The organism is Corynebacterium faecium (assembly GCF_027257105.1).
In the GTDB taxonomy this organism is placed as follows: Bacteria; Actinomycetota; Actinomycetes; order Mycobacteriales; family Mycobacteriaceae; genus Corynebacterium; species Corynebacterium lehmanniae.
Window position 1 is genome coordinate 1 of sequence record NZ_JAPYJX010000009.1, and the last position, 56,265, is coordinate 56,265.

Here is a 56,265-nt window from a genome sequence, read left to right on the forward strand (position 1 = left end):
GGACGACCAGCCCTCTACGACAACGCTATCGACACCGACTACACCCACTCAATCGGCATCCAAAAAGGCCAAATCTAACCCCCACGACACGCCGAGCCAGACACACTTTTTGTCGTTTAACCCTATATGTGAAACCCCTTCCGCGTCGCTGCGGAAGGGGTTTTCGGGAGTGTGGCCAGAGCCAGGATCGAACTGGCGACCCCACACTTTTCAGGCGTGTGCTCTACCAACTGAGCTATCTGGCCGGAACTACTCGTTTGCCAAGCAATTCAGCGACCCTGACGGGACTTGAACCCGCGACCTCCGCCGTGACAGGGCGGCGCGCTAACCAACTGCGCCACAGGGCCATATTCTGTTGTTTCGGTGCGCCTTCCAGTGTGTTTCACACTGTCGCTTGCACGAGTTGATACATTACACAGCACCCTCATACGGCTACAAATCGCCAGCGTGTGAGAGGTATCACCCCGTTTCAGACCCGGTGCTTTCATGCCTATCGACGAGCTTCCGCACCGTGCCCGCCGCCACCACCTGCCCGCCCGCAGAGCCCGCCCCCGGGCCCAAGTCGATGACGTAATCGGCGCGAGACACCAGCGCTAGGTTGTGCTCCACCACGATCACGGTCGCGCCGGCGTCCACTAGCCGGTCGAACAGGTCCACCAGGCGCGCGGTGTCGGTGAGGTGCAGGCCGGTAGTGGGCTCGTCGAGCACGTAGGCGGACGCGGTCTTTTTCAGGCTCGCCGCGAGCTTGAGGCGTTGGCGCTCGCCGCCGGACAGGGTTGTCAGCGGCTGGCCGAGGGTGACGTAGCCCAGCCCGACGTCGATAAGGTGCCCGCACATCTTGGCGGCCGCGTTGACCTTGTTCTCCTTCAGGTAGGGCTGCGCCTCCTCCGCCGGCATGGACAGCACCTCGGCGATGTTCTTGCCGCCGAGGGTGTGCACCAGCACGGCGTCGCTGAAACGCTTACCCTCGCAGACCTCGCAGGGCACGTCCACGCCCTGCATCACGCCGAGGTCCACGTAAACCACGCCCGCGCCCTTGCAGTGCGGGCAGGCCCCGGCCGAGTTCGGGGAGAACAGCGAGGACGGCTCCCCCGACGCCTTCGCAAACGCCTTGCGGATCGAGTCCAGCGCGCCGGTGTACGTGGCGGGGTTGGAGCGCCGCGAGCCGGAGATGGGGGCCTGGTCCACCCACACCGCGTCTTCCAGCAGCGCGGAATCCTGCAACGCGCGAAGCAGGGAGGACTTGCCGGAACCCGCCACGCCCGTCACCGCGGTGAGCACACCGGTGGGGATGTCCACGTCGATGTCGGCGAGGTTGTTCTCGCTCGCCCCGCGCACATACAACCACCCGGCCGGCTCGCGCGGGTCCTCCTTGATCTCGACGCCGAGCTTCAGGCTCTCCCCTGTCCGAGTGCTGGCCTCGCGAAGTTCCGCAACGGTGCCCTCGAAGACGATCTCGCCGCCTTCGGTGCCCGCGCCAGGGCCGAGCTCGACCACGTGGTCCGCGGCCTCGATCGTCTGCGGGCGGTGCTCTACCACCAGCACGGTGTTGCCCTTGTCCCGCAGCGCGGTGAGCAGGCGGTTCAACCTGTCGATGTCGGCGGCGTGCAGGCCCGCGGTGGGCTCGTCGAAGACGTAGGTGACGTCGGAAAGCGCGGAGCCCAAGTGGCGGATCATCTTCACACGCTGCGACTCGCCGCCGGACAGCGTCGAGCTCGGCCGGTCCAGCGCGATGTAGCCCAGCCCGATGGCAACAAAATTCGCCAGCGCCTCGCGTATGGACGCCACCAGCGGCGCCACGCCCGGCGCGTCCACGCCCTCGAACCACTCGGCCAGGTCCTCGACCTCCATGGCGCACAGCTCGGCGATGTTCTTGCCGTTGATCTTCGATTCCAGCGCGTGCTGCGCCAGCCGGGTGCCGCCGCAGGCGGGGCAATCCACCTGGGTCACGGCGCGGTCCACAAACTCGCGGGCGGCTTTTTGCAGGCCCTCTTTTTCCTTGCTCAGCAGCGAGGCCTCCAGGCGCGGGATGAGACCCTGGTAGGTGGTGTTGAAGCCCAGGTACTGCACCTTCTCGGGCTCGCCGTAGAGCAGAGCGTGGCGCTGCTCGGCCGTGAACTTGCCGACGGGCACGTCCACCGGGAACTTTCCGGCCTCGGCGTAGGCGCGGAACTGCCAGGAGCCGGGCTTGTAGCCGGGCGCGAGGATGGCGCCGTCATCGATGGACAGCGAGTCGTCGACCACCTGCGCCTCGTCGAACCTGCTCGCGCGGCCGGTGCCGGCGCACTCCGGGCACATGCCGCCGGTGCGGGTGAAGTTCTTCACCACCTTCTTCTTGCCGGTCGCGTCCTTGATCGCGCCGCCGCCGGTCACGCTGGGGACGTTGAAGGAGTACGCGCCCGGCCCGCCGGCGTGCGGCTCCGCGATGCGCGAAAACAGCACGCGCAGCATCGGCGTGACGTCCGTGGCGGTGCCGACGGTGGAGCGCACGTTCGCCCCGAGCGCAGACTGGTCCACCACGATCGCCGCGGTCACCCCTTCGAGCCCGACCACGTCCGGCCGCGCCATCGACGGCATGAAGCCCTGGACGAAGGACGAGTACGTCTCGTTGATCAGGCGCTGCGACTCGGCAGCAACGGTGTCGAAGACCAGCGAGGACTTGCCGGACCCGGACACGCCGGCGAACACGGTGAGGCGGCGTTTCGGGATCGTGACAGAGACGTCCCGCAGGTTGTTCTCGTTCGCGCCGGTAACAACGATTACGTCGTGGGCGTCAGCCTTGTTCTTCACGGGTGCCAAGCGTAGCCGTCGCAAAGCAAAAGGCTCGAGGCGTACCTCGAGCTAATGGCGACCCTGACGGGACTTGAACCCGCGACCTCCGCCGTGACAGGGCGGCGCGCTAACCAACTGCGCCACAGGGCCGTACCCCCAACGGGATTCGAACCCGTGTTGCCGCCGTGAAAGGGCGGAGTCCTAGGCCTCTAGACGATGGGGGCCTGTCATCAAAGACAGCCGTTGAATCATACGACACAGCCTTCGCAGCAACCAAACGAGCACTACAGTGGCCTACATGGCTGAAGCAATCATCTACGACGCGACCCTGTCCCCGACAAAAGATGAACTCCTTTCCGCGCACTCCCCCATCGTTGAATCCCTCGGTTCCTACCGTGTGGTGGACCGCGACGGCGAGGTGGGCATCGAAGTCCTTATCGGCCGCGATGTCAACGGCGCGCTGCGGCAGTTCGGTGTCTCCTACCGCGACGCGGGAGCCAAGCTTGACGACGAGCTCACGCCCATGAACCATTCCGTCCTCGGCGCCCGCTCCGTGGCGCCGCTGACCACGGATCCGGTGGCTGTGCGCGAGCTGATCCAGACGATACTTTCCGGCGGCGAGGGCGCGTCCTTCAGCACGGGCGCACCGATCTTCGCGGTGCGCGGCACGGGCCAGACCCCCGACGTGGCGGTCAGTGCGGCGGAGATTGAGGACCACAACGAGTACACCAGCATCGGCTCAGTGGACATCGACGGCGAAAAGCAGCGCTACCAGCTGCGCATCACCCGCGAGATCCTCGACGCCCAGGTGGCGGAGCCGGACGACCTCGCGCTCGTGCGCGCGGACGACGGCGTGATCCTCATGCGCCTCGAGGTCTGGAAGTAGCCCCTACCCCGGCAGAATGAGCAGGCTGGCCGCCATGACGGCCATACCCGCGATGAGTCCGTAGATCGCGGTGTGGTGGCGGCCGGTATGAATTGCCGTGGGCAAAAGCTTGTCCAGGCTGACAAACACCATGATCCCGGCGATGGCGGCGTAGGCCACGCCGAGCGTCTCCGGGCCCAGGAAGGGGCGAAGCAGCACAAACCCGATCAGTGCGCCCAACGGCTCGGCCAAACCAGACAGCGTGGCCCAGCCGGCGGCCTTCCACTTCTTCCCTGTGGCCTGGCGCAGCGGCACGGCCACCGCCACGCCTTCCGGGATGTTGTGGATGGCGATCGCGATGGCAATCGGAAGCCCCAGCGCCGGGTTTTCCAGCGCCGCGATGAACGAGGCGAAGCCCTCCGGGAAGTTGTGCACCGCGATGGCTAAGCCGGTGACCACGCCGACGTTGCGCATGGTCTTTCCGCCCGAAGGGTCTTCGTGCGGGTTGATGTCGTCGGGCACAAACCTGTCGATCAACGCGATCACAGCGATGCCCGCGAAGAACGCGACGGTGCCCCACAGCTGCGCCCTGTCGTCGCCCCCGAGCGAGGCGACCCCCTCCGGCAGCAGCTCCACCAGCGAGATGTAGACCATCACGCCAGCGGAAAACCCCAGCGACGCCGCGAGAAACCTGTCGCTCGGGTTTCGCCTGAGCGCCACAAGCAGGCCGCCGAGGCCGGTGGACAAACCGGCGAACATCGACAGACCGAACGCGAGCCCAAAGTTCATGAGGCAACTCTAGCCCGCTTGACGCACGCTGCGTTGCACTACTGCTTGTCTGCCGGGGCACGGCCGATTGCGGCGGAGACGGGCTTACCCCACTTCACCAGGTCTTGGGTCATGTCGTCGTGCGGGATCTGGGCCTCAATCAGCACTGGACGGTGGGTGTTTTCGCTGGCGGTGCGAAGAGCATCTCGCAGCTCACCTGCAGTCGTAGCGGTGATTCCAATGCCCTCGCCGTCCTCGGCATTGAAGGCATCCATCAGCGCTGCGTAATCCCAGTTCTTGTAGTAATTGTACGGGCCTTCGTGCAGCGCGGACTCGATGACGTAGCCCTTGTTGTTGACCACAATGACGGTGATGTTGTCCTGGTAGCGGATCATGTTGCACACCTCTTGCGCAGTGAGCTGGAAGGACCCGTCGCCGACCATGAGGATGGTGTGGTGGTCATTGCCCTTCGCCACGGCGTACCCGTGCGCCGACGGCACCGACCAGCCGATGGCGCCCCACTGCATCTCAATTTCGAACCCTGCGCCACCCGGCAGCTGCATATGCATGCCGTTAAACCAGGAGTCGCCGGTCTCAGCGAACAGTGTGGAATCCTGCGTGATCAGCTCGTTGATCTGGTGCACCATCTCGGCGCGGGTGAGCTGCTCGCCGTCTGCCGCCGGGGTGTACTCCGCCTGCTCTCCGGTGACGTCGTCGCGGTTGTATTGCTCGATGGTGGCGGAGTTCTTCGCCACCTTCTGGGCGACGGCGTCGAGCACCGGCGCGATGGGCAGGTTGGTGTAGTTGCCCTCCGGGGTGGTCACGCCGTCTTCGGCGATGGCGATGTAGCCGGAATCGTTCGGCACCGTCGTGGTCCAGCCCACCGTGGAGTAGTCAGTGAACATCGGGCCGGCCGCAAGCACGCAATCGGACAAGTCCACCATGGCCTCCGCGCCCGGCGCGGAAGAGGTACCTAGGTAATGGCCGATGTATTGCGGATGATCCTCTGGGAAGAACCCCTTCGCGTTCGGCTGCACGGCAACGGCGCAGCCCAGCGCCTCGGCTAGGCGCTTGAACGCGTCGATGGCGCCGTACGGGCGCAGGTGAGGTCCGGCCAACAAGATCGGCTTCTTGGTGGCATTGAGCTGCTTAGCAACGGCATCTGCGGCCTGCTCCACTGCGTCGGCGTCGTACGGCAGCTCCCATGCACGAGGGAACTGCTTCGGCTGCGGCTCCGGGCACTCGGCGTCCGCCAGGTTCGAGGCGATTTCGATATAGCACGGCTTGGATTCGCGCAGGGCGGTGGCAATGGCGTCGTCGATCTTCGCGGGCGCCTCCTCCGCCGTGAGAATGCGCACGGTCTTGCAAGTCACCGGGCGGAACATTTCCTCCTGGTACGAGTAGTCCGTCGTGCCGATGGTGTGGTGCAGGAAGCGGCCGGAAGCCTCGTCGTTGGTGTTGTAGCCGGCGGAGATGAAGATCATGGGCAGGCGCTCGGCGTAAGCACCGGCAACGCCGTTGAGCGCGGAAAACGCACCGACGTTGAAGGTGATCACGCACGCGGATGCACCGTTTGCTCGCGCGTAGCCCTCCGATGCGTAGGAGGCGTTGAGTTCGTTGGTGCAGCTGACCATTTTCAGGTTGTCGTTCTTCAACAGCTCGTCGAGAAGCTGGAGGTTGTAGTCGCCCGGCACCTGGAAGTAGTGCTCAAGGCCGATCTGCTCCAAGCGGGTGGCGAGGTAGTGGCCAACAGTGGTTGCCATGGTTGCCTTTCTCTAAAAATCTCTCAAAAATTCGGGAACACCCAGGGTAGAGAAAGACACCTTTGATATCACCATTATTTTGGCGACTCAACGCCCAACCTGTGACACGCACAACAAACCCCCACCACAGCATGGTGGCGGGGGTTGAAGGTGGGCCCTGCGGGGATCGAACCCGCGACCTGCGGATTAAAAGTCCGTAGCTCTACCAGCTGAGCTAAAGGCCCGCGGGGGCTAATGGTAGCCCCTGGGACCATTAGCCCGGAAATCGGGGCAGGGTTAGTCCTGCTTCATCATCGTGCCGGTCTCTTCCATGCGCAGGTGGAAGTCGAAGGCGTGGCGCAGATCGTGCGGGGTTGCCTGGTACTTGCACTTGGAAGCGAGCTCGACGTACTCCTCCAGCAGCGGGCGGTACGACGGGTGGGCGATGGAGATCATCTTGGCCACGCGGTCGCGCGGGGCCAGGCCGCGCAGGTCCGCCACGCCGTACTCGGTGATGAAGACCATCGCGTCGTGCTCGTTGTGGTCGATGTGGGACGCGAACGGGACAATGGCGGAAATGGCACCGTCCTTCGCCACCGACGGGGAGATGAAGGAGGAGATGTAGGCGTTGCGGGTGAAGTCGCCGGAGCCGCCCAGGGCGTTCATCAGACGGGAGCCGTTGATGTGCGTGGAGTTGGCGTTGCCGTAGATGTCCGCCTCGATCATGCCGTTGGACGCGATCAGGCCGGTGCGGCGGATGACCTCCGGGTGGTTGGAGATGGACTGCGGGCGCAGGATGATGGACTCGCGGTAGCGCGAGGCCTCGTTGTTCATCTTCTCCGCGTACTCCGGCGACAGGGAGAACGACGTTGCGGACGCCACGGTCATCTTGCCGGCGTCGATCAGGTCGACCATGCCGTCCTGGATCACCTCGGTGTAGGCCTGGATGTTCTCGAACTTGGAGTCCATCAGGCCCGCCATCACGGCGTTGGGGACGTTGCCCACGCCGGACTGCATGACGTAGCCGTCGTACGCCAGGCGGCCGGCCTTGACCTCGTTCTCCAGGAAGTCGAGGAAGTTGCCGGCGATCTGCTCGGAGATCTCGTCCGGCGCCTTGAACGGGGCGTTGCGGTCCGGGGCGTTCGTCTCAATGACGGCGACGACCTTCTCCGGGTCGATCTCGATGTAAGTGGTGCCGATGCGGTCGCCGCACTTGGTGATCGGGATCGGGATGCGGTTCGGCAGCGGCGGCACGGTCCAGATGTCGTGCATGCCCTCGAGCTCCTCGGACTGCCAGGAGTTGACCTCGATGATGATCTTCTTGGCGGCGTTGAGGAACTCCACGGAGTTGCCCACCGAGGAGGACGGGACGATGTTGCCGTCCTCGGTGATGCGCACCGCTTCCACGATGGCCAGGTCGACCTCGCCGAAGAAGCCCTGCTCAACCATCATGCCGGAGTGCGACAGGTGGATGTCCTGGAACTTCATCTCGCCGGCGTTGATCTTGTTACGCATGGTCGGGTCGGACTGGTACGGCATGCGGTAGCGCAGCGCACCGGCCTCGGCGAGCACGCCGTCGCACTCCGGTGCGGTGGAGGCGCCGGTGTACATGTCGATGGAGAAGTCCTGGCCCTTCTCATGGGCGGCCTTCGCCTTCTCCGCGATGGCGGCGGGCATAGCCTTGGGGTAGCCGGCGCCGGTGAAGCCGGAGGTGCCGACCTTGTCGCCGTGGTTGACAAACTGGACAGCCTCTTCGGCGGACATGACCTTGTCGCGCAGCTTGGCGCTTGCAATGCGGTCGCTCATGATGCTCCCTCAAATCGTTTCGTGCGGGTATATAACATTCCCCACCATATTGTGACGTACGCCCCACTGCCAGGATTCGGGCGGAGCTCGTCGAAAAGCAAGTGCTTAGCGACGGCTCCGTACCCCCGAACGGGCGTAAACCCGACGATTGGACGGGACGCGTAGTCCACGGGAAGAATGGGCGGCACTATGACTGCAGTTGCCCCCGCCCTGACTATCGGCGGCATTGACTTGAGCTCCCCCGTCATCCTCGCGCCGATGGCCGGGGTGACAAACATGCCGTTTCGCGTGCTGTGCCGCGAGATTGAAGAAGAGCTCACCGGCACCTCCTCGGGCTTGTACGTCTGCGAGATGATCACGGCGCGCGCCATGGTGGCCCGCAACCAGAAAACCCTGCACATGACCACCTTCGCCGACGTGGAAACCCCGCGGTCGATGCAGCTGTACACCGTGGACCCCAAGTTCACCTACGAGGCCGTGCGCATGATCGTGGAGGAGAACATCGCCGACCACGTGGACATGAACTTCGGCTGCCCGGTGCCCAAGGTCACCCGCAAGGGCGGCGGCTGCGCCATCCCGTACAAGCGCCGCCTGTACGGCAACATCGTCGACGCCGCAGTGCGCGCCGCCGAAGGCTCCGGGATCCCGATCACGGTGAAGTTCCGCATCGGCATCGATGACGAGCACCACACCCACCTCGACGCGGGCCGCATCGCCGCCGAGGCAGGAGCCGCCGCAGTGGCTCTGCACGCCCGCACCGGCGCGGAGCGCTACTCGGGCGAGGCCCACTGGGACGAGATCGGCCGCCTGGTCGAGCACATGGACGGCACCGGCGTACCCGTCATCGGCAACGGCGACATCTTCGCCGCCGACGACGCCGCGAAGATGATGGAGCGAACCGGCTGCCACGGCGTGGAAGTCGGCCGCGGGTGCCTGGGCAGGCCCTGGCTGTTCACCCAACTCGGCGCCCAACTGCGCGGCGAGGAGATCCCGCCGGAGCCGACGCTCGGCCAAGTTGCCGGCATCATCTACCGCCACGCGGAGCTGCTGGCCGCCCACGACGGCGAAGAGCACGCCTGCCGCGACATCCGCAAACACACCGGCTGGTACCTGCGCGGCTTCCCCGTCGGCGGCGAGTTCCGCAAATCGTTGGCCCAAGTCAGCTCCCTGGCGGAGCTCAAAGAGCGCCTCGCCTCCATCGCCGACTCCGATGAAATGGCGCAGCACGCGGACGACGCCCGCGGGCGCCAGGGCTCCGTCGGCAAGATCGCCCTGCCCGAGGGCTGGTTGGAAGACCCGGAGGACGACACCGTGCCCGAAGGCGCCGAAATTGAAAATAACGGCGGGTAAACCCGCCAGTGTGCGTAGCATGAAACCCATGCTGCGCACCGTGTATAGAGAACATCTCGAGGCCTTCAACAAGGACGTTCTAGAGATGTGCGACGCCGTGCGCAAGATCATGGACCACGCCAGCGCAGCGCTTTTGGAACAGTCCCTGGAGGACGCCGAGGCCGCGCTGACGGAGACGGACGCGCTGAAAGAGATCAGCCAGCGCTGCGAGGAACGCAGCATGAGCCTGCTCGCGCTGCACAGCCCCGTGGCGTACGACCTGCGCCAGGTGATCTCCGCCATCTACATCGTGGAAAGCTTCGACCGCATGGGCTCGCTGGCGAAGAATGTTGCCCTGCTGGCCCGGCAGCGCCACCCCTCCCCCGTCTACCCCGAACCGCTGCACGGCTACGTGCAAGAGCTCGCCCGCCTCGTCCACGAAATGGGCGCCGCCACCCGCAAGCTGCTCGGCGAGCCCGACGCCGACGCCGCCGTGGAGCTGCATAACATCGACGAAGGTGTGGACGACATGAAGGCCTTCCTCTGCACGCTGGTCTCCGACCGGGAGTGGCAGTACAGCACCCGGGAGGCTGTCGATGTGTCCATGCTGGCGCGCTATTACGAGCGCTACGCCGACCGCTGCGTCAGCGTCGCCCGGCGCATGGTCTTCCTCATCACCGGGCTCAAGCCCGAGGCGTACGTGGAGCAGCGCGACGAGGTGGACTACGACCCGGTGGCAAAATTCGCCACCATCGAGCGCAAGTTCCGCAAACGGAAATAGGGCCAAAAAGGGCGGCGCCCCTTGCGGTGCGAGGGGCACCGAAGGGGCGCGTCGAAAAGCTGGGTGCTTTAGCCGAAGCGACCGGAGATGTAGTCCTCGGTCTCCTTCTGCTCCGGGTTCTCGAAGATGGTGGTCGTGTCGTTGTACTCGACCAGTTTGCCCGGCTTACCGGTGGCCTCGAGGGAGAAGAAGGCGGTCTTGTCGGACACACGCGCAGCCTGCTGCATGTTGTGGGTCACGATCACGATGGTGTACTCGTTTTTCAGCTCGTGGATGAGGTCCTCCACGGCCAGGGTAGAGATCGGGTCCAGGGCGGAGCACGGCTCGTCCATGAGCAGCACCTCCGGGCGCACCGCGATCGCACGCGCGATGCACAGACGCTGCTGCTGACCGCCGGAGAGGCCACCGCCCGGCTTGTCCAGGCGGTCCTTGACCTCATCCCACAGGTTCGCGCCGCGCAGGGACTGCTCAGCGACCTCCTTGAGCTTCTTCTTGTCCTTCTCACCGGACAGGCGCAGGCCCGCGACGACGTTGTCCTCGATGGACATGGTCGGGAACGGGTTCGCCTTCTGGAACACCATGCCGATGGTGTTGCGCACGGCGACCGGGTCGACGTTCTTGCCGTAAATGTCGTTGCCGTCGAGGAGGATTTCGCCCTTCACGGAGGCGCCGGGGATGACCTCGTGCATGCGGTTCAGGGTGCGCAGCACGGTGGACTTGCCGCAGCCGGACGGGCCGATGAAGGCGGTCACGGCTTTGGACGGGATCTGCATGTTGACGTTCTGCACGGCGTGGAAGTCGCCGTAGTAGATGTTGACGTCGTTGAGTTCGAGCTTGGTAGACATCTGGGTTTCTCCTGGGTGGGTGTGGGAACGCGGGTGGGTTACTTCTTGACCGAGTAGCGCTTCGCCACGAAACGTGCGAGCAGGTTCAGGGTGACAACGAGGATCACGAGCGTCAGTGCCGCGCCCCAGAGTCGGTCGTTTGCCGGGCCGGTCGCACCGGACTTCCACATATCCAGCATGAACAGCGGCAGCGAGGACTGCGGCTTGTCAAACATGTTGAACCAGTTCGTGGTCGGGGTGGAGCCGACGAGGATCAGCACCGGGGCGGACTCGCCCATCACGCGGGCGATGGCGAGCATGACGCCGGTGACGATGCCGGACAGTGCCGTCGGCAGCACGATGCGCATGATGGTCTTCCACTTCGGAACACCCAGTGCGTAGGACGCCTCGCGCAGGTCCATCGGAACCACACGCAGCATCTCCTCGGTGTTGCGGACCACAACCGGGATCATGAGCAGGATCAGCGACAGGGACACTGCGAAGCCGGAACGCTGCTGGCCCAGGATGGTGATCCACAGGGCGTAGACGAACAGCGCGGCGACGATGGACGGCACACCGGAGAGGATGTCCACCATGAAGGTGGTCAGCTTGCCCAGCCTGTTGCCGTTGGAGTACTCCACCAGGTAGATCGCGGTGAAGATGCCGATCGGGATGGAAAACAGCGACGCGACCAGCGTCTGCATCAGCGTGCCGGCGATGGCGTGGAGTGCGCCGCCGCCCGGCTTGGAAGAGCGCACACCGACCATGTCCTGGGTCCACCAGGCCGGGTCGATCACAGCGCCCAGGCCGCGGGAGACCACGGTGATGAGCAGCCAGAGCAGCGGGATCAGGGCGAGGATCATGCACAGCCACATCAGGCCGCCCATGATCGAGTTGGTGGTCTTGCGGCTTGCGGCGATGTCGGTGAACGGGCTTTCACCTTTACGACGCGCCGGAGCGGGGTTCTTGGTTGCTACCTGGGAGGAGCCGTTGTTCGGTACTGCAGTAGACATTTCTGCTTTCCGCTCCTTACTTGTTAACGATCGCGCGGGCGATCGAGTTGACGATGAAGGTCAGCAGGAACAGCACCAGGCCGGCGGCGATGTACGCGCCTGCGGAGACCGGGTTGTTGAACTCTGCGGCGGCGTTGGCGATCGCAGTGGCGAAGGTGGTGCCGCCGTCGAACAGCGAGCCGCGGAAGTCGTTCGCCGGTGCCACAGCCATGTACAGCGCCATGGTCTCACCCAGCGCGCGGCCGAGGCCGAGCATGGAACCGGCGATGAAGCCGGACATGCCGAACGGGATCACGGTCATGCGGATGACTTCCCAGCGGGTGGCGCCGAGAGCCAGTGCCGACTCGATCTGGCCCGGAGGGGTCTGCACGAAGATCTCGCGGGCGGTTGCGGCGATGATCGGCAGGATCATGATGGCCAGGACGATGCCGCCGGTCATCATGTTGCGGGCCGTGGAGAACGGCGGGGAGTTCTGGTAGGTGGCGAACAGGAAGAAGTCGCCGCCCCAGCTGTTGACCCACTTGTAGAAGTCGCCCAGCAGCGGGCCGAGCACCTGCGCGCCCCACAGGCCGTAGACGATGGACGGCACGGCGGCGAGCATGTCCACCAGGGTGCCCAGCGGGCGGACCAGCTTCGGCGGGCAGTAGTTGGACAGGAACAGCGACACGCCAAGGGCGATAGGCATCGCGATGACCAGCGCGATCAGCGAGATGGTCACCGTGGAGAAGAACAGGTTCGGGATACCGAACTTCATTGCGTCCAGGTTCGCCGTCTGCCAGCCGCCGCCGTAGGTGAGGAAGCCGATCAAGCCGCGGTCGTTACGCATCAGCGGCGGGAGGGCCTGGATGAGCAGGAAGATACCGATCGCCGCGACCAGCACAGTGATCAGCGTCGCGGAGGCGGTGGAGAGGAACTCGAAAACGCGGTCACCCGGGCGCTTCACGCCGGAGCCCTTGTTTGCGTTGTCCGCTACCGGGGTGTTTCCGCCGTCGCCTTTTGTCAGGGTGGCGCCCGTTGAGTTCTGGATTACAGGATCAGTGGTGTTCGCGGGTCCTGCTCCGCGGTCGAGGTGATCGTTAGCAGCCATATGCTCGAATCCTTCGAAGATGAATCGTTGTGGACGGCGGAAACTGGGGCTTGCACTCCACTTCTCCGCATAGAGAGACCCCCAAAGATCGGAATCTGAGGGGGTCTATCTGCCTACTGCGGCCTCAGACCGCAGTAGCCGATTGCCAGCAATTACTTGATGGCGTTGATAGCCTCGCGCAGGCGCTCAGCGTGTGCACCCTTGACCGGGATGAAGCCCTCAGCAGCGAGCTCGTCGTCCTGGCTGTCCAGAGCAACGTTGAGGAAGTCCTTGACCATCTTGGAGGTTGCCTCGTCGTAGCCGGCGGAGCAGACGATCTCGTAGGTGGTCAGAACCAGCGGGTATGCGCCAGCAGCGTTGGTCTTGAACAGCTTGTCAGAGTCGACGACCATGTTGTGGCCCTCGGTCTTGAACTCGAGGCCGTCCAGGGTCTTCTCAACAGCCTCGTCGGTCAGCTCAACCGGGCCGCCACCGAAGTCGATGTTGGCCTTCTTGTCAGCGAAGCCAGCCTCAACGTAGGTGATTGCACCCTCGGTTGCGTTGACCTCCTGTGCCACACCGGAGGAGCCGTTGGCGCCGGTGCCCACAGCGTTCGGGAATGCCTTGCCGGTGGACTCCCACTTGCCGTCGGAAGCGGCAGCCAGGAACTTCTGGAAGTTGTCGGAGGTGCCGGACTCGTCGGAGCGGTAGAAGACGTTGATCGGAGCGTCCGGAAGCTCGACGCCCTCGTTGTTCTCGGCGATCTTCGGGTCGTTCCAGGTGGTGATGACGCCCTGGAAGATCTCGACGATGTTGTCGACGGTCAGGTTCAGCTCGTCCACGCCGTCCAGGTTGTAGGCGATTGCGACCGGGCCGATGACGAACGGCAGGTGCCATGCCTCGTTGCCGCCGCAGCGGTCAGCGGCTGCCTGGACCTGGTCGTCCTTCAGCGGGGAGTCGGAGCCAGCGAAGACAGCCTGGTTGGCGATGAAGTTCTTCTGGCCAGCGCCGGAGCCGGACGGGGTGTAGGCCAGCTGAGCACCCGGAACCTCGGATGCGTAGACGGACGCGAAGTAGTCCATCGCGTTCTGCTGGGAGGAAGCGCCCTCTGCGACGAGGGTGCCCTCCTGGCCGGAGAGCTCGTAGTCGCCGGACTTCGAGTCGCTGTCCTTGCTGTCCTTGTCGTCGGAGGACACGGCCTCGGTTGCGGACTCAACAGCGTCGGTAGCTGCGTTGTCCTCGGAGTCGCCGCAAGCGACGAGGGAAGCGGAAGAGAGGGCAACGACGCCAGCGATTGCGGCGGTGCGCTTGAAGTTACGGATCACGGGATACCTTTCCGGTGCTAACGGGTCAGTTTCGAGTGTCGGAACAACTGTCCGATTACTCACGAGTGCAAACCTACGGAACCCTGGTTAATGGCCGGTAGCCAGTTAAGTGAATAACTGGTGAACTCCCGCCCATCACAACGTTTCCGCAGGTAAAAGCCAGGCTACCGGTAGACAACGTGACTTTCATCAACTTTGAAGCCGAGCTGCGTATAGCGCTTCACAGCGGGCTCATTGTCCGCCTCAACATAGAGGATGACCTGCGGGGATCCACCCTCGACCAGGTGCGCCAACCCCATCTGCATCAACGGTCCCCCCATTCCCTCCCCCCGATACTTCGAAGCGAGCCCAACCACATACACCTCACCCGTCCCATCAGGGTGGCGCTTGGTCCAGTGGAACCCAGCCAACTGTTCGCCTTCGTACAGCAGCTGCACACCCGCCGGGTCAAACCACTCAGCCTCCATCGCGCGGTGCAACCGCTCCACGTCCCAGCCTCCCTGTTCCGGGTGCCAGAAAAGGGCGTCGTTGTTCACTTCGAGCCATTGCTTCTCGACGGCGTCCCGTCCCCAACGCTCTACCGCCCCCACATAGTCCAGGGCTTCGAACCCTGCCGGCAGCTCTGGCCCGCCGGCAGGGATGTCGTCGGCGGAAATCCCCATCACCAGCAGCTCCCGGACTACCTCGAGACCCAGTTTTGCCGCGAGCGCCTTCGCCCCCGGAAGGTTGCCGTGCGCCCACAGCCCGGCGTCAGGGTTTTCGGCACGGACTGTGCGCGCCAGCGCTTCGCCGATACCTTCGCGGCGGCGCTCCGGGTGCACGACCAGCTCGGCTGAGCCGTCCTCCGCCAGCCCCGCGCAGGCCACCACCTCGCCGTCGCGCTCGGCCAGGAAGTGGGTGTGGCGGAGGCGATCGTCGTCAAGCCCCTGCACGAAGCTTTCGGAGAAGGCGGCGATGCCGTCGTGGGTTTCGGCGGCCTCAAGCAAGGGTCGCACGCGGTCGCCGGGCAGGTGGGCGCTTAGGATATCTGCAGTCATGGTGCCCAAGGCTACGTGCGGGAAGGAGGGTGCGGTGAAGAAAGCGGTCGTGGTCGCGGCAACTCTCGTCGCCGCCCTCGGGCTCGCGGACACCGCGCTGGCCTCGCACGTGGAGCACGACCTCGCGCGCGACGGCGTGGAGGTGGAGGTCAGCGCCGTGCCCTTTGTGTGGTCGGGCATCTCAGGCCGCGTCCCGCGTGTCACCGTGAAGCGCACCGACGCGGACATCCCCGGCCCCGGGGTGGGCACGGTGAGCGTGGAGATGTTCAACCTCAGGCTGGACACGCCTTCGGATGCGCTGCGCGGCGAGGTCGTCGGCGCGGACGCCCGCCTGGTGCGCCGCCGCATCCGCCTCGACGGCGTGGGCTTCGGCGAGCTGCTGGGCATCACGGACCTGGACATGGCCAACCCCTACGACATTTCACCCACCGGCGGCGTGGCCAGCGAGGCGCGCCTGACCGGCACCGCGCCCGGCGCGCGCGAGCCCGCCACCGTGGTGGTGACGCTGCGGCTTGACGACGGCACGTTCCGCATGCGGCCGAGCCAGCTACTCGACGTCGCGGACGGCGACGAACAGGCCGTGCTGGACGGTTTCAGTCTCGACCTGGACACCCGGGAGCTGCCGCTCGGCGGGCCCGCGGACCTGGTGCAGCTTCGCGGGGGCTCGCTCGAGCTGTCCCGCGACCGGGTAAACACCGTGGTGGAGCCGGCGGATCTGGAGCCGTTGGCGGGAGCGTCTACGCTGGGGCAGCATGACTGATCAAAACAAACTCAACGGCAACGACGCTGTGAACCTCGCGGCGGAGCAGTCCAAGAACACCGCGCACCGCAACATCCCGGAGCTGGGCTTCGAGGACATGCCGCTCGCGGCGGACACCGCAAACCTGCGCTACGGCCCCTCGCTTCACGACGGCCTTCTGGCCCTGCTGCCGCTCGTCGGCGTGTGGACCGGCTCCGGCCAGGCCAACGACCCGTCCGACCCGGAGGGCGATGAATACGCCTTCGGCCAGCAGCTCGTCGTCTCCCACGACGGCGAGAACTACCTGCGCTTCGAGTCCCGCATCTGGCGCCTGGATTCCGAGGGCAACGCCACCGGCGCGGACCAGCGCGAGGTGGGGTTCTGGCGCATCTCGCTCAAGGACGAGATTGAGGTGACGCTGACGAACTCCCGCGGTTTGGTGGAAATCATGTACGGCGGCCTGGTCAACGAGCGCGCGTGGCAGCTCACCAGCGCCTCCACCATCGCCACGGAGACCGGCCCGGCGGCCCACGGCCCAGGCAAGCGCCTCTACGGCCTGATGCCCAACAACAACCTGGGCTGGGTGGACGAGCGTGCCGTCGACGGCGAGATGGTGCCCTACATGTCCGCCGAGCTCAAGCGAGTGGCGGGCTAAGCTATCGCGTCTTCAATGAGCTGCCTGATCTCCGACGCGTTGTCGGGGGCGGGCAGCTTTTCGCCGTCGAGACGCTTCACGCGCGCGGCGATGCGGGTGGAGCTGACCAGCCAGACGGACTCGGCTTTCAGCAGCTCGCCCAAGTAGATGTCCTTGGCCTTGCACTTCCAGCCGAGCTTTTCCGCGTGCTCGAAGACGGCGGCCTGGGTGGTGCCGGCCATCACGCCCGCGCCCGGGGCCGGGGTGCGCAGGCGGCCGCCCTTTTTCACCATGAGCACGCTCGACGTCGCGCCTTCGAGCACGCGCCCGGTCTCCGGGTCGATGTAGATGATGTCGTCCGCGCCCTGCTCCCCCGCCCAGCGCAGCGCCGCCATGGTCAGCGCGTAGTTCAGCGTTTTCGCGCCGTCGCGCATCCACGGCACGTCCAAGTCGATGGCGTAGCCGCGCGGGGTGGTCAGCACGCTCACCCCGCGTTCGCGCTGGCGCAGCACGTTCTCCGGCAGCGGCCGCACCGTGATCCAGGCGGTGGGCACCCCGGTGGTTTCGCGCCCGCGGGTCATGGTCCAAGTAACCTTCGCCTCGATGTCTGCGGCATCCCCGCGCTCACGGCAGTAGTCGGCCACGGCCTCCTCGGTCGCGCGAATCCAGTGCTCCCGGCCCGGCTCGGGCAGGCCCAAAAGCTCCGCGGAACGTACAAAGCGTTTGAAGTGCTTGCCCAGGTTTCGCGGCTTTCCCCCGCGCACCAGGATGGATTCGAAGATGCCGTCGCCGCGGGTGACGGCCGCGTCGTCCCAGAACACGTGCGGCATGTTCGGGTTCTGGCGCCGCACCGAGCCGCCGAACGGCTCCACCAGGTAGATCACGGGCGCGGGCGTTAGCTGGGGAAAAACCATAGTGGCCCTATGATAGGCGCCCATGGGTTACGCATCGGAGCTTTTGACACGTCCCGGCGCACAGGAGCTGCCCGGGGCCTCGCTTCTCGACGCCAAAGGGGTCCCCTGGCACTACGGCAACCCCCTGGTGGAGCAGCGCATCACCGAGCCGACGCTGGTGGACCGCTCCCACCGCACCGTTATCGCCGTCTCCGGGCCGGACGCGCCGGCATTCCTCAACAACCTGCTCTCGCAGAAGCTGGATGACGCCGCCGACGGCTTCGCCGCTGCCGCCTTGGACCTGGACGCGCAGGGCCGCATCCTGCACCACGCCGATGTGGCGGTGGCCGGCGGCGTCTACTACTTCGACCTGCCGTCCTACCAGCGCGAATCCTTCGTGGACTTCCTGCGCAAGATGGTGTTCTGGTCCGAGGTGACCATCGAGGAGCCGGACCTGGCGGTGCTGACCATCCTGGGCCCGGTGGCGCAGCCCGACTTCCGCCAGGTGTTCACCCGCCGCCTGGACGGCTGGGGCGGGATCGGCCGCACCGACATCGCGGTGCCGAAGGCCCGGATCGCCGAGGTCGCGGACCAGTTCCCGCTTGCGGGCCTGATGGCGTTCACCGCCTATCGCGTCGCCGCCGGCGAGCCGGAAACGCGCGCGGACTTGGACGAGAAGTCCATCCCACACGAGGCGCCGAACCTGATCAACCGCGGCGAAAATATCCGCGCCGTCCACCTGGAAAAGGGCTGCTACCGCGGGCAGGAAACCGTCGCGCGCGTGGAGAACCTGGGCCGCTCCCCCAGGCTGCTGGTCAAGCTGCAGCTGGACGGCTCCGCCCCGTCCGAGCCGGAGATCGGCGCCGAGATCACCGCCGGCGGGCGCAAGGTGGGCAGGCTCGGCACCGTTGTGCACGACGCGGACGAAGGCCCGGTCGCCCTCGCGCTGGTGAAGCGTTCGGCGCTACAGGCGCCGCTGGATATCGGCGGCACGGCGGCGTCGGTGGACCAGTCGTCCCTGCCGGCAGATGAGGGCGACCACGCGGGACGCCGGGCCGTCGATAGGCTGAGGCGCGGACCTGAGAGCCGGCTATAAAAGCTTTTCAGACCCCCAAAGCGCATTTTTTCTGAGTGCAAGCTATAGTGTCCTACAGGAAAATATCGTAAATAAGTATGAGGCCGCCTCTTTAGAAGGCCGCCCAAGAACCACCTCAAGGGGGTCACGCCATGGGCCGCGGACGCGCAAAAGCCAAGCAGACCAAGGTTGCTCGCCAGCTGAAGTACAACACTCCTGAAATGGACCTGGATTCCCTGCAGCGAGAGCTTGCAGGCCAGGCCCCGCGACGCAGCTGGGACGACGACGAGGCAGAGGTGGACGACCAGTACGCGGAGTACGCGGACTGGGACGACGAGGACGACGACCGCTAGTCCACCACCTCAATGTAAAAGCACCCCTTACCGGGGTGCTTTTTACGTATTCCTAGTACTGCGGGTGCGAGCCGGTGAGCACCGCGCGGGCAGTATCGCCCTCGCCCGCGGCGCGGACCTCGCCGAGATCCCACGCGTCGATGTGGCGCGCCGCCAGGATGGCCAGGGCGCGGTCCCGGTCCTCCGGGCTGACGATGGCCACCATGCCGACGCCCATGTTGAACGTCTTCTCCATCTCCTCGTCCGGAACCTGGCCGACGGACTTGATGGTGCGGAAGATCGGCCCCGGGGTCCAGGTGGTGCGGCGCATCTCCGCCACTAGCCCCTCGGGGATGATGCGCTCCATGTTGCCGGCCAGGCCGCCTCCGGTGACGTGGCAGAACGTGCGCACCTCGCACTCTGCGGCCAACGCCAGGCAGTCCAGGGCGTAGATGCGGGTCGGCTCGAGCAGCTCCTCGCCGAGGGTGCGGCCCAGCTCCTCCATCTCCGCGTCCAGGGGCAGCCCGGCGCGCTCCAGCAGCACGTGGCGGGCCAGGGAGTAGCCGTTGGAGTGCAGTCCGGAAGACGCCATGGCGATGATGGAGTCGCCCTCGCGAACCTTGTCCGGGCCGAGCAGCTCTGCGGCCTCGACTACGCCGACGGCGGTGGCGGACACGTCGTACTCGTCCGGCTCCATCACGCCCGGGTGCTCAGCGGTCTCGCCGCCGAGCAGCGCGCAGCCGGCTTGGACGCAGCCCTCGGCGATGCCGGAGACAATCTCTGCGACCTTTTCGGGCACGACCTTGCCGATGGCGATGTAGTCCTGCAGGAACAGTGGCTCGGCGCCGCAGACGACCAGGTCGTCCACGCACATGGCCACCAGGTCGATGCCGATGGTGTCGTGCTTGTCCATGGCCTGCGCCACGGCGAGCTTGGTGCCCACGCCGTCGGAGCCTGCGGCCAGCAGCGGTTCCTTGTACTTGCCCAGGGCAAACAGGCCGGCGAAGCCGCCCAGTCCGCCGCGGACCTCCGGGCGGGTTGCGCGCTTGGCGTGCGGGGCGAAAAGTTCCACGGCCTTGTCGCCGGCCTCGATGGACACGCCGGCGGCTTCGTAGGAAACCGGATTCTGTTCAGTACTCATTTAGGCTTCTGCACCTTTCTGGATGCGTCGGACAAGGTCGGCGTTGGGGTTGCCCTCCGGCAGGCCCAGTGGGTAATCGCCGGTGAAGCAGGCCGCGCAGAGGTTTTCCTTGGGCTGGTTCGAGGCGGCGATCATGTCGTCGATAGGCACGAATGCCAGCGAATCCGCCCCGACCATCGTGCGAATGGACTCGGCGACCGCCTCGTCCGAATCGGTGCGGCCGTGGTTGGCAATCAGCTCGCCCGGGCTGGCGAAGTCGATGCCGTAGAAGCACGGCCATTTCACCGGCGGCGAGGCGATGCGCACGTGCACCTCCGCCGCGCCCGCCTCCCGCAGCATGCGGATCAGCTTGCGCTGCGTGTTGCCGCGCACGATGGAATCGTCCACCACCACGAGCTTCTTGCCCTCGATGACCTCGCGCACCGGGTTGAGCTTTAAGCGCAGGCCCAGCTGGCGCAGGGTGTCGGAGGGTTGGATGAACGTTCGGCCCACGTAGGCGTTTTTCATCATGCCCTGCTTGAACGGGATGCCGGCCGCCTCCGCGTAGCCGATGGCGGCGGGGGTGCCGGACTCCGGCACGGGCATGACCAGGTCCGCCTCCACCGGGCTCACCTTGGACAGGCGGCGGCCGATCTCGATGCGGGAGGCGTTGACGGTCTGGCCGTCGATGACGGAGTCGGGCCGCGCCACGTAGACGTACTCGAACACGCAGTGCGCCTTCGGGGTCTCGGCGAAGCGTTCGGAGTGCACGCCGGACTCGTCGATGGCGACCATCTCGCCCGGCTCGATGTCGCGCACGAAGGAGGCGCCGACGATGTCCAGGGCGCAGGTCTCGGAGGCGACCACCCAGCCGCCGTCGAGGCGGCCCAACGACAGCGGGCGCACGCCGTGCGGGTCGCGCGCGGCGTAGAGCGTGTGGCCGTCGGTGACCATGAAGCAGAAGGCGCCTTTGACGCGGGGCAGGAGTTCACGTGCGGCGTCGAGAAGCGTCTTGCCCTCGGTGACCAGATCGGCCAGCAACGCAGAAACCACCGCGGTGTCCGAGGACGAGCCCTGGCCGTTCACCCCGGCCGGCGGGATGAGCTTCTTCGCAATCGCCTCGTTCTGCAACTCCACGTAGTTGACCAGGTTGCCGTTGTGCGCCAGCGCGATGTCGGTGCCGTTGGGCGAGGTGCGGAACATCGGCTGGACGTTCTCCCACGAGTTGCCGCCGGCCGTGGAGTAGCGGGTGTGGCCGATGGCCACGTCGCCCTGCAGCGCCTCCAGTGCGGGTTCGTCGAAGACCTGGCTGACCAGACCGGTGTCCTTGAACACCACCAGCTTGTCCGGGTCTCCCACCGCGATGCCCGCGCCTTCCTGGCCGCGGTGCTGCAGCGCGAACAGGCCGAAGTAGCTCAGCTTGGCCACGTCCTCACCCGGCGCCCAGACGCCGAACACGCCGCACTCGTCGCGCGGGGTGTCGCTGTCGATGTCGAAGTCCTGACTTGGTTTAGGGCTCTCCGTAAACACGCCCCTCACTGTATCCGAGTCCACTCAGCGCAGCGCAATCACGGGAAGACCGACAGCAATCTCGGCGGCGCGGGACCCGGAGGCGTCGATAGTCCCCCGCTGCAGCTCCTCGTCGAAACTGGTCAGCCCGGTGGCGAGCCGCAGCCACGTCTCCGGTTTCATCTCCACCACGTTCGGCGGGGTGCCGCGCGTGTGCCGCGGCCCCTCGACGCACTGCACCGCCACAAACGGCGGCACGCGCAGCTCCACCGAGTGGCCCGGAAGTTCCTCGGCGAGGGTGCGCGCGGTGCGCCTGCAAGCATTTGCAAGCTCGCTTCTCGACGGCTCCGCTGCCCCACCCTCCAGCCACCCAGCCACCTGCTGGATCGCCTCACGTGTCAGCGCCGGGTCTTGTTTCTGCACCATGACGCCCCATATTAAGGTGGCCCCATGCCGAATACCCCCGTCGCCGCCGAGCGCTCCCCATCCGTGACCCTGCGATTCATGGCCTCCCCCACCGACGTGCTGCACCACGGCGCCCAAGGTGTCTCCGGCGGCCGCGTGCTGGAGTGGATCGACAAGGCAGCGTATGCCTGCGCCGCGCAGTGGTCCGCCACCTACTGCGTCACCGCGTACGTCGGCCACATCCACTTCACCCGCCCCATCCCCTCGGGCCACATCGTGGAGGTGCGCTCCCGCATCGCCATGACGGGGCGGTCCTCCATGCACATCGTCAACGAGGTGCTCTCCGCCGACCCCCGCGAGGGCGTGTTCACCCGCGCCTGCGACTGCCTGGTGGTCTTCGTGGCCAAGGACCCGGACACCGGCAAGTCCATGGCGGTGCCGTCGTTTGTGCCGACCGACGACGAGGAGCGCCGCGTCGCCGAGGCCGCCGAGTCGCGCATCGGTCTGCGCAAGGCGATCGAGGAAGAAATGGAGGCGCAGACCTACACCGACGACTCCACCGCGCCGCGCATCGTGCACCGCTTCATGGCTAAGCCCACCGACGTGAACTGGGGCGGCAACGTCCACGGCGGCACCGCCATGGAATGGATCGACGAGGCCGGCCTGGCCTGCACCATGGAGTGGTCCGGCGAGCGCACCGTGGCGGTCTACGCCGGCGGCATCCGCTTCTATCACCCGGTGCACATCGGCGATTTGATCGAGGTGGACGCGCGCATCACCCGCACCGACTCGCGCTCCATCCACACGTCGGTGCACCTGCGCGCCGGCGACCCGCGCGGCGGGCGGGACAACCTGAAGGACGCCATCCACGCCACGTTCACGTACATCGGCATCGACATTGACGGCAACCCCCTGCCGGCGCGCAAGTTCACCCCGGTCACCGAGGAGGACCAGCGCCTCTGGGAGCACACGCAGACGCTGAAGGACCTGCGCGGGCAGTATGAGCCGGTGCCGCTGGTCAAGCCGCTGCCGCCGGTGCAGCGCACGTCCTAGGTCTTTTCGCACCCGTATAAGCGTTTGGGGAATGTGGCAAATATTTGCCGCATTCCCCAAACGCTTAATTGGTGGTCGCGCTACACCGCCGCGTTCGGCGCCGTTGCGGCCGCGAAGTGCGACGGCATGGTCGCCGCCCACGCGCCGGCGAGCTCCGCCACCTGGATCTCCTGCCCAGCCACGCGCAGCACACCGTCGTCAGTGGTCTCGCCCAGCACTGCGACCGGGATGCCCGCGGAGTTCGCGCGCTCCACGGCTGCTTCTGCGCGGTCGCTGGTCACGGCGACCAGGACGCGGGAGGCGGACTCGGAGAACAGCGCGGTGAACGCGTCGGCGTGCACGCCGTCCAGGTTCAGCTCCGCGCCCTTGTCGGAGCCGAGCAGCAGCTCGAACACCGCCTGGGACAGGCCGCCCTCGGACAGGTCGTGCGCAGCCGCGATGCCGGCGGCGTTGCCGGCGAAAAACTCCGCTAGGCGCGCCTCGTTGGCCAGGTCCACCTGCGGCGGAAGGCCGGCCAGGCCCGCGCCGGAGATGTCCTGCCACACGGAGCCGCCGAACTCGTCCTTGGTCTCGCCGAGCAGGATCAGGGTGTACTGCTCGTCCGTGGACGGCAGCGCGTGCGGGATGGCCTTCTCCACGTCCTCCATCACGCCCAGCACGCCGACCACGGGGGTGGGCAGGATCGGCGTCTCGCCGGTCTGGTTGTAGAACGACACGTTGCCGCCGGAGACTGGGATGGCGAGTTCAGCGGAGCCGTCGGCAAGCCCGTGCACTGCCTCGCGGAACTGCCACATCACATCCGGGTTCTCTGGGGAGCCGAAGTTGAGGCAGTTGGTCACGGCGACCGGGGTGGCGCCGGTGACGGCGACGTTGCGGTACGCCTCCGCGAGCGCGAGGCGCGCGCCCATGTTCGGGTCGAGGTAGGTGTAGCGGCCCGACGCGTCAGCGGAGACGGCCACGCCGCGGTTGGTTTCCTCGTTGATGCGCAGCACGCCGGAGTTGGAGTACTTGGCCTGCACGGTGTTGCCGCGCACGTAGCGGTCGTACTGCTCGGTGATGAAGTCGCGGGAGCACAGCGCGGGCGATGCGACCATCTTCAGCCATGCGTCCTTGATGTCGCTCTGCTTCTCGACGTCACCTCCGGCCTGCACACCATCCAGCCAATCCGGACGCGCGTAGGGACGCTCGTAGACCGGGCCCTCGTCGATGGTTGACGGCGGGGCGTCCACAACGAGCTCGCCCTTGTGGAACACCTGCAGGCGGTCCTCGTCCGAGGTGACCTCGCCGATGACGGACGCGAGCACGTCCCACTTGGCGCACATCTCCATGAAGCGGTCCACATCCTCCGGCGCCACAACCGCGCACATGCGCTCCTGCGACTCGGAGGCGAGGATCTCCGCGGCGGACATGTTCTCCGCGCGCAGCGGGACGTTGTCCAGGTTGACGGTCATGCCGCCGTCGCCGGACGCCGCGAGCTCGGAGGTGGCGCAGGACAGGCCGCCGCCGCCCAGGTCCTGGATGCCCTCGACCACGCCGGCGGCGTAGAGCTCGAGGCAGCACTCGATGAGGACCTTCTCCGCGAACGGGTCGCCCACCTGCACGGCCGGCAACTTGCGCTCCTCGCCCTCCTCGAAGGTGGCGGAGCCCAGCACGGACACGCCGCCGATGCCGTCGAGGCCGGTGCGGGAGCCGAACAGGATGACCTTGTTGCCGGTGCCGGAGGCGAACGCCAGGTGGAGGTCCTCCACCTTCAGCGTGCCCACGCACAGAGCGTTGACCAGCGGGTTGCCGGCGTATGCGGGATCGAAGACGGTCTCGCCGCCGATGTTGGGCAGGCCCAGGCAGTTGCCGTAGCCGCCGATGCCGTGGACGACGCCCGGCAGGACACGTTTGGTGTCTTCAGCGTCGATAGGCCCGAAGCGCAGCTGGTCCATCACAGCGATCGGGCGCGCACCCATGGCCATGATGTCGCGGACGATGCCGCCGACGCCGGTGGCCGCGCCCTGGTACGGCTCCACGAAGGAGGGGTGGTTGTGGCTTTCCACGCGGAAGGTCACCGCGTCGCCGCCGCCGATGTCCACCACGCCGGCGTTCTCGCCGATGCCGGCGAGGATCTTCGACGCCATCTCCTCGGTCATGGTCTGGCCGAAGTAGCGCAGGTGCGTCTTGGAGGACTTGTAGGAGCAGTGCTCGGACCACATCACGGAGTACAGCGTCAGCTCCGCGTCAGTAGGCCTGCGGCCCAGAATGGCCTTGATCTTGGCGTACTCGTCGTCCTTCAGCCCCAGCTCGACGTACGGCTGCTCAAACTCCGGGGTGCCGAAGGCGTTGTCGACGGTGTCGTTGTGCACAGTCATTTCTTCTCTACGCTCCGATCTTCGAAATCGCGTCGATGGCGGAAGTGAACAGGCCGAGACCGTCCGTGGACGGACCGGTCAGCGTCTCAATGGCGTGCTCCGGGTGCGGCATGAGACCCACCACGCGGCCGGTCTCGTTAGTCACGCCGGCGATGCCGTTGACGGAGCCGTTGAAGTTATCCGTGTAGCGGAACACCACACGGCCCTCCTTCTCCAGCGCCTCAATGGTCTCCGGGGCGGCCTGAAAACGGCCTTCGCCGTGCTTGGCGGGCACATAGATGCGCTCGCCCAGCTGGCTGGTCCACGCGGTGGAGGTGTTTTCCACCTCGAGGTAGGTGTCCACGCAGTGGAAGTTCAGGCCCTGGTTGCGGGTCAGCGCGCCCGGCAGCAGGCCAGTCTCGGTGAGGATCTGGAAGCCGTTGCAGATGCCGAGCACCGGCATGCCCTTCTTCGCAGCCTCAACGACGGCGCCCATCATCGGCGCCTGCGCGGCGATCGCGCCGGAGCGCAGGTAATCGCCGTAGGAAAAGCCACCCGGGACGACTACCGCATCCACGCCGGTGAGGTCATTGTCCGCGTGCCACAGCTGGCGCGGTTCGGCGCCGGCGAGACGGACGGCGCGCAGCGCGTCGACGTCGTCAAGCGTGCCCGGAAAAGTAATGACTCCGATAGTTGCGCTCATCGCACAACCTCGAAGTCCTCGATAACGGTGTTAGTCAGCAGCGTTTCAGCCATGCGCTTCAGCTCGGCGTCGGAGACCGAATCATCCACCTCAATTTCGAAGCGCTTGCCCTGGCGGACGTCAGTCACCCCCTCGACTCCGATCCGGCCCAGTGCGCGGAGCACCGCCTGACCCTGCGGATCAAGAATTTCGGCCTTGGGCATGACATTGACGACGACTCGTGCCATGAGAATCCTTCACGTTTCGGGAGGTTGATGGACCTTTGCGGTACGCGCGTCAGTATATCGGACGCCCCGACACGGCCCGAAACCCTAGCTGACCGGCAAAAAGTGAACGAATGGTGAATTCTCAGAAAATCCTGCCATCTCGCCAAGCGCACTCTGAGAAGAACAGTTAGTTTGATTTTGCTATTACCCATCTTCCCTTCAGTTTCTCCCGAGAGGTCCCCATGTCCACTTCCCGCAAGAGCCTCGGTGCCGCGTTCGCAATCGCGTTGGCCGCAGGCACCGTTTCAGTCGTCGCACCGACTGCGTCTGCAGCCCCCGACGGTTCCAATGTCGTCATCAACGAGGTCTACGGCGGTGGCGGTAACAGCCGTTCCCTCTACTCCAATGACTTCGTGGAGTTGTACAACCCGACCGACAACGACATCGACGTCACCGGCTGGTTCGTGGACAGGTACTCAGCCGCAGGGAACATTCAGCAGTCCGTAGAACTCAGTGGCACGGTTCCAGCGGGCGGGTACTTCCTTATCCAAGGCAAGATGGGCGCAAACGCTACCGGTGCGCTTCCCACGCCGGACCTGGTCGCAGATACCCTCGACTTCGGTGCAAAGGGAGCCATTGCAGCTCTCCGGAACGGAGACACCGAAATCGACCGCGTCGGTTGGGGTAGTGCTTCCGCATACGAGGGCCGCCCTGCCCGCGCTACTGCGAACGAGACCTCCATTCAGCGCAAGGAAGTCGGAGTCGACACCGATAACAACGCAGACGACTTCATCGTTGCAGCACCAACGCCGAACAGCTCCGGCAATGGCCCGGCAGAGCCCACTCCGACGGATCCGGATCCGACGGACCCAGTGGAGCCGGGCGATCCGAAGCCTGAAGGCGAAATCACTCCGATTGCTGAGATCCAGGGCACCGGCGCAGAGTCACCCCTGCAGGGCAAGACGGTGACCACCGAAGGCGTCGTCACGGCTGTGTACGACGAGGGCGGGAAGAACGGTTTCTTCCTGCAGACCGCAGGCTCTGGCGGGCAGCCGAAGAACCCGGGCGACGCGTCGGAAGGCATCTTCGTCTACATGAATGAGCGAACCGATTACCCCAAGCTCGGCGATTCCCTGCAGGTCACCGGCAAGGTAAGCGAATACTACGAACAGACGCAGATCACAGCGGCAACAATTGTGACGCTTGCGGAGGCACTCGAGGCTCCAAAGGCCATCGAAATCGACGTTCTCCCCGCCGGCAACGACGCCCGCGAGCCGTACGAAGGCATGATCGTGCGCCCCAAGGGACCGTACACGGTGACCAACAACTACACACTGAACAAGCATGGCGAACTTGGACTCGCCCCCGGGAATCTCGCACACCGCACGCCTACCGACGTCACCACGCCTGGCGCCGAGGCACAGAAGCTGCAGGCAGAGCAGGATGCTGAGGTCGTTTACCTCGACGACGGTCGCACCCGCGATTACCTCCAATCTGACCAAAGCACGCCACTGCCGTACATCGCCACCTCGGATCAAGGCATTAAAACCATCCGCACCGGTGACCAAGTGGAATTCCAGACCGACGTTGTGGTGGACTATTCATTTAGCCAGTGGCGCTTCCAGCCGCTGCAGCCGATCACCGGCAAGAACGCTACCGAAGAACTCCCCATCACGTGGGAGGATTCGCGCGCGAAGGCGTACACCGACATCGACAACGTTGAGGGCGATTACTCAATCGGCTTCTTCAACGTGTTGAACTATTTCTCGACCTTGGGCAAGGACGTGTCCAAGTGTGGGTCACACAGCAACATGTATGGTGACCCCGTTGCGGCCAAAAAATGCAAGGTCCGTGGTGCATTCACCCAAGAAGCTTTCCAAGATCAGCAGTCGAAGATCGTCACCGCTATCAATAAACTCGACACCGACGTACTCGGACTTTCCGAGATCGAGAACACCTACGGCGTGACCGGCGATAAAACTCGCCGGGACGAAGCACTGCAGAACCTGGTCGATGCACTCAACGAGAAGGAACCGGGCAAGTGGGATCTTGTGAAGTCCCCGCAGAAGCTGGGCACCGACGAAGATGTTATCCGCGTCGCTTTCATCTATCAGCCGTCGAAGGTGAAGCCGGTCGGCGAATCCATCATTTTTGATGATGCCGCATTCACAAAGACTGCCCGCCAACCGCTGGCCCAAGAGTTCGACACCGTCGGCAACGACGAGGACAAGAATTTCGTGGCAGTGGTCAACCACTTCAAGTCGAAGGGCTCACTGGCCAATGACGACAAGAAGAATGAGGACAAGGGTGACGGTCAGGGCAGCAACGCGGACGTCCGCACCGCGCAGTCCAACGCCCTTCTTAAGCACCTCGCCGCTCAGAACCAGTGGACTGATCTGCCAACTTTCCTCGTCGGTGACTTCAACGCGTACACCAAGGAAGACGCGATTACTGAGCTCGTCAACGGTGGTTTCAACGTCGTACAGTCTGAAAGGGACTTCGATCAGGCGTCCTACCAGTTCGGCGGCGGTTTGGGCTCTCTCGACCACGTCCTGGCCAACGCTGCAGCTATGGAGTTGGTCAGGGACTCCGTGGTGTGGAACATCAACGGTGACGAGCCGTTAGCGTTCGAGTACTCGCGCCGCAATTACAACGCTCAGGACTTCTACGGCGACGGCGCTGACCCGATCTATGGCGCTGGCAACCCGTTCCGTTCCTCCGACCATGACCCGGTGAAGGTCGGCTTCGGTGTCAAGCTCAAGGACGAAGAGGACGCGGACAAGTTCGATCCCCAGGCCGGCGAGGAAGTTACCGTCGAGCAGAGCGCCGAGCTTCCCGACGCCAAGTCTGTGATCACCGGTGCAGACAAGCTGCCGGAGGGCACCACGTTCGAATGGAAGTCCCCGGAGAACACCGACACGGTTGGCGATGGTCAGAAGGGTGAGATCACCGTCACCTACCCAGACAAGAGCACTGACACCGTTGAGGTCGTCGTCAATGTCACGCCGGTGGACGATGAGGAAAAGCCCCGTTACATCGTGAAGGCTGAGGTGAACGACGCTGGCGAGCTGGTTGTGACCTACGACAACGGCGATACCGAAAACCTCGGCAAGGTCACTGGCGAGGACGGTACCGATGGCGAGCAAGGCCCGAAGGGTGACAAGGGCGACACCGGCGCACCTGGCAAGGACGGCAAGGACGGCGCCGACGGCAAGCAGGGCCCGAAGGGCGACAAGGGCGACACCGGCGCACCTGGCAAGGACGGCAAGGACGGCGCCGACGGCAAGCAGGGCCCGAAGGGCGACAAGGGCGACAAGGGCGACAAGGGCGACACCGGCGCACCTGGCAAGGACGGCAAGGACGGCGCCGACGGCAAGCAGGGCCCGAAGGGCGACAAGGGCGACACCGGCGCACCTGGCAAGGACGGCGCCGACGGCAAGCAGGGCCCGAAGGGCGACAAGGGCGACACCGGCGCACCTGGCAAGGACGGTCGTGGTGTGAAGTCGTTCGAGGTCAACGACGCGGGACACTTGATCGTTACCTACTCGGACGGTGAGACCGCAGATCTGGGGAAGGTCACTGGCGAGGACGGTGCCGACGGCGAGCAGGGCCCGAAGGGCGACAAGGGCGACACCGGCGCCGATGGCCGCGACGGCAAGGACGGCGTCGATGGCAAGCCGGGCAAGGACGGTGCCGACGGCAAGCAGGGCCCGAAGGGCGACAAGGGCGACACCGGCGCCGATGGCCGCGACGGCAAGGACGGCGTCGATGGCAAGCCGGGCAAGGACGGTGCCGACGGCAAGCAGGGCCCGAAGGGTGACAAGGGCGACACCGGCGCCGATGGCCGCGACGGCAAGGACGGCACCGCAGGCACCGACGGTCGAGGCATCGCCGAGGCTGCCGTCAACAAGAACGGCGAGCTTGTCCTCACCTACACCGACGGCGAGACCCAGAACTTGGGCCGTGTTGTTGGTACTGACGGTGCTGACGGTAAGGACGGCAAGGACGGCGAGAAGGGCGCAGACGGTGCTGATGGTCGCGACGGCCAAGACGGCAAGCCGGGCAAGGACGGCAAGGACGGCGAGAAGGGTGCCGATGGCGCCGACGGCAAGGATGGCAACGACGGCGCTAACGCCCCGGCTGGCGAGGGCTCCAGCGTGAGTGACCGCTGCCTGCCGTCCGTGGGCATCATGGCGCTGCCGCTGCTGGCGCTGATCCCGCTCGGTCTGGCTGCAACCATGGACATCCCGGCGCTGGCGCCTGTAAAGGAGCAGGTCGATGCGGTTGGTGCATCGGTGCAGAACCAGCTGCCGATCTCCCCGGAGATGCAGCAGGCTGCGGGTGTGGCGCTGGCCGTCGCGGCGATCGCCACGCTGGCCACGCTGTGCTCCACCGAGGGTGGCTCCTCCAAGTAAGCGCGTAGGCTCGCGCAGCTAGCCCCGTCCCGGTCGATCCGGGCCGGGGCTTCCTGTTTTGAAAATGGTTTCCAGTAGTGGTTTAATTTCCCTTATGCGCTATCGTTTTCAATACAGTGTTGGTGTGGTGGCTGCGGTGGTGGCCGTAGGGGCGTCGATAAGCAGTTGCTCCACTGAGACCGCGGATAACGCGGAGATTGTCGCCACCACGAACGTGTGGGCAGACGTGGCCTCAGCAGTCACGGGCAGCGACGTGGACGCGATCATCACCGGTGACGCGGTGGACCCCCACCACTTCGAGCCGTCGGCGAAGGACCTCGCGCGCATTAAGGGCGCAAACACCGTCGTGGCCAACGGGGGCGCGTACGACGCCGCCCTCTACACCGCCGCTGAGCAGGACCGCATCATCTACGCGATCCCGCTTCTCGACGAGCACGACCACGAGCATGCCCACGACCACGCGCACATGCCCGACTCCCTGGACGAGCTCGAGCACGCCTGGTTCGCGCCGGAGAAAATCCGCAAGGTCGCAGAAGACGTCGCGGAGCGCACAGGCGGAGACGCGTCAGACGTCAAGCAGCGGATCGATGACATCCAATCCAAGCTCAACGCGGTGCCGCACGTGCACATCGGCATGACTGAGACGATCGCGGCCGGCCTGGTGTGGGGCACGGAGCTGCACGACATCACGCCCGAGGAGTACGTCAAGGCCAGCCTGAACCACCAGGAGCCGTCCGCGGCGGCGGTGGCGGCCTTCCTGGAGCAGATCGAGCGCGGCGAGCTGGACATGCTGTTTGTGAACCCGCAGAGCACCAACAGCGCCACCCAGCGGTTGGCGGATGCGGCGAAGGCGCATAATGTTCCCGTTGTTGAAATTCGGGAGACGCCCCCGGCCGGCCAGAATTTCCTGGACTACTTCGAGGAGATCGTGGGTCAGATCACCGACATCGCAGCCCACGCTGAGCCGACCGGCCACCACCACTAGGAATTGCCAATTTGATCGCTGAGCTTCGCAGCGCCGCCGTCGAACCACTCTGGCGCGACCTCACCCTCACCGTCGAGCCCGGCGAATTCATCGCGGTGCTCGGCCCAAACGGCGTGGGCAAATCCACCCTGCTGGGCACGCTGATGGGCACGCGCAAGCTCAGTTCCGGAGCTGCGAACGTCCACGGGCAGATCGGCTTCATCCCGCAGCAGCACATGTTTCCGAAGGACTTGCCGGTGCGCGGGCGCGACCTTGTTGCGTTGGCGATGGGAAGGCGGGCGAGGCCGGAGGACGTCGATAAGCAATTGGCTTCCGTGGGGGCGCAATCCTTTTCCGAGCGGCGCGTAGGTGTGCTCTCCGGCGGCCAGCAACAGCTGATCCGCCAGGCGCAGGCATTTTCGCAATCGCCGGAGCTTTTGCTTTGCGACGAGCCCCTGCTCTCCCTTGACCCCGCCCGCGCACGCGACACCGTGCAGCGCCTCGCCGAGCACCCCGCGGCCGTGGTGTGCGTGACGCACTCCATCAACCCTGTGCTGGGCGTTGTGGACCGGGTGCTCTACCTCGGCCCGGAAGGCCACGTGGTGGGCAGCGTTGCCGAAGTCATGCGCTCCGAAGTGCTCAGCGAGCTCTACGGCACCCGCGTGGACGTCGTGGAGGTTGACGGACGGATGGTGGTCCTTTGAGTGCGTTTTTAGCAGACACTTCGTACCTGCTCAGCCAGGACTTCGTGCAGACGACGCTTGTGGCGTGCGCGCTTCTGGGAGTGCTGTCCGGGGTGATGGCGCCGCTGATCGTGCTGCGCCAGATGTCATTTTCGGTGCACGCGACCTCGGAGCTCGCGCTCATGGGTGCCTCCGCGGCGCTGCTGTTCGGTCTCAACGTCGGTTTCGGCGCCGTGGCGGGCGCGGTGGTCGCTGCCCTGGTGCTGGCGGCGCTGGGACTGAAGGGCCAGCAGGATTCCGCGGTAGGGGTGGCCATGAGCTTCGGCATGGCCTTGTCTGTGCTGTTCATCCACCTGTATCCAGGGAATTCGAACCGGGCGCTCGCGCTGCTGACGGGCCAGATTGTCGGCGTGTCCGCGCAGAACGTGATGCTGCTGGCAGGCACAACGGTGCTGGTTGCAGGCGCCGTGCTGGTTCTGTGGCGGCCGCTGCTGTTTTCCTCCGCAGACCCCGTGATGGCCGCCGCGTGCGGTGTTCCCGTGCGCACGATGGCGCTGGTGTTCGCGGTACTCGTGGGCATCGCGTCGGCCCAGTCAGTGCAGATTGTCGGCGCGTTGCTGGTGATGTCGTTGCTGATCACCCCGGGGGCGTCAGCCGCTCAGGTGACGGCGAACCCGAAGCTTGCGGTGGTGCTGTCCATCGTGTTCGCGGAAGTCGCGGCCGTAGGCGGGATGGTGCTTTCGCTCGCCCCAGGTATGCCGGTGAGCGTGTTCGTGGCCTTTATCTCCTTCGGGATCTACCTGGTGTGCCGAGTGATCGGCCGGGTACGCGGCTAGCGGTACTCCCTGTAGTCCGCCGGCATAGCGCCCTTTTCCACCGCGGCGGCGGCTGCGGCAAGGAAGTCGCGGCGCACCTTCTTCTGCCCCAGCTCGCGACCAGAGACGGACAAGCGGATCGTGTTGCCCTTCTCCGCGCCGCGCTCGGCGGCCTTGATCACGTTGCGGCGCCACCACTTCGCGGCGCCGTACCCCTCACCCACCGACAAATTTCGCGCCTGGGAAAACTCCCCCCGCTTAATGCGGTAGATGCCCTTCGTGGAGGCAGCGACGGTAAAACCGAACTCGTCGAGCACCTTTAACGTGCCGTCCGACATGCGCCAGCGCGGCGGCGCGAACATATCCAAGTCGAAACCGAGCGCCGACATCTGACGCGTAGCGCCTTTGAGCCGGAGCCTCGCCTCGTGCTCCCCCAAACTGGCAAACTCGCTGCGCCTTCCCTGCACCGGCTGATCGAAGCCGTTGAGCATGAGGGCGCGGCTTTCGAGCTGCTCGGTGAGCCAGGCGCGGGTGCCGTCGTCCTTGGCCAGATGCCACTTTTTGTCAATGTGGGGCGCAACCAGCAGTGAAACCGGCATCCCCTCGCGGTCCAGGTCGCGCACCATACTGGTGACGTCCTCCAACGTCGCGTCGAAGATGGAGGAAATGGAGACAAGCACGCGCCCAGGCATAGGGGAAATTATCGCACACGCAGACAGTCTGCGCCGGGTGAAATTTTCTCGCGCTGTTCGCACACGTGTTCTACATTGTCGGGGCCGTGTCGGACGGGGTTCTACTATGCGTAGCCAAGTGCAAAGAAAGGAGGTGCTCCAGATGAGTGCAGTGCTAGACCAAGCGGTCAACCAAATCGTCGCCGGGCTAAGGTCGCTTGCCGACGTCATGCGGGAACCGGACTCCCTCCACCTCGCCTCCACCCACGTGGCCATGGAGCGCCTCCACGCCTGCCTGCCGTTGCTGTCCAACGCGGACGTCGCGTTCGCCTTCCTCTGCGACCGGGACGGCGCCGGCGCCCTCGTCGGCGCGAACCACGCCGTGGAGTATCTGACACGGAGCTTGGGCTTGTCCCGTCGAGAAGCATTCGCGCTCCTGGAGCAGGGCAAGAAGCTCTACGGCGAACCCGAGGTGCCTGAGCCGGAGCCGAGCGAAAACAAAGAAGACCGCGAACGCAAGGAGCAGGAGGCGGAAGCGCGCCGCAAGAAGGCGCGCGAGGCGCAGGAGCGGGCGCGACGAGCTGCCGAGATGGCCAACGCGGAGAAGAAGCGCATCATCACCGACGCGCTGAAAGACCTCAACGAGCACGCCAACCCCGGCTACCAGGAGATCCTGGCCGAAGCGATGGAGGCGGCCGAGTCCCTCACCGCCGAGGAGCTGCGGAAGTTCGTCCGCGACCAGGTCAAGCGCGCCAACAAGCGCGGGCGCGACTACGACGGCGAGAAGGACCCCCTCGCCGCGTGGAAGAAGCGCGGCATCTGGCTCGGGGAACCGGACGCGGACGGCGGCTCCTATTTCAACGGCTACCTCGACGCCGCATCACGGGCGAAGTTGGAGGCCTGCCTCGCCGCCGGCGACCACATGGGATCCAACATGGAGGGCGAGGACGCGGCCAAACGGGACAGCCGGCGCAAACACCAGCGCCGACTCGACCAGCTCATGAACGTGCTCGACCGCTACGGCGACGCTGCCACGAAGTCCCGGGGCGGCGTGGGCACGGTGGTGATCTCGCTGACCCTCGACGACCTTTTGGAGGCGGACGCCTTCACCGAGTTCCCCACCAACACCTCGGTGTCGCTCACCCCGCTCGATATTGTCCGACTGGGCCTTGCCGGGGACAGCTTCATCCTCCAGCTCGACTCGGCCACCGGCGTCCCGCTATCCCTCGGCCGCACCCGCCTGGCCTCCGTGGAGCAAAAGCTCGTGCTGCTGGCAATGCAGGGCGTGTGCGCCTGGAACGCCTGCACCAAGCCGGGCGTCGAGCTCGAGGCCCACCACCTGGATTCCTACCTCAGTGGCGGGCTCACCAGCATCGACAACCTGGTCCTACTGTGCCGCGAGCACCACATGTGCAACAACGACAACAAAGACGGCGCCGGCAACAAGGGCCACTTCGGCCGCGACCCCGACACCGGCGACGTGCACTACCACCCCGCCAACGGAGATCCGCCGAGGCACACCAGCACCTACCAGTACCGCAACGCGCCTGGTCAGAGGCTTGCTAAAAAGGCGAGGTCACGGCACGGCGGCAATCAAAACCGCCCGCCGGACCCTGCCCTATTCGACCCGGACGGTTAAACCGCCCGTGCCTTCACCAGCGTCCACGCGTACTCGAACGCGGTCTGCTTCCACTTTGCGTAACGGCCGGACACGCCACCGTGGCCTGCGGACATCTCCGTCTTCAGCAGGATCTCGCCTGCGGTGCCCACCTCACGCAGCTTGGCCACCCACTTCGCGGGCTCGACGTAGAGGACGCGGGTGTCGTTCAAGCTCGTCACCGCGAGAATGTCCGGGTAGTCCTGCGCGGTGACATTTTCGTACGGGGCGTACTTCGCCATGTAGTCGTACACCTCAGGGTCATGGTACGGGTCGCCCCACTCCTCCCACTCGCCCACCGTCAGCGGCAGCTCCGGCTTCAGAATGGAGGTCAGCGGATCCACGAACGGCACGATCGCGAGGATGCCGGCGAACTTCTCCGGCGCCATGTTCGCCACCGCGCCCATGAGCAGCCCACCGGCGGAGCCGCCCTCGGCCACCAACTGCTCGTGGGTGGTCAGGCCCAGCTCCACGACGCGGTCGGCGCACGCGATGAAGTCCGTGAAGGTGTTGGTTTTGTGCAGCATCTTGCCGTTGTCGTACCACGCGCGGCCCATTTCGCCGCCGCCGCGCACGTGGGCGCACACCCACACCATGCCGCGGTCGAGCAAACTCAACCGCGACACCGAGAACCCGGGGTCCGTGGATGCCTCGTACGAGCCGTAGCCGTACAGCAGCGCGGGCGCGGGACCCTCGACGCCCTTGCGGCGCACAACCGAAATCGGAACCCGCTCGCCGTCGGGGGCGGTTGCCCACTCGCGGTAAGCTTCGTACTCGTCCGGGTTGTAGCCGCCCTCGACCTCTTTTTCCTTCAGCAGGGTCAGCTCGCCGGTTGCGACCGTGTAGTCCAGCACCTGCGAGGGCTGGGTGTAGGAGGAGTACCCGATGCGCACCACCGGGGCGTCCCACTCCGGGTTGCCGCCGAGGCCGACGGTGTAGAGCTCCTCGGAGAATTCCAGCTCCTTGAACTCGCCGAAACCGCTGTCGAGCGACGCCACGGCCAGCCGCGGGATCCCGCCGCGCCTGTAGGCCATGAACATGAAGTCGCGGTAGGTGTCGATCGCCTCGACGCGCACGGTTTCGGAGTGCTCCACCAGCACGGGCAGTTCCCGCAGGGGAGGCACAGCGCCGACGGGCGTTGTCGCGACGCAAAAGTTCGCTCCGTGGGCGTTGTGCGTGACCACCCACTGCTCTTCGCCGTCGACGACGCAGAAGTCCGGGTGGTACTCGATGCCGGCCTCGCGCTCCCACAGCACCTGGAACTCGCCGGTGGGATCCGCCATGTCGAGCACGCGGTACTCGGAGGTCAGCGAGGACGACGCGATGATCATGAGGAACCGCTCGGCACGGTCCGCGCCCACGCCGACACCGAACTTCTCGTCCGTCTCCTCGTACACCAGCACGTCTTCGGCAGCGGGCGTGCCCAGCTTGTGGCGCCAGATTTGGTGGGGCCGCCAGGCGTCGTCGCAGCGGACGTAGAACAGGTAGTCCTCGCCCGCCCAGGTCGCGCCGTAGAAGAGGCCCTCAAGCTCGTCGTCGAGCAGTTCGCCGGTATCCAAATTCTTGATCCGCATGGTGAAGCGCTCGTCGCCTTCGGTGTCGAAGGAGTACGCGAGCAGGCGCCCGGAGGTGGACACGGACGATGCCCCGAGCGCGAAGAACTCGTGCCCGGCGGCGAGCTCGTTGACGTCGAGAAGCACTTGCTCTCCAGGCATGTCTTCGGTGACCTCGGGCGGGGTCCACGGGTCTTCCGCGGTTGGGATGCGGCAGGAGATGCCGTAGTCCTTGCCCTCGATGGTGCGGCCGTAGTACCAACAGTCGCCCTGGCGCTGCGGCACGGACATGTCGGTCTCTTTGATGCGGGACTTTATCTCGCCGTAGACGTCGTCCACCAGCCCGGACCACGCGGAAGTACGCTCAGACGTATACGCGTTTTCCGCCTCCAGGTGCGCGAGAACTTCGGGGTTGTCCTTGTCACGCAACCACTCGTAGTTGTCCACGAACTCGCGGCCGTGGAATTTGCGGACAATCGGGCGTTTGTCAGCTACGGGTGGGATCATGCATGCTCCCCCGGCCACTCGGAGAAGCGGCGGCCGGAAAGCCGCTCGTACGCCTCGATGTAGCGGTCGCGGGTTGCCTCCACGACGGAGCCGGGCAGCTCCGGCGGCGTGGTGCCTTCCTCCTGGTCCCAGCCGGACTTCGGGCCGGTGAGCCAGTTGCGCACGTATTGCTTGTCAAAGCTGGGCTGGCTGCGTCCTTCTTCGTAGCCGTCAGCGGGCCAGTAGCGGGAAGAATCCGGCGTGAGCACCTCGTCGGCAAGCACGAGCTCGCCGTTTTCATCCAACCCGAACTCGAGCTTCGTGTCGGCGAGGATGATGCCCTTGGTCTCCGCGTAGTCGGCGGCGCGGCGGTACACCTCGAGCGTGGCGTCGCGCAGGCGCTCGGCGAGGTCCGCCCCGAGCTTGCCCGCCATGTGCTCGAAGGTGACGTTGATGTCGTGGTCGCCCTGCTCAGCCTTGGTTGCGGGGGTGAAAATCGGCTCGTCGAGCTTGGACGCCTCGACCAACCCCTCGGGCAGCTTCACGCCGCACACACGGCCGGTGGCGTCGTACTCCTTCTTGCCGGAGCCGGTGAGGTAGCCGCGGGCGACGCACTCGAACGGCACCATGTCCAGCTTCTTCACCACCATGGCGCGACCGAGGACGTCTTCGGGGATACGTTCGTCGTCGATCGGGCCGGCCAGGTGGTTCGGCACGTCGGAAAGCAGGTCGAAGAAGAACATGGAGGTGGCGGTGAGGATCCGCCCCTTGTCCGGGATCGCCGGTTCGAGGGAGAAGTCGAAGGCGGAGATGCGGTCGGTCGCGACCATGAGCAGGGTCTGCTCATCCACCTCGTAGACCTCGCGAACCTTGCCGCCGGAGATGTGTGAGTAATCTGAAAGCTCTGGACGCATGCGCGCTAGTATATGCGCCGTGAAAAACCGCGCTACCGTTGTCCTCCTCCCGCTTCTTCTCGCAGCGTGCACCGCGCCTTCGGAGTTCAGCGGGGAGATGCCGGAGTTTTACCCTTCGCGCGACGGCGCCACATTCCGTTTCGGCCAGACGGGCAAGATCGTCACCGAGGACGTGCGCTACCACGTGCCGGTGCAGTGGGAAGTCAAGGTAGACGAGCCCACCACCACCCGCGCGCCCCGCAGCGCCGAGCACGCCCGCTCCATCGTGTGCTTCCCGGTCAGTTTCACCCCGGTTGCCATCGGCGAGTTCCCCATGGATGTCACGGTCGCCTTGCCGGAGCTTTTGCCTATCGACGGCGACCTCGCCGCCAACGCAGCCGACCCCAATTACTGCGGCGACTGGGACATCACCGGCTACACCGGTGAGCTGGAGGAAAACCGCACCTACACCGGCTATGTGGCCTCCTGGGCGGGCAGCGCCGACCCAGGGATCATCGGCCGCGGCGTCGAGCTCAAGGGCCGCGACACCACCCTCACGTGGAAGTAACTACAGGATGTCGCCCGGGGTGTAGGCGGCGGCCTGCGGATGCGCGTCGACAAGCTTTTGCACCCTCGCGAGCACCCGGTCCACCTGGGACTCGGCCGCGCCGATGAAGGCGTGGCGATCCGAAAGCGACTCCTCCAACTGGGCCTGATCCAGCGGCAGGCGATCGTCGTCCGCGAGGCGCTCCACCAGGTTCTGCTCCGCGCCGCGCTCGCGCATGTCCAGCGCCATGGCGACCGCGTTTTCCTTGATCACCTCGTGCGCCGTCTCGCGGCCCACGCCGGCGCGCACGGACGCCATGAGGATGCGGGTGGTGGCCAGGAAAGGCAGGTAGCGGTCCAGTTCGCGGTTGATCATGGCCGGGAAGGCGCCGAACTCGTCGAGCACGGTGAGCATGGTCTCCAGCTGGCCGTCGATGGCGAAGAACGCGTCCGGCAGCGCCACGCGGCGCACCACGGAGCAGAACACGTCGCCTTCGTTCCACTGCTGGCCGGACAAATCCGCCACCATGGTGAGGTAGCCGCGCAGGATGACCTGGAAGCCGCCGACGCGCTCGCAGGAGCGCGCGTTCATCTTGTGTGGCATGGCGGACGAGCCCACCTGGCCTTCTTTGAAGCCCTCGGTGACGGTCTCGTTGCCGGCCATGAGCCTAATGGTGGTCGCCAGCGAGGACGGGCCCGCGCCCAGCTGCACCAGCGAGGACACGACGTCGAAGTCGAGGGAGCGCGGGTAGACCTGCCCCACCGAATCAAACACGCGGTCGAAGCCGAGGCCGTCCGCGATGCCCTGCTCGAGCTGGGAAAGCTTCTCCTCGTCGCCGCCCATGAGGTCCAGCATGTCTTGCGCGGTGCCCATCGGGCCCTTGATGCCGCGCAGCGGATACCGCTCCAAGAGCCCCTCGATGCGCTCGACCGCAACCAGGATCTCGTCGGCGGCGGAAGCGAAACGCTTGCCCAGGGTGGTCGCCTGCGCCGCCACGTTGTGGGAGCGGCCGGCCATGACCAGGGACTTGTACTCGCCGGCGCGGTTGCCCACGGCCTTCAGCAGCGCGATCGCCTTGTCGCGGGTGAGCTCGAGGGCGCGGCGCACCTGCAGTTGCTCCACGTTCTCAGTCAGGTCGCGCGAGGTCATGCCCTTGTGGATTTCTTCGTGCCCCGCCAGCGCGTTGAACTCCTCGATGCGCGCCTTCACGTCGTGGCGGGTGATCTTCTCCCGGGAGGCGATGGACTCCAGGTCCACCTGGTCGATGACCTTCTCGTAGTCCTCGATCGCGCCCGGCTCCACGGCAACGCCGAGCTCCTGCTGCGCCTTCAGCACCGCGATCCAGAGCTGGCGCTCCAGGATGATCTTGTGCTCCGGGGCCCACAGGGTGGCCATCTCCGGGGAGGCGTAACGGTTACTCAGGACATTCGCGTTATTCGGCTTCACGGCCTTCATCATAGGGAGATCGCTCCTTCGATCGCGGGGCGGGCGATGTCCTTGCGGTAAAACGACCCGGGAAGTTCAATCCCAGCAATGACCTCGTACGCCTCAGCCACGGCTTCCTCAAGCGTTGCGCCCTTGCCGACGACGCCGAGCACGCGGCCGCCGGAGGCAACGTACTCGCCGTCTTCCAACGCAGTACCGGCGTGCAGCACCTTTGTCGGATCGTCCAACGTCTCGCCGGTAATCACCCCACCGGTCTTGGCGGCCTGCGGGTAGCCCTCGGCGGCGAGCACCACCATGGCGGCGAATCCGTCGCGCCACTGCAGCGGCTCCACCTCGCCCAGGCGGCCCTCCGCGACGGCGAGCAGCACGTCCGCCAGCGGGGTCTCCAGTAGCGACAGCACGGCCTGGGTTTCGGGGTCGCCGAAGCGGGCGTTGAACTCCACCACCGCCGGGCCTTCCGGGCCCCATGCGGCGCCGACGTACAGCAGGCCCTGGTACGGGGTCCCGCGGCGCACCATCTCTTCCGCCACCGGGCGCGCAATCGCATCCACGATGGTCTGCACCCCGTCCTCCGGCAGCCACGGCAGCGGCGCGTAGGCGCCCATACCGCCGGTGTTGGGGCCCTCGTCGTTGTCGTAGGCGCGCTTGTGGTCCTGGGCGGGCAGCAGCGGCACCACCGTCTCGCCGTCCACCAGGCAGAACAGTGAAACCTCGGGGCCTTCCAGGAAGGACTCGAACAGCACCGGGTTGCCAGCCCCGATCACCGCCTCCGCGTGCGCTTTCGCCTCGGCGCGGTCCTCGGTGACCACCACGCCCTTGCCGCCCGCCAGGCCGTCGTCTTTGACCACGTAGCGCGGGCCGTACTCGTCCAGCGCGGCCTCAACTTCTTCCGGCTTCTCGACGCGGGTCGCCGACGCGGTCAGCACACCCGCCGTGGCCATCACGTCCTTGGCGAACGCCTTGGATCCCTCGAGCTGCGCTGCGGCCTTCGTCGGACCGAACACCGGCACACCCGCCTCGATGAGCGCGTCCGCCGCGCCCGCCACCAGGGGCACCTCCGGGCCGATCACCACAAGCTCCGCGTCGATCTCGCGGGCTAGCTCCACGATGGCCTGGGGGGAGGAAACGTCGACGGGCCGTACCGTCGCTAGGCGGGACATGCCCGCGTTACCCGGTGCGACCGTGAGATCGTGGCCTTGCATTGCGTTGAGTAGGGCGTGTTCGCGGCCGCCCGAACCGATGACAAGGATGCGCATGCGCCCCAATTTACCGGTAGCGTCGAGAAGCATGAGCACCGTATTCAGCAAGATCATCGCAGGCGACATCCCGGGCCGGATCGTTTACCAGGACGACACCGTCGCCGCCTTCCTCACCATCGAGCCGGTCGCCTACGGCCACACACTGGTTGTGCCGGTGGAGGAGATCGACAAGTGGACCGACATCCCGGCGGACCTGTGGGCGCACATGAACGAGGTCGCGCAGATGATCGGCAGCGTCATCGTGGACAGGTTCAACGCGGAGCGCGCCGGCTACCTCATCGCCGGCTTCGAGGTGCCACACGCCCACATCCACGTCTTCCCCGCGAACGACATGTCGGGCTACACGCTGTCCACCGCGATGCGTCACGACGAGACCGACGCAGAGAAGATGGACGCCGCCGCGGAAACCATCCGCGAAGGCCTTAAAGCGCAGGAAGCGAAATAGTAAACGTCGAGCCCTCGCCCGGTGCGGTGGCCACCTTCACGGTGCCGCCGTGCGCCTCAATGAGGGACTTGGTGATGGCCAGGCCCAGCCCGGAGCCGCCGGTGGCGCGGTTGCGGGATGAGTCGGCGCGGTAGAAGCGCTCAAAGATGTGCTCCGCGTCTTTCGGGTCCATGCCGCAGCCGTTGTCGGCGACGTCGATGACCACGCGGTCGAGGTTCTTGCGGATGGTCACGGTGACCTCCGCGTCCGCGCCGGCGTGCTTGTAGGCGTTGGTGATCAGGTTCACCAGCACCTGGTGCAGCCGGTCCGGGTCGCCGTTGACCTGCGCGATGTCCGGGGTGTCCTTGATGATTTCCACGGAGCGGTCGGGGAACGCCGCGTCGACGGTGCTCTTTGCGGACAGCACCCACTCCAGCACGTCCATCGGCTTCTTCTCTAGGCGTGCACCTTCGGCGCGGGTGAGCGCCAGCAGGTCCTCCACCAGCAGCTGCATGCGGGCGGACTCTTCGTCGATCTTGCCCAGCACCATGTCTGGGTCGTTCGCCATGCCCTTGCGGTACAGCTCGGTGTAGCCTCGCACGCTGGTCAGCGGCGTGCGCAGCTCGTGCGAGGCGTCCCCGACAAAGCGGCGCATCTGTTCTTCTTGGGTGCGGGCGTTGTCCAGGGAGTCCTGCAGCTTGGACACCATCGTGTTCATGGCGTAAGACAGACTGCCCACTTCCGTCTCGCGTGGCCATGCGGGCACACGACTGTCCGTCTCGCCGTTCGCAATCGCCAACGCCGTGTTCTCCACGATCTTCAGCGGCGCCAGCGCACGGGCCACCATGTAGTTCGCGGCCACGCCGATGCCGAACAGCGCCAGCACACCGACCCCGGCTTCCACCCAGGCGAGCGCGCGCAGCATTTTCGTCTCGGTTTCCAGCGACTTGGCCACGTACTGCACAGTGCCGTCGGACTGCTGGTGGGCCATCGCCCGCCACTTCACGCCTTGGACTTTGTCGTCGACGGACGGGATGGTGGTTGGTTGGTCGAGGCGCTTCACCTTCGAGTAGTCCGGCGGGTTCACCGATCCCCTGCGCGGCACCAGCTGGTCGTGGCCGGGGTACAGGGTGGCCTGGTTGAACTCACTGGGCAGGCTCAGGATGTTGAACTGCCAGGCGGGGGTTTGCTGCGCCCACGTTGCCATGCCCTCGCGCAGTTGGTCGTCTGCGCGGTCGATCAAAAAGTAGCGCATGACAAAGTAGATCAGCACCGAGCTCAGCGCGATGCCGATCGTCGATGCGGCCATCACCACCGCGACAAGCTGCCGCTTGAGCGGCTTTTTCGACGGCGCCGTCAACACCGAATACGGCATGGCACTACTGGCGCGGGGTGCGCAGCACGTAGCCGACGCCGCGGACGGTGTGGATCAGCTGCACGTCGCCGGTGTCGACCTTGCGGCGCAGATACGAGATGTAGGACTCGACCACGTTGCCGTCGCCGCCGAAGTCGTAGTGCCACACGTTGTCCAGGATTTTCGCCTTGGACACCACGACCTCAGCGTTGAGCATGAGGTAGCGGAGCAGGTTGAACTCGGTGGGCGACAGTTCCACGATCTCGCCGGCCTTGGTCACCTCGTGGGTGTCGTCGTTGAGCGTCAGGTCCGCGTAACGCAGGGTGGTGTCTTCGTTGGCGTCCTCGCTGACGTTGCCGCGGCGCAGGATCACGCGCAGGCGGGTGATCACCTCTTCGAGGGAGAACGGCTTGGTCACGTAGTCGTCCGCGCCGATGGTCAGGCCGTGGATGCGGTCTTCCACCGCGTCCTTGGCGGTGAGGAACAGCACCGGCGCATCCAAGCCTTCGGCGCGCAGCTTGCTCAGCAGCTCGAAGCCGTCCATCTCCGGCATCATCACGTCGAGGATGTAGGCGTCCGGCTTCCAGGAATGCGCGAGTTCGATGGCTGCGGGACCGGAGTTTGCGGTCTCCACCTCGAACCCTTGGAACTTCAGGGAAACAGTCAACAGTTCCACAATGTTCGGTTCGTCGTCTACGACGAGCACCTTCAGGTTCTGCGAGTTGTCTGCCATGTCAATCACTTTCCGTTTCGTCGCAATTTCTGCGTTGCTAACAAGATAGAGCGATTAAACCGCACAAGTCTGCACGTTTCCTGTACGTCCACTGAATGGCTCTCGCGGACTTCCCCCGAAATGGCTCCCCGACAACAAGCCCCACAAAAAGAATTGGAGCTGGAGACGGTGCCTGAGGTCACGACATATTTGACGGGGTGTGCCTGCGGAAGGCGTTGTGATCCTTGACAGGTGAGTCGCGTCATTGTTGACACTTAGGGTTACCTCAGCCGTGTCGGTGACGCTTGACTGGTGAGTCGGGACATGTTTGACGCTATGAACAGTCCCAACCGTAATCTCGCCATCGTCAGAGCCGTCAGAGACCAAGGCGGCACACCCACCAGCGTCGCCAAGCGCTTTGGCATCTCACGCCAACGTGTCCACCAGATCCTCAACGCCTACGACGCAGGCGGCGCCGAGGCAATCGCACCGAAATCGCGTGCCCCTCACACCCACCCGCACGCCATCCCGGAAGCACTAAGCAACGACATCATCAGCATCCGCAAGCAACTCACCCGGCACGGACTCGACGCAGGACCCGAAACCATCGCCTACCACCTCGAACAGGCCGGCAAACGTGCCCCGTCAACTTCAACGATCCGCCGCATCCTCACCAAAGAAGGCTTGATCACCCCGCAGCCGCAAAAGAAGCCAAAAAGCTCCTACATCCGCTTCGAAGCCGCAATGCCCAACGAATGCTGGCAAGCCGACATCACCCACCTCTTCCTCGCCGACAACACACGAGTCGAAGTCCTCGACTTCCTCGACGACCACTCGCGATACTTGCTGTCAATCACCGCGGCCGCCGCATTTACAGGCCCCGCCGTCGCCGCCGAACTCACCCGCCTGATCGGCGCGTACGGCCCACCAGCATCCACGCTGACGGACAACGGTTTGGTGTTCACCGCCCGCCTAGCCGGGCGCAAAGGTGGAAGAAACGCGTTTGAAAAAGTGCTCGTCGCACACAAAATCCAACAGAAAAACGGCCGGCCCGGCCACCCCCAAACCCAAGGAAAAATTGAGCGGTTCCACCAAACCCTCAAAAAATGGATCAAGGCCCGACCCACAGCACAAACAGTTGCTGAGCTGCAACAACTCCTCAATGAGTTTCGCCAATACTACAACTGCACCCGGCCCCACCGCGCCCTGGGCAGACGCACCCCGCAGCAGGCATACACCACCGGAGTCAAAGCCACACCCAACGACAACCCCAAAGAAGAATGGCGAACCCGAAACGACACAGTCGACAAAAACGGCAAAGTCACCGTGCGCTACGCCGGCAAACTCTTCCACCTCGGCATCGGACGCGCCTACAAACACAAGAAAATTCTCATGGTCATCACCGACAACCACGTCATCACATCACTAGCCGAAACCGGAGAAGTCATCACCGAGCACTACATCGACACCGCCCGCGACTACCAAAAGGCCTACTGGAAACACGGCGACCCACCACTTCACCCCAAATGAACAAAACCGGCACCCCAGAACAAAAACAACTGGGATGCCGGTCCGTCCAGCATGTCGCGACTCATGCGTCAAGCATGACGCGACTCATGACATTGGAGCTGGAGACGGGACTTGAACCCGCAACCTACGGTTTACAAGACCGTTGCGCTACCAATTGCGCCACTCCAGCAGTGCAGCAAGATCTTACACATGCCCCGCACCTGCGACATAACTGCCCAACCGATAGTGTGAGCGTGTGGCAGAAGGTAACTCATTGTGGGACAGGATCTCCGGCTCGCGGCAGCGTGTGGCAACGATTGACGAGGCCCGCACGTCCCCGCCGCCGTCCGTCCTCGCGCCCATTAACTTGGCAGATCCCGCCGAGGTCGCGGCTGTGATGAACATCGCTGCGCGCATCGGGGAGATCCTCATCGCGAACGCGACCACGTCCGCGGATGCGGCGAAGCAGATCCACACGGTGTGTTCCTCCTATGGCCTGCACTACGTGCATGTGTCGATCACGGTGAACACGATCACGCTCAACACGATCATCGGCGTGGATCAGCGCACACCGGTGAATGTGTTCCGCGTGGTCACGATGATCAGCGAGAACTACCACAAGCTGCAGGAAGTGGACCGCCTGATCCGCTCGATCCGTTCCGGCGCGACCCCGCCGGAGATGGCCGAACGCATCCTCAACGACATCGACACCTCCCCGATCCCCCACCGCAACACCCGCAACCTCGCTGGCTGGACGGTGATGGGTTTCTTCGTGGCCATGCTGTTGGGCGGGGACCTGCTGATGATGACGGTCGGTGGCCTAACGGCCTTCCTCATCATGGGCTTCAACAAGCTGCTCTCGCGCGGCGGCCTGCCTGCGTTTTTCCATAACGTCATCGGCGGTTTCCTCGCCACGGTCCCGGCCGCAATCACCTACGACTTCTCGGCGTCGATCGGACACACAATTGTGCCCAGCCAGCTCATCGCGACGGGCATCATCGTGCTACTCGCGGGTCTGACGCTTGTGCAATCGCTTCTCGACGGCGTCACCGGCTCGCCCTTAAACGCCTCCGCCCGCTTCTTCTCGGCCATGCTGAACACCGGCGGCATCGTGGCTGGCGTGGCCAGCGGCGTGGCGGTCTCGGAAATGGTGGGCATGCCGCTGCCGCCGATCGAGCTTCTACCCGGCAGCGCCGCGTACTCGAACGCCCTGCTCACCGTGGTCGGCGGCGGGATGGCCGCGGCGGCGTTTGCGGTGTGCTGTTTCGCGGAGCGAGCGGCGATCATTTTGTCGTTTGTCACCGCCGCGCTCGGCTCCGCCTGCTACTACATCCTGCTCGCACCGCTGGGCTTGGGCAGGCTGTCGGCCACTGCGGCGTGCGCGATTGTGGTGGGCCTCGTCGGCGGCCTGATTTCCCGCCGGTTCTTGATCAACCCGGTGATCACGGCCGTGGCAGGCGTGACCCCGTTTCTGCCTGGCTCGTGGATTTACCGCGGCATGTACGCGTTGATGAATGAGCAGATGCTGCTAGGCATGATGAACTTGTTCACCGCCATTGGCACCTGCATGGCCTTGGCCGCCGGTGTGGTGTTCGGCGAGTGGGTTGCGCGCCGCATCCGCCGGCCGCAGCTGTATGTGCCGTACCAAGCGTTCAAGCGCGCCGGCCGCTTCACGTTCGAGCAGCTGCTCAGGGTGCGGCGACGCAGATAAGTTCATCGCGTAGGATGAAAACCCTTGACGCCTGATGGAAGAAGGAGAACGTAGTGCCACCCAAGATCACCGATTCGCGCCCTACCGCCGAGGCGATGCACGCTGTTGAGGAGCAGACGGCTTCGGGTGCCCGTCGGATCGTGGCAACGTACGCCGAGGATTTCCTGGACGGCGTAACCCTGATGTCCATGTTGGGGGTTGCCCCGAAGGGCTTCGTGTACAAGCGCTACGTGGAGGATCTGGAGCAGGAGGCCGAGGAGGAAGCTCCGAAGAAGGCCACCAAGAAGAAGGCGACCAAGAAGAAAGCCACGAAGAAGAAGGCGACCAAGAAGAAGGCTACGAAGAAGAAGACCACCAAGAAGGCGAGCAAGAAGGCCACCAAGAAGTCGACGAAGAAAACTGCCAAGAAGGCCTAGATGGGGGACAACGAGTTCGTCGTCGTGGCGAACCGCCTGCCGGTGGACAAGGTGGGAGACCACTACGAGGTCTCCCCTGGCGGCCTCGTCGCCGCCCTCGCCCCGGTGTTGCGTGCCCGCGAGGGTTGCTGGGTGGGGTGGCCCGGCAACATCGGGGAAACGCTTGAGCCGTTCGAGTTCGGCGGCATTTCCCTCTTGCCGGTCGCACTCGACCAGGACGATTTCGAGGGCTTCTACGAGGGCTTCTCCAACTCCACGCTCTGGCCGCTCTACCACGACCTGATCGTCCAGCCGGAGTACAACCAGGCCTGGTGGGACCGTTACGTCGAGGTGAACCGCAAGTTTGCGGAGGCGACCGCGAAGGCCGCCGCCGAAAACGCCACGGTGTGGGTGCAGGACTACCAGCTCCAGCTCGTGCCGGGGATGCTCAAAGCAATCCGCTCCGACGTGACCGTCGGTTTTTTCCTGCACATCCCCTTCCCCGCCCCGGCGTTGTTCCAGCAGTTGCCGTGGCGCGACGAGATCCTCGAGGGGTTGAAAGGCTGCGACCTGATCGGCTTTCAGCGCCACACCGACGAGGACAACTTCCGCCTGCTCACCGACGACATCCGCACCGGCACCTTCCCCATTTCCATCGATTCGGGGGAGATCGCAACTGCCACACAGCACCAGGTCGAAGCGTTACGCGACGCCGTCGGCAGCCCGAAGCACCTGCTGCTCGGCGTGGACCGCCTGGACTACACCAAGGGCATCCTGCAGCGCCTGCTCGCCATCGAATCGCTTCTGGAGGAGGGCAAGCTCGACGACATCGCCTTTGTCCAGATCGCGACCCCGTCGCGCGAGCGTATCGAGCACTACCGCACGACCCGCAAGCAGGTCGAGGAGGCCATCGGGCGTATCAACGGCCGCTTCGGCGAGGTGGGTCGGCCGGTCGTGCACTACGTGCACCGCAGCGTGTCGAAGGAGCACCTGGGCACTTTTTACGCCGCCGCGGACATTATGCTGGTCACCCCGTTCAAGGACGGCATGAATCTGGTGGCGAAGGAGTATGTGGCGGCCCACCCGGACGCGGACGGCGCGTTGGTGCTCTCCGAGTTCGCGGGTGCCGCCGTGGAGCTCAACCAGGCGTATTTGTGCAACCCGTTTGACTTGGAGTCCGTCAAGGAGGCGATCCTCGAGGCCACCGACCCGGACCCGGCGCGCATGCGCCACATGCACGATTGGGTGATGGAGCACGATGTGGCCGCGTGGGCGAAATCGTTCTTGGAGGAGCTGTGAAGCGCGCCCTCGCACTCATAACACTTTTTGCCCTGGCAGCCTGTGCGCCCGCCCCCACGTGGCAGCTCGTCTCGCTGCGCACCAGCGAGGACCAGCCCGCCACTGAGGCGTCAATCGCACGCGTGCGTATCGACGACCAAAGGTTCACCGGCACCACCGGCTGCGCCGACGTGTCCGGCTCGTTCGAGGGCGAAGACACCATCACGCTGGAAAACATCGCACTCGGCGACCCGGGCGATTGCTCCGGCTGGGCCCGCCACACCCACGACCAGCTAGAACATCTCCTCACCGAAAACACGACCTTCCAGGTCTCCCACCCCTCCGACTTCGAGATGATCCTCGTGGCCGACACCGGCGAAACGATAAGGCTGATGCGATGAGGCTCCTCGTCTGCCTGGATTTCGACGGCACCCTCGCCGAGCTCAACCCGGACCCGTACGCGGTCCGCATCCACCCACAATCAGAGGCCGCCATCCGCCGCCTCGCCGCCGTCCCCGACACCGAGGTGGCCATCCTCACCGGCCGCCACATCGAGGGCATTAAACAGGTCCTCCCGCAAAACCTACCCGTCACCCTCATCGGCTCCCACGGCGCGGAGCCGGGGCCGGCACTCTCCGACCAAGACCGCGCCTACCTCGACCGCATCGAAAGCCAGCTCAACACCCTCGCCACCGACGGCGCCTACGTGGAGGTCAAGCCGTACCAGCGCGTCCTCCACGTGGCACAAGTCCACGACCGCGATGTCGCAGCAACCATCCTCGCCGCGGCGAACGCCATCGACACGCACGGCCGGCCGACAACCCAGGGCCACAACGTGGTGGAGTTTTCCGCGGTGGAGATCACCAAGGGCACCTGGCTCAGCGCCTACAAGCAGGCCTTCGACCGCACGATTTTCGCCGGCGACGACGACACGGATGAGCACGCGATGGCGGTGCTCGAGGAACACGACCTCGGCATCAAGGTCGGCACGAAGCCGTCGCGGGCCACCCGCCGAGTCCCAAATATCGACGCCATGGCACAATTGCTCACCCAACTCGCCGACGAAAGGGAAGCATGGAGCGCCACGCGCTAGTCCACCAGGGCCACGAGCGCCGCTGGATCGAGATCGAAGGCACGACCAACACCCTCCTGCTGGTCTTGCACGGCTCGCTGCAATCCGGCAACGTGCTGCGCAACTTCACGGACCGCACCTTCGAGGGCCTCGGCCCCACCGTGGTCTACCCGGACGGCATCAAGCACCACTTCAACGACCTGCGCGCGGGCTTCAGCGAGGATGCGCGCCGCATGCGCATCGACGACGTCGGCTTCCTCACGAAACTTGTCGAGCAGTACAACACCGACACCGTCATCGGCTGCGGGTTCTCCAACGGCGGGCAGATGATCATGCGCCTGCTTTTCGACGCCCCAGGGCTGCTCACCGGCGCCGCCACCTTCGGCGCGTCGATGCCCACCGAAGACAACACCCTGACCACCGCCGACAACTACCAGCCGACGCAACTCCTGGCTGTGCAGGGCACAAAAGACAAGCTCGTGCCTTACGACGGCGGCATGGCCGGCATCGGCGGCAACAACCGAGGACCCACAAGATCCGCCACAAACTCCGCCGAGTTCTTTGCGGAACTGAACGGGTGCGTCGGCCACGAAACGTCGACAAGCGAAAAGCTCCGCGTCGACGATTGGGCCGGCGAGCACCCGGTCCGCCTCGTCTCCCTCGAAGGCGCTGGGCATATGGTGCCGGTGGACAAGGACCTCGATCCGCGCCTGGGCCACAACCCGAAGTCTCCTACCGGCGGGGAGCTTATCCGCGAGTTCTTCTTTGCCTAGCGAACTCGCTTAGCACCACGCCCGCGGCGACGGAGGCGTTGAGGGATTCCACCCAGTCCTCCATGGGCACGGACATGATCACGTCGCAGTTCTCGCGCACCAGGCGCGAAATCCCCTTACCTTCGGAGCCGACGACGATGACCACGTTGTCGGCGGCCTGGTCGAAGGTGTCCAGGGTGTGCTCGCCGCCCGCGTCGAGGCCGACGACGGTGTAGCCGTTGTCCTGGAACTGCTTGACGGTGCGGGTCACGTTGGTCACGCGCGCCACGGGCAGGCGGGCCGCGGTGCCTGCGGAGGTCCTCCACGCCACGCCGGTGACCTGCGCCGAGCGGCGCTCCGGGATGATCACGCCGTTCCCCCCGAAAGCAGCGGTCGAGCGGATCACCGCACCCAGATTGCGCGGATCCGTAATGTTGTCCAGCACCACGAACATGCCGGGGCCGTCCACGGACTCGAGCAAATCGTCCAAGTCGGCGTACTTGTACGGCTGGATCTTCAGGCCGATACCCTGGTGCATGCCGTTGCCGGTCATCGCGTCGAGCTGCTGGCGTGGCACCTCGTGCACCGGGATCCCCTTGGAGTTGGCCATGCCGACCGCCTCGCTCAGCCGCTCGTCGTGGCCGGTACCAGCGACCACGTACAGCGCTTCCGCTGGCACCTTCGCCTTCAGGCACTCCACCACCGGGTTGCGGCCGACCACCATGTCGGCGACTTCTCTATCGTGGCGTCCCTGCGCGCGGCGCTGGCGGTCCAGCTTGCGCTTGTGCGCGGCGTGGTAGACGCGGTCCTCCGCCTTCGGGGTCGCGCCCTTGCCGCGCAGCCCGCGGCGGCGCTGCCCGCCGGAGCCCTTCGTGGGGCCCTTCTTGTTCTTCTTTTGCTTGTCGGGCCGCTCGTACGGTTTCGCCATGATCTACTCCTTCACCTGCCACTGCGGCCCGTCGGCCGTGTCGGTCACCTCGATGCCGGCCGCGGCCAGCCGGTCGCGCACCTCGTCGGCAGTCGCCCAGTCCTTCTCCGCGCGGGCGACCGCGCGCCGCTCCAGCTCGGCGCGCACCAGCACATCGAGCGCGTTGCTATTGCTTGTCGACGACGGCCACGCCCCCGGATCCACACCCAACACCGCCGCCATCGCACGCACCTGAGCTGCGATAGGAGCGGGATCAGAAGATTTATTGCCCTCGCGCACCATGTTGTGGATCTCGGCGAGCGCCTTGGGCACTGAGAAGTCGTCGTTGAGCGCTTCGGCGAACCCGTCGGTCCAGGTCGTGGGCTCGGGCATGCCGGCGCGTTTGACGAATTCCTCGATGCGCCGGTAGCCAGCCGCCGCCTCCTGCAGAGCCTCGGGCGAGTACTCCAGGACGCTGCGGTAGTGCGCCGAGCCGAGGTAGTAGCGCAGCTCCACGGGGCGAACTTCCTCGAGCATGTTGTCGATGGACAGCACGTTGCCAAGCGACTTCGACATCTTCTCGCCCGCCATGGTCACCCAGTGGTTGTGCATCCAGAAGCGCGCAAAATTGTCGCCGGCCGCATGCGACTGTGCCTGCTCGTTCTCGTGGTGCGGGAACTGCAGGTCCAGCCCGCCGCCGTGGATGTCGAACTCGGAGCCGAGGTACCACGTGGACATTGCCGAGCACTCGAGGTGCCAGCCGGGGCGGCCCGGCCCCCACGGGGTGGGCCAGCTCGGCTCGCCCGGTTTGGCGGCCTTCCACAGGGCGAAGTCCGGGTCGTCGCCAGTCATATCCTCCAGCTTGTTGCCGGAGATCGAGCCGTAGTCCCCGCCGGCTTTCACCCAGGCGTTCACGTCGAAGTAGACGGAGCCTTCGCGGGTGTAGGCGAAGCCTGCGTCGATAAGCCGCTGCATGTAGTCGACCATCTGGGTGACGTGCCCGGTCGCGCGCGGCTCCACGGAGGGCGGCAGCACTCCGAGGGTGTCGTACGCGCGGGTGAACTCGCGCTCGTAGGTGGAGACCCACTCCCACCAGGGACGATTGTGCTCGCGCGCCTTGGTCAGGATCTTGTCGTCGATGTCCGTGACGTTGCGCGCGAACGCGACGTCGTAGTCGTTGGCCAAAAACCAGCGGCGGACGATGTCGAACGCGACACCCGAACGCAGGTGCCCGATGTGCGGTTTGGCCTGCGGGGTGGCGCCGCACAGGTAGATCGAGACGTGGCCGGGCCTAATCGGCTCGAAGTCGCGCAGCGTGCGGGTTTTGGTGTCGAAAATGCGTTGCTTCACAACACCGCAGTCTACAGAGACGACTCGTCCACCCTGAGCTCCGAGTAGCGCGCCTCCGGAACGCTGAACTCGTACTGCTTACCCACCGGCTCCCAGACCTGGTCCGCGCTGCACTTCACGTCCTGCGCGTCGCCGTCGAGCATGGTGAAGCCCCACACGAGCCTGCCCTGCTTGCCGGCGTCGAGGGTGTACGGGCCGACCACCTGGTTCAGCGACCAGGTGGCCTGGTGCACGTAGTTCCAGCCGTACGCGCGGGAGACGTTCTTCACCAGGTCACCCTTCGGTGTGAAGGTGCCGGAAACCTCCAGGGTCTGCACACGCTTCTGCTTCACGGTCTGCTCCACCGGCACCCGGCCTTCGGTGTCGTTGCCCACGCTCGCGGCGTCGGTCTGCTTGAACCAGCGGCGGGTCGCGTCGACGTAGGTGTCGGTGAGACCCGGGGTGGCGCAATGGCTGCCCGGGGCGAGGTCCTCGTTCCAGCGCTGCGGGAGCTCGAAATCGTAGGACTGCGCGTTGGCGGGGGCAGCAAACAGCAGCATTGCCGCCAGCGCAGGGATCACCCGTTTCATTTACGCACCCCAGTCGATGTTGTCGCGGGTGCTCACGCGGACGTGACGCTCCTTCGGCATCGTCGCGGTGAACGTGTTGCCGGCAGCTTCCCAGGTGCCGTCTGCGCCGCACACGGTCTCCTGGCCCTTGAAGTCAGAGACGATCCAGCCGGCCTGCAGCACGGCGGTCTTGCCTGGGGCGATGTTGTACGGGCCGACCTTTTCGCCGACCTCGTAGGACTGCTCGTTCGTGTAGCTGGTGGAGAAGGTGAACTGGATCAGCTTGGCCACGTCGAAGCTCAGGCCCGCGGTGACGTTCCAGGTCTTGGTCTTGGTTTCGGTGATGGAGCGGGTCACGGGCAGCGGCTCGTCGTTGTAGTTGGCCACGGTCCAGGTGCCGGCGGAGCCGTCGAAGTAGCTGCGGACGATCTCCACGGTCTGACCGCGGTCGCCCGGGTTGGCGCATTTGTCGCCGATGGTGGTCGGGTTCGTCTCGTCGTAGGTGCGCTGCGGCAGGGCGTTCGCGGCCGGGGCGAGAGCGATAACAGCGGCGGTGGTGAGCAGAGCGATGGTGCGTTTCATGGTTGTTCCTTAGAGGTAGGTTTGGGTGGGTACGGGGAGGTTGCGGTACTCGTCTGGGGTGACGTCGATGACCCGCTCGGTTCCGTCCTTGCTGGTTACGGTGGCTTCCGCCCAGAAACCGGACGGCGCCGCCGACTGCGGGTGCGTGACCACGCGGGAGTACTTGCCGTCGCGGCCGGCGGAGATTTCGCTGTAGTTGATGCGCGTCATCGTGGTGCCGTACTCGACGCGGACTCGGTCGCCCGGCTTCAGGTCGATGGGCTTCAGCGGGGTGTTCACCGGCATGTAGGCGCGCTTGACCGCACCGACGGAGGTGAGCCAGCCTTCCGGCAGCCGACCGTCTTCGCCCATCCAATTCAGGTACTGGTTGTTCTCCGCGCCGACGACGTAATCCGTCACCGGGCGGAAGGTGTAGTCGCCCTTGGACCAGTTCAGGAAGTCCTGCGAGTAGCCCGGCTTGCGGAAGGTCGGCGCGACCGCCTCGATGTCGTAGGGGTACCAGGACTTGTCGCCCTCGCGGGCGGGCTCGTTCAGCTGCGGCCACTCCTCGTCGCGGCGGAAGGAAGCATCAGGCTTCACGACGGCGTCCCGTTCCCCCGCCACCTTCTCCAAGCTCGGACCAGAGGTGGCGGTGTACGTGTCGCCGGCAGGCTTCGAGTTCGCGCCCTCAGCACGGGCGGGGATCTCCATGGCCAGGTTGGATACGGAGCCGTCCGCCTTGATGATGTACGCGAACGCGTAGCGCTCCGCCGGGCCGGTGCCACGGATGACGTTCGCGCCCGGGCCGTTGCGCAGCACGCCGTTGTCGCAGGTGACGAACATGGAGATGAAGTCCTTCTCCAGCACGCCGTAATCCACCCGGAAGGACTCGCCAGGGCCGAGCTCGATCGGGCCGAAGGTCTCGCCCTCGATCCAGCCGTTGGACTCCTTCAGGCCGATGTCGGCCTTCGCGGTGGTGTCCCAGCCGCTGGGCAGGGCCGCCTTCGAGTTGGCCTCGATCTTGCGGTTCGTGCCCGTCTCCACCGTCGCCGTGTAGGGCACGGTCTGGTCGGTGCGGTTGGTGAACTGGAGGGTGCCGTCCGCGAGGTAGCGGCGGGCGGTCTCGCCGTAGCGCCACTCGGGCGTGACACCGGCGCTGCACTCCGTGTCCAGGTTCTCAATGGGGTACCCCTGCGGCATCGCCGGGACCGCCGCCGCGATGGGGGCGTGGGCCACCGCGACCGTTCCAAGCACCGCAGCGAGCGCTGTACGTATTTTTCGCATGCGGTCACGATAAGCCGAAAACTCTCTGAACGGAAGCTAAAACCGCAGGTAGGGAACTTTAGTTACGAAATAGGGAACTTTCGTTCCACCAACGCCGTCGCGATGGCCGCGCGGCCCTCCCCGCTGCCGGTGAACCCCATGTGGTCCGTAGTCGTCGCCGAGACGGACACCGGGGCGCCGAGGGCCTCCGAGAGCACCCGTTCCGCCTCCTCGCGCACCGGCGACATCTTCGGGGTCTGGCCGATCAGTTGGGCGGAGACGTTGACGACGCTGTGGCCGTGGGCGTCGAGAAGCTCTTTGAGCTCCTGCAGAAGCTGGACACCTTTCACCCCGTCGTACTCCGGGCGGCCGACACCGACGAAGGAGCCCAGGTCGCCCAGGCCGGAGGCAGACAACACGGCGTCGACGATGACGTGGCTGACCACGTCGCCGTCCGAGTGACCCTCGCAGCCGTCCTGGCCTTCGTGGAGGATGCCGGCGATCCAGCATTCTTTCCCGGGTTGGATCTGGTGGGCGTCGAACGCCGTGCCTACTCGAAGATTTGTCATAGGTACGACGCTACTTCAGGGTCCGGCGGATAGTCGCGGATGGCGTAGTACTCGTGCATCTCCGCGCACTCCACTTCTCTCCAGTGCCATTCCAGCGCGGCGAGGATATCCAAAGGGTCCTCCGGCTGCTTTTTCGGC

General features: G+C 65.4%; 52 protein-coding genes and 6 tRNA genes (1 of these 58 only partly in view). 22 read left to right on the forward strand and 36 right to left on the reverse strand.

From position 1 onward, the window contains the following. Positions 1-172: 172 nt before the first annotated feature. The 5 genes from O5O53_RS10455 to O5O53_RS10475 form a co-directional block, all read right to left on the reverse strand. Positions 173-245: transfer RNA gene (locus O5O53_RS10455), tRNA-Phe, on the reverse strand. Between the two features lie 28 nt (positions 246-273). Beyond that, a tRNA-Asp gene (locus O5O53_RS10460) sits at positions 274-347 on the reverse strand. Between the two features lie 112 nt (positions 348-459). Next, a complete protein-coding gene (locus O5O53_RS10465) occupies positions 460-2,790 on the reverse strand; it encodes an ATP-binding cassette domain-containing protein (protein WP_269511891.1) in 2,331 nt (776 codons plus the stop codon). A 55-nt stretch (positions 2,791-2,845) separates the two neighbouring features. Next, positions 2,846-2,922: transfer RNA gene (locus tag O5O53_RS10470), tRNA-Asp, on the reverse strand. Position 2,923: 1 nt separating this feature from the next. Next, positions 2,924-2,996: transfer RNA gene (locus O5O53_RS10475), tRNA-Glu, on the reverse strand. Positions 2,997-3,070: 74 nt separating this feature from the next. Between O5O53_RS10475 and O5O53_RS10480 the strand changes: the two genes are divergently transcribed. Continuing rightward, a complete protein-coding gene (locus O5O53_RS10480) occupies positions 3,071-3,658 on the forward strand; it encodes a CG0192 family protein (protein WP_269511892.1) in 588 nt (195 codons plus the stop codon). Between the two features lie 3 nt (positions 3,659-3,661). Here the strand turns inward: O5O53_RS10480 and zupT are convergent, their stop codons facing one another. From zupT to scpC, 4 genes are all read right to left on the reverse strand, one after another. Further along, the gene (gene zupT / locus O5O53_RS10485; RefSeq protein WP_269511893.1) at positions 3,662-4,426 is read right to left on the reverse strand and encodes a zinc transporter ZupT; all 765 of its coding nucleotides are present in this window, start codon (positions 4,424-4,426) and stop codon (positions 3,662-3,664) included. 38 nt (positions 4,427-4,464) lie between these two features. After that, positions 4,465-6,168: an alpha-keto acid decarboxylase family protein gene (locus O5O53_RS10490; protein WP_269511894.1), complete on the reverse strand. Its 1,704-nt coding sequence runs from the start codon at positions 6,166-6,168 to the stop codon at positions 4,465-4,467. Between the two features lie 151 nt (positions 6,169-6,319). Beyond that, positions 6,320-6,392 (reverse strand) — tRNA-Lys (locus O5O53_RS10495). Between the two features lie 52 nt (positions 6,393-6,444). Next, entirely contained in the window at positions 6,445-7,953 is a 1,509-nt protein-coding gene (gene scpC / locus O5O53_RS10500) for a succinyl-CoA:acetate CoA-transferase ScpC (protein WP_181889019.1), read from the reverse strand. Between the two features lie 189 nt (positions 7,954-8,142). Here scpC and dusB point away from each other — a divergent pair, with 189 nt between their 5' ends. Further along, on the forward strand, positions 8,143-9,303 hold the full coding sequence (dusB, locus tag O5O53_RS10505) for a tRNA dihydrouridine synthase DusB (RefSeq protein WP_269511895.1): 1,161 nt from the start codon (positions 8,143-8,145) through the stop codon (positions 9,301-9,303). Between the two features lie 31 nt (positions 9,304-9,334). Beyond that, a complete protein-coding gene (locus O5O53_RS10510) occupies positions 9,335-10,063 on the forward strand; it encodes a phosphate signaling complex PhoU family protein (protein ID WP_269512022.1) in 729 nt (242 codons plus the stop codon). A 68-nt stretch (positions 10,064-10,131) separates the two neighbouring features. Here O5O53_RS10510 and pstB read toward each other — a convergent pair whose 3' ends face one another. From pstB to mshD, 5 genes are all read right to left on the reverse strand, one after another. Beyond that, complete coding sequence (gene pstB / locus O5O53_RS10515) at positions 10,132-10,908, reverse strand: phosphate ABC transporter ATP-binding protein PstB (protein WP_269511896.1); 777 nt, start codon at positions 10,906-10,908, stop codon at positions 10,132-10,134. A 38-nt stretch (positions 10,909-10,946) separates the two neighbouring features. After that, the gene (gene pstA / locus O5O53_RS10520) at positions 10,947-11,774 is read right to left on the reverse strand and encodes a phosphate ABC transporter permease PstA (protein ID WP_236883535.1); all 828 of its coding nucleotides are present in this window, start codon (positions 11,772-11,774) and stop codon (positions 10,947-10,949) included. A 142-nt stretch (positions 11,775-11,916) separates the two neighbouring features. Further along, complete coding sequence (pstC, locus tag O5O53_RS10525) at positions 11,917-12,987, reverse strand: phosphate ABC transporter permease subunit PstC (protein ID WP_269511897.1); 1,071 nt, start codon at positions 12,985-12,987, stop codon at positions 11,917-11,919. Between the two features lie 152 nt (positions 12,988-13,139). Then, the gene (gene pstS, locus O5O53_RS10530) at positions 13,140-14,291 is read right to left on the reverse strand and encodes a phosphate ABC transporter substrate-binding protein PstS (RefSeq protein ID WP_269511898.1); all 1,152 of its coding nucleotides are present in this window, start codon (positions 14,289-14,291) and stop codon (positions 13,140-13,142) included. 164 nt (positions 14,292-14,455) lie between these two features. Continuing rightward, a complete protein-coding gene (gene mshD / locus O5O53_RS10535; RefSeq protein ID WP_269511899.1) occupies positions 14,456-15,328 on the reverse strand; it encodes a mycothiol synthase in 873 nt (290 codons plus the stop codon). 34 nt (positions 15,329-15,362) lie between these two features. Between mshD and O5O53_RS10540 the strand changes: the two genes are divergently transcribed. Together O5O53_RS10540 and O5O53_RS10545 are read left to right on the forward strand one after the other, a co-directional pair. Further along, entirely contained in the window at positions 15,363-16,088 is a 726-nt protein-coding gene (locus O5O53_RS10540; protein ID WP_269511900.1) for an LmeA family phospholipid-binding protein, read from the forward strand. Next, positions 16,081-16,722, forward strand: coding sequence for a heme-binding beta-barrel domain-containing protein (locus tag O5O53_RS10545; RefSeq protein ID WP_269511901.1), 642 nt, complete (start codon positions 16,081-16,083; stop codon positions 16,720-16,722). Before O5O53_RS10540 ends, O5O53_RS10545 begins: the two co-directional genes overlap by 8 nt. Here the strand turns inward: O5O53_RS10545 and O5O53_RS10550 are convergent. Continuing rightward, a complete protein-coding gene (locus O5O53_RS10550) occupies positions 16,719-17,615 on the reverse strand; it encodes an aminodeoxychorismate lyase (RefSeq protein WP_269511902.1) in 897 nt (298 codons plus the stop codon). The two genes, O5O53_RS10545 and O5O53_RS10550, sit on opposite strands and share 4 nt — an antisense overlap. A 22-nt stretch (positions 17,616-17,637) precedes the next feature. Between O5O53_RS10550 and ygfZ the strand changes: the two genes are divergently transcribed. Both ygfZ and O5O53_RS10560 read left to right on the forward strand, forming a co-directional pair. After that, positions 17,638-18,690, forward strand: coding sequence for a CAF17-like 4Fe-4S cluster assembly/insertion protein YgfZ (ygfZ, locus tag O5O53_RS10555; RefSeq protein ID WP_269511903.1), 1,053 nt, complete (start codon positions 17,638-17,640; stop codon positions 18,688-18,690). 131 nt (positions 18,691-18,821) lie between these two features. Then, positions 18,822-19,022: a DUF3073 domain-containing protein gene (locus tag O5O53_RS10560; protein WP_181889030.1), complete on the forward strand. Its 201-nt coding sequence runs from the start codon at positions 18,822-18,824 to the stop codon at positions 19,020-19,022. 52 nt (positions 19,023-19,074) lie between these two features. Here the strand turns inward: O5O53_RS10560 and purM are convergent, their stop codons facing one another. From purM to O5O53_RS10575, 3 genes are read right to left on the reverse strand one after another with little or no spacing between them, the layout of a single operon-like run. Then, a complete protein-coding gene (gene purM / locus O5O53_RS10565) occupies positions 19,075-20,142 on the reverse strand; it encodes a phosphoribosylformylglycinamidine cyclo-ligase (protein ID WP_269511904.1) in 1,068 nt (355 codons plus the stop codon). Further along, the gene (gene purF, locus O5O53_RS10570) at positions 20,143-21,651 is read right to left on the reverse strand and encodes an amidophosphoribosyltransferase (RefSeq protein WP_269511905.1); all 1,509 of its coding nucleotides are present in this window, start codon (positions 21,649-21,651) and stop codon (positions 20,143-20,145) included. A 24-nt stretch (positions 21,652-21,675) separates the two neighbouring features. Beyond that, positions 21,676-22,056: a sterol carrier family protein gene (locus tag O5O53_RS10575; protein ID WP_269511906.1), complete on the reverse strand. Its 381-nt coding sequence runs from the start codon at positions 22,054-22,056 to the stop codon at positions 21,676-21,678. Between the two features lie 24 nt (positions 22,057-22,080). Here O5O53_RS10575 and O5O53_RS10580 point away from each other — a divergent pair, with 24 nt between their 5' ends. Then, complete coding sequence (locus tag O5O53_RS10580; protein ID WP_269511907.1) at positions 22,081-23,088, forward strand: acyl-CoA thioesterase; 1,008 nt, start codon at positions 22,081-22,083, stop codon at positions 23,086-23,088. Between the two features lie 80 nt (positions 23,089-23,168). On the opposite strand, the gene purL is transcribed toward O5O53_RS10580, so the two are convergent. From purL to purS, 3 genes are read right to left on the reverse strand one after another with little or no spacing between them, the layout of a single operon-like run. After that, entirely contained in the window at positions 23,169-25,445 is a 2,277-nt protein-coding gene (purL, locus tag O5O53_RS10585) for a phosphoribosylformylglycinamidine synthase subunit PurL (protein WP_269511908.1), read from the reverse strand. A 7-nt stretch (positions 25,446-25,452) separates the two neighbouring features. Further along, positions 25,453-26,127 carry a phosphoribosylformylglycinamidine synthase subunit PurQ gene (gene purQ, locus O5O53_RS10590; protein ID WP_269511909.1) on the reverse strand — a complete coding sequence of 225 codons (675 nt, stop codon included), beginning with the start codon at positions 26,125-26,127 and terminating at the stop codon, positions 25,453-25,455. Next, positions 26,124-26,354, reverse strand: a complete 231-nt coding sequence (gene purS, locus O5O53_RS10595; protein ID WP_181889037.1) for a phosphoribosylformylglycinamidine synthase subunit PurS — start codon at positions 26,352-26,354, stop codon at positions 26,124-26,126. The genes purQ and purS overlap by 4 nt, the downstream gene beginning before the upstream one ends. 221 nt (positions 26,355-26,575) lie before the next feature. Between purS and O5O53_RS10600 the strand changes: the two genes are divergently transcribed. The 4 genes from O5O53_RS10600 (at position 26,576) to O5O53_RS10615 (ending at position 33,231) form a co-directional block, all read left to right on the forward strand. Then, positions 26,576-30,748: an ExeM/NucH family extracellular endonuclease gene (locus tag O5O53_RS10600; protein WP_269511910.1), complete on the forward strand. Its 4,173-nt coding sequence runs from the start codon at positions 26,576-26,578 to the stop codon at positions 30,746-30,748. Between the two features lie 94 nt (positions 30,749-30,842). After that, on the forward strand, positions 30,843-31,733 hold the full coding sequence (locus O5O53_RS10605; RefSeq protein WP_269511911.1) for a metal ABC transporter solute-binding protein, Zn/Mn family: 891 nt from the start codon (positions 30,843-30,845) through the stop codon (positions 31,731-31,733). Between the two features lie 11 nt (positions 31,734-31,744). Beyond that, on the forward strand, positions 31,745-32,416 hold the full coding sequence (locus O5O53_RS10610; RefSeq protein ID WP_269511912.1) for a metal ABC transporter ATP-binding protein: 672 nt from the start codon (positions 31,745-31,747) through the stop codon (positions 32,414-32,416). Beyond that, positions 32,413-33,231 carry a metal ABC transporter permease gene (locus tag O5O53_RS10615; RefSeq protein ID WP_269511913.1) on the forward strand — a complete coding sequence of 273 codons (819 nt, stop codon included), beginning with the start codon at positions 32,413-32,415 and terminating at the stop codon, positions 33,229-33,231. Before O5O53_RS10610 ends, O5O53_RS10615 begins: the two co-directional genes overlap by 4 nt. Here O5O53_RS10615 and O5O53_RS10620 read toward each other — a convergent pair. Further along, a complete protein-coding gene (locus tag O5O53_RS10620; protein ID WP_269511914.1) occupies positions 33,228-33,902 on the reverse strand; it encodes a DUF2334 domain-containing protein in 675 nt (224 codons plus the stop codon). The genes O5O53_RS10615 and O5O53_RS10620 overlap by 4 nt on opposite strands. 142 nt (positions 33,903-34,044) lie before the next feature. On the opposite strand from O5O53_RS10620, the gene O5O53_RS10625 reads away from it, so the two are divergent. Further along, positions 34,045-35,520, forward strand: a complete 1,476-nt coding sequence (locus tag O5O53_RS10625; protein WP_269511915.1) for a DUF222 domain-containing protein — start codon at positions 34,045-34,047, stop codon at positions 35,518-35,520. Here the strand turns inward: O5O53_RS10625 and O5O53_RS10630 are convergent. Together O5O53_RS10630 and O5O53_RS10635 are read right to left on the reverse strand one after the other, a co-directional pair. Beyond that, on the reverse strand, positions 35,517-37,598 hold the full coding sequence (locus tag O5O53_RS10630) for a S9 family peptidase (RefSeq protein ID WP_269511916.1): 2,082 nt from the start codon (positions 37,596-37,598) through the stop codon (positions 35,517-35,519). The two genes, O5O53_RS10625 and O5O53_RS10630, sit on opposite strands and share 4 nt — an antisense overlap. Beyond that, complete coding sequence (locus tag O5O53_RS10635; protein ID WP_269511917.1) at positions 37,595-38,491, reverse strand: phosphoribosylaminoimidazolesuccinocarboxamide synthase; 897 nt, start codon at positions 38,489-38,491, stop codon at positions 37,595-37,597. The genes O5O53_RS10630 and O5O53_RS10635 overlap by 4 nt, the downstream gene beginning before the upstream one ends. 19 nt (positions 38,492-38,510) lie before the next feature. On the opposite strand from O5O53_RS10635, the gene O5O53_RS10640 reads away from it, so the two are divergent. Then, positions 38,511-39,038 carry a hypothetical protein gene (locus O5O53_RS10640; protein WP_269511918.1) on the forward strand — a complete coding sequence of 176 codons (528 nt, stop codon included), beginning with the start codon at positions 38,511-38,513 and terminating at the stop codon, positions 39,036-39,038. Here O5O53_RS10640 and purB read toward each other — a convergent pair whose 3' ends face one another. Both purB and purD read right to left on the reverse strand, forming a co-directional pair. Next, a complete protein-coding gene (purB, locus tag O5O53_RS10645; protein WP_437177858.1) occupies positions 39,039-40,475 on the reverse strand; it encodes an adenylosuccinate lyase in 1,437 nt (478 codons plus the stop codon). Next, a complete protein-coding gene (gene purD, locus O5O53_RS10650; RefSeq protein ID WP_269511919.1) occupies positions 40,472-41,719 on the reverse strand; it encodes a phosphoribosylamine--glycine ligase in 1,248 nt (415 codons plus the stop codon). Before purD ends, purB begins: the two co-directional genes overlap by 4 nt. Positions 41,720-41,750: 31 nt before the next feature. On the opposite strand from purD, the gene O5O53_RS10655 reads away from it, so the two are divergent. Then, positions 41,751-42,167 (forward strand): HIT family protein, encoded by a 417-nt coding sequence (locus O5O53_RS10655; RefSeq protein ID WP_181889048.1) that lies wholly within the window; start codon positions 41,751-41,753, stop codon positions 42,165-42,167. Here O5O53_RS10655 and O5O53_RS10660 read toward each other — a convergent pair. Further along, entirely contained in the window at positions 42,145-43,521 is a 1,377-nt protein-coding gene (locus O5O53_RS10660) for a sensor histidine kinase (protein WP_269511920.1), read from the reverse strand. The two genes, O5O53_RS10655 and O5O53_RS10660, sit on opposite strands and share 23 nt — an antisense overlap. Before the next feature lie 4 nt (positions 43,522-43,525). Next, positions 43,526-44,233 (reverse strand): response regulator transcription factor, encoded by a 708-nt coding sequence (locus O5O53_RS10665; protein WP_181889050.1) that lies wholly within the window; start codon positions 44,231-44,233, stop codon positions 43,526-43,528. A 315-nt stretch (positions 44,234-44,548) separates the two neighbouring features. Between O5O53_RS10665 and O5O53_RS10670 the strand changes: the two genes are divergently transcribed. After that, on the forward strand, positions 44,549-45,742 hold the full coding sequence (locus O5O53_RS10670; RefSeq protein ID WP_269512025.1) for an IS481 family transposase: 1,194 nt from the start codon (positions 44,549-44,551) through the stop codon (positions 45,740-45,742). 93 nt (positions 45,743-45,835) lie between these two features. Here the strand turns inward: O5O53_RS10670 and O5O53_RS10675 are convergent. Beyond that, positions 45,836-45,911, reverse strand: a tRNA-Thr gene (locus O5O53_RS10675). Positions 45,912-45,977: 66 nt separating this feature from the next. On the opposite strand from O5O53_RS10675, the gene thrE reads away from it, so the two are divergent. From thrE to O5O53_RS10705, 6 genes are read left to right on the forward strand one after another with little or no spacing between them, the layout of a single operon-like run. Then, positions 45,978-47,432 (forward strand): threonine/serine exporter ThrE, encoded by a 1,455-nt coding sequence (thrE, locus tag O5O53_RS10680; protein WP_269511921.1) that lies wholly within the window; start codon positions 45,978-45,980, stop codon positions 47,430-47,432. Between the two features lie 53 nt (positions 47,433-47,485). Beyond that, the gene (locus O5O53_RS10685) at positions 47,486-47,848 is read left to right on the forward strand and encodes a hypothetical protein (RefSeq protein WP_269511922.1); all 363 of its coding nucleotides are present in this window, start codon (positions 47,486-47,488) and stop codon (positions 47,846-47,848) included. Continuing rightward, positions 47,849-49,126, forward strand: coding sequence for an alpha,alpha-trehalose-phosphate synthase (UDP-forming) (locus O5O53_RS10690; protein ID WP_269511923.1), 1,278 nt, complete (start codon positions 47,849-47,851; stop codon positions 49,124-49,126). Then, positions 49,123-49,506, forward strand: coding sequence for an META domain-containing protein (locus O5O53_RS10695; protein ID WP_269511924.1), 384 nt, complete (start codon positions 49,123-49,125; stop codon positions 49,504-49,506). Before O5O53_RS10690 ends, O5O53_RS10695 begins: the two co-directional genes overlap by 4 nt. Beyond that, complete coding sequence (locus tag O5O53_RS10700) at positions 49,503-50,198, forward strand: trehalose-phosphatase (protein ID WP_269511925.1); 696 nt, start codon at positions 49,503-49,505, stop codon at positions 50,196-50,198. Before O5O53_RS10695 ends, O5O53_RS10700 begins: the two co-directional genes overlap by 4 nt. Beyond that, positions 50,180-50,950 (forward strand): CE1 family esterase, encoded by a 771-nt coding sequence (locus O5O53_RS10705; protein ID WP_269511926.1) that lies wholly within the window; start codon positions 50,180-50,182, stop codon positions 50,948-50,950. Before O5O53_RS10700 ends, O5O53_RS10705 begins: the two co-directional genes overlap by 19 nt. Here the strand turns inward: O5O53_RS10705 and rlmB are convergent. The 7 genes from rlmB to O5O53_RS10740 form a co-directional block, all read right to left on the reverse strand. Then, complete coding sequence (gene rlmB / locus O5O53_RS10710) at positions 50,925-51,857, reverse strand: 23S rRNA (guanosine(2251)-2'-O)-methyltransferase RlmB (protein WP_269511928.1); 933 nt, start codon at positions 51,855-51,857, stop codon at positions 50,925-50,927. The two genes, O5O53_RS10705 and rlmB, sit on opposite strands and share 26 nt — an antisense overlap. Positions 51,858-51,860: 3 nt before the next feature. Beyond that, positions 51,861-53,186, reverse strand: a complete 1,326-nt coding sequence (cysS, locus tag O5O53_RS10715; protein WP_269511929.1) for a cysteine--tRNA ligase — start codon at positions 53,184-53,186, stop codon at positions 51,861-51,863. 11 nt (positions 53,187-53,197) lie between these two features. After that, positions 53,198-53,755: a hypothetical protein gene (locus tag O5O53_RS10720; RefSeq protein ID WP_269511930.1), complete on the reverse strand. Its 558-nt coding sequence runs from the start codon at positions 53,753-53,755 to the stop codon at positions 53,198-53,200. After that, positions 53,756-54,316 (reverse strand): hypothetical protein, encoded by a 561-nt coding sequence (locus tag O5O53_RS10725; protein WP_269511931.1) that lies wholly within the window; start codon positions 54,314-54,316, stop codon positions 53,756-53,758. Positions 54,317-54,325: 9 nt separating this feature from the next. Beyond that, the gene (locus O5O53_RS10730) at positions 54,326-55,579 is read right to left on the reverse strand and encodes a hypothetical protein (RefSeq protein WP_269511932.1); all 1,254 of its coding nucleotides are present in this window, start codon (positions 55,577-55,579) and stop codon (positions 54,326-54,328) included. A gap of 62 nt (positions 55,580-55,641) precedes the next feature. Next, on the reverse strand, positions 55,642-56,127 hold the full coding sequence (gene ispF / locus O5O53_RS10735) for a 2-C-methyl-D-erythritol 2,4-cyclodiphosphate synthase (RefSeq protein ID WP_269511933.1): 486 nt from the start codon (positions 56,125-56,127) through the stop codon (positions 55,642-55,644). Then, positions 56,124-56,265, reverse strand: the 3' end of a protein-coding gene (locus tag O5O53_RS10740) for an HNH endonuclease signature motif containing protein (protein WP_269511934.1). 1,334 nt of this gene lie beyond the right edge of the window; only the last 142 of its 1,476 coding nucleotides appear in the window; its start codon lies beyond the right edge, outside the window; the stop codon is at positions 56,124-56,126. Before O5O53_RS10740 ends, ispF begins: the two co-directional genes overlap by 4 nt.

Excerpts from the sequence above, each read along its gene's own strand:
- O5O53_RS10480 (WP_269511892.1), top strand. The coding sequence starts at position 3,071 with ATGGCTGAAGCAATCATCTACGACGCGACCCTGTCCCCGACAAAAGAT.
- pstB (WP_269511896.1), bottom strand. The coding sequence starts at position 10,908 with ATGTCTACCAAGCTCGAACTCAACGACGTCAACATCTACTACGGCGAC.
- O5O53_RS10605 (WP_269511911.1), top strand. The coding sequence starts at position 30,843 with ATGCGCTATCGTTTTCAATACAGTGTTGGTGTGGTGGCTGCGGTGGTG.
- O5O53_RS10625 (WP_269511915.1), top strand. The coding sequence starts at position 34,045 with ATGAGTGCAGTGCTAGACCAAGCGGTCAACCAAATCGTCGCCGGGCTA.
- ygfZ (WP_269511903.1), top strand. The coding sequence starts at position 17,638 with ATGGGTTACGCATCGGAGCTTTTGACACGTCCCGGCGCACAGGAGCTG.
- O5O53_RS10580 (WP_269511907.1), top strand. The coding sequence starts at position 22,081 with ATGCCGAATACCCCCGTCGCCGCCGAGCGCTCCCCATCCGTGACCCTG.
- O5O53_RS10670 (WP_269512025.1), top strand. The coding sequence starts at position 44,549 with ATGAACAGTCCCAACCGTAATCTCGCCATCGTCAGAGCCGTCAGAGAC.
- O5O53_RS10490 (WP_269511894.1), bottom strand. The coding sequence starts at position 6,168 with ATGGCAACCACTGTTGGCCACTACCTCGCCACCCGCTTGGAGCAGATC.
- zupT (WP_269511893.1), bottom strand. The coding sequence starts at position 4,426 with ATGAACTTTGGGCTCGCGTTCGGTCTGTCGATGTTCGCCGGTTTGTCC.
- O5O53_RS10545 (WP_269511901.1), top strand. The coding sequence starts at position 16,081 with ATGACTGATCAAAACAAACTCAACGGCAACGACGCTGTGAACCTCGCG.
- O5O53_RS10690 (WP_269511923.1), top strand. The coding sequence starts at position 47,849 with ATGGGGGACAACGAGTTCGTCGTCGTGGCGAACCGCCTGCCGGTGGAC.
- O5O53_RS10560 (WP_181889030.1), top strand. The coding sequence starts at position 18,822 with ATGGGCCGCGGACGCGCAAAAGCCAAGCAGACCAAGGTTGCTCGCCAG.
- scpC (WP_181889019.1), bottom strand. The coding sequence starts at position 7,953 with ATGAGCGACCGCATTGCAAGCGCCAAGCTGCGCGACAAGGTCATGTCC.
- purQ (WP_269511909.1), bottom strand. The coding sequence starts at position 26,127 with ATGAGCGCAACTATCGGAGTCATTACTTTTCCGGGCACGCTTGACGAC.
- O5O53_RS10720 (WP_269511930.1), bottom strand. The coding sequence starts at position 53,755 with ATGAAACGGGTGATCCCTGCGCTGGCGGCAATGCTGCTGTTTGCTGCC.
- rlmB (WP_269511928.1), bottom strand. The coding sequence starts at position 51,857 with ATGGCGAAACCGTACGAGCGGCCCGACAAGCAAAAGAAGAACAAGAAG.
- O5O53_RS10725 (WP_269511931.1), bottom strand. The coding sequence starts at position 54,316 with ATGAAACGCACCATCGCTCTGCTCACCACCGCCGCTGTTATCGCTCTC.
- O5O53_RS10635 (WP_269511917.1), bottom strand. The coding sequence starts at position 38,491 with ATGCGTCCAGAGCTTTCAGATTACTCACACATCTCCGGCGGCAAGGTT.
- O5O53_RS10575 (WP_269511906.1), bottom strand. The coding sequence starts at position 22,056 with ATGGTGCAGAAACAAGACCCGGCGCTGACACGTGAGGCGATCCAGCAG.
- pstA (WP_236883535.1), bottom strand. The coding sequence starts at position 11,774 with ATGGGCGGCCTGATGTGGCTGTGCATGATCCTCGCCCTGATCCCGCTG.
- O5O53_RS10620 (WP_269511914.1), bottom strand. The coding sequence starts at position 33,902 with ATGCCTGGGCGCGTGCTTGTCTCCATTTCCTCCATCTTCGACGCGACG.
- O5O53_RS10660 (WP_269511920.1), bottom strand. The coding sequence starts at position 43,521 with ATGCCGTATTCGGTGTTGACGGCGCCGTCGAAAAAGCCGCTCAAGCGG.
- purS (WP_181889037.1), bottom strand. The coding sequence starts at position 26,354 with ATGGCACGAGTCGTCGTCAATGTCATGCCCAAGGCCGAAATTCTTGAT.
- purD (WP_269511919.1), bottom strand. The coding sequence starts at position 41,719 with ATGCGCATCCTTGTCATCGGTTCGGGCGGCCGCGAACACGCCCTACTC.
- mshD (WP_269511899.1), bottom strand. The coding sequence starts at position 15,328 with ATGACTGCAGATATCCTAAGCGCCCACCTGCCCGGCGACCGCGTGCGA.
- O5O53_RS10665 (WP_181889050.1), bottom strand. The coding sequence starts at position 44,233 with ATGGCAGACAACTCGCAGAACCTGAAGGTGCTCGTCGTAGACGACGAA.
- O5O53_RS10730 (WP_269511932.1), bottom strand. The coding sequence starts at position 55,579 with ATGCGAAAAATACGTACAGCGCTCGCTGCGGTGCTTGGAACGGTCGCG.
- O5O53_RS10600 (WP_269511910.1), top strand. The coding sequence starts at position 26,576 with ATGTCCACTTCCCGCAAGAGCCTCGGTGCCGCGTTCGCAATCGCGTTG.
- pstC (WP_269511897.1), bottom strand. The coding sequence starts at position 12,987 with ATGGCTGCTAACGATCACCTCGACCGCGGAGCAGGACCCGCGAACACC.
- O5O53_RS10550 (WP_269511902.1), bottom strand. The coding sequence starts at position 17,615 with ATGGTTTTTCCCCAGCTAACGCCCGCGCCCGTGATCTACCTGGTGGAG.
- ispF (WP_269511933.1), bottom strand. The coding sequence starts at position 56,127 with ATGACAAATCTTCGAGTAGGCACGGCGTTCGACGCCCACCAGATCCAA.
- O5O53_RS10700 (WP_269511925.1), top strand. The coding sequence starts at position 49,503 with ATGAGGCTCCTCGTCTGCCTGGATTTCGACGGCACCCTCGCCGAGCTC.
- purL (WP_269511908.1), bottom strand. The coding sequence starts at position 25,445 with ATGACTGTGCACAACGACACCGTCGACAACGCCTTCGGCACCCCGGAG.
- O5O53_RS10630 (WP_269511916.1), bottom strand. The coding sequence starts at position 37,598 with ATGATCCCACCCGTAGCTGACAAACGCCCGATTGTCCGCAAATTCCAC.
- O5O53_RS10705 (WP_269511926.1), top strand. The coding sequence starts at position 50,180 with ATGGAGCGCCACGCGCTAGTCCACCAGGGCCACGAGCGCCGCTGGATC.
- O5O53_RS10655 (WP_181889048.1), top strand. The coding sequence starts at position 41,751 with ATGAGCACCGTATTCAGCAAGATCATCGCAGGCGACATCCCGGGCCGG.
- purM (WP_269511904.1), bottom strand. The coding sequence starts at position 20,142 with ATGAGTACTGAACAGAATCCGGTTTCCTACGAAGCCGCCGGCGTGTCC.
- purB (WP_437177858.1), bottom strand. The coding sequence starts at position 40,475 with ATGATGAAGGCCGTGAAGCCGAATAACGCGAATGTCCTGAGTAACCGT.
- dusB (WP_269511895.1), top strand. The coding sequence starts at position 8,143 with ATGACTGCAGTTGCCCCCGCCCTGACTATCGGCGGCATTGACTTGAGC.